The 43,743-nt window shown below is 70.6% G+C and carries 32 protein-coding genes and 2 pseudogenes (1 of these 34 only partly in view); 15 read left to right on the forward strand and 19 right to left on the reverse strand.

The genetic code is table 11. The annotated features are described in order from the left end of the window. The 3 genes in view from ACFY0K_RS43220 to ngcE are tightly spaced (at most 29 nt apart) and all read right to left on the reverse strand, a layout consistent with a single transcriptional unit that may run on beyond the window. Positions 1-767, reverse strand: partial view of a carbohydrate ABC transporter permease gene (locus ACFY0K_RS43220; RefSeq protein ID WP_390644521.1) — the 5' portion only. 133 nt of this gene lie to the left of the window's left edge; only the first 767 of its 900 coding nucleotides appear in the window; its start codon is at positions 765-767; the stop codon falls past the left edge of the window. Positions 768-771: 4 nt separating this feature from the next. Beyond that, positions 772-1,698, reverse strand: a complete 927-nt coding sequence (locus ACFY0K_RS43225; RefSeq protein WP_093498536.1) for a carbohydrate ABC transporter permease — start codon at positions 1,696-1,698, stop codon at positions 772-774. A 29-nt stretch (positions 1,699-1,727) separates the two neighbouring features. Further along, positions 1,728-3,203, reverse strand: a complete 1,476-nt coding sequence (ngcE, locus tag ACFY0K_RS43230) for an N-acetylglucosamine/diacetylchitobiose ABC transporter substrate-binding protein (RefSeq protein WP_390644522.1) — start codon at positions 3,201-3,203, stop codon at positions 1,728-1,730. Positions 3,204-3,627: 424 nt separating this feature from the next. Here ngcE and ACFY0K_RS43235 point away from each other — a divergent pair, with 424 nt between their 5' ends. Continuing rightward, positions 3,628-7,368, forward strand: coding sequence for a GH92 family glycosyl hydrolase (locus ACFY0K_RS43235; RefSeq protein ID WP_390644547.1), 3,741 nt, complete (start codon positions 3,628-3,630; stop codon positions 7,366-7,368). A gap of 64 nt (positions 7,369-7,432) precedes the next feature. On the opposite strand, the gene ACFY0K_RS43240 is transcribed toward ACFY0K_RS43235, so the two are convergent. Next, entirely contained in the window at positions 7,433-10,708 is a 3,276-nt protein-coding gene (locus ACFY0K_RS43240) for a GH92 family glycosyl hydrolase (protein ID WP_390644523.1), read from the reverse strand. A 748-nt stretch (positions 10,709-11,456) separates the two neighbouring features. Here ACFY0K_RS43240 and ACFY0K_RS43245 point away from each other — a divergent pair. Then, on the forward strand, positions 11,457-13,724 hold the full coding sequence (locus tag ACFY0K_RS43245; RefSeq protein WP_390644524.1) for an NEW3 domain-containing protein: 2,268 nt from the start codon (positions 11,457-11,459) through the stop codon (positions 13,722-13,724). Between the two features lie 142 nt (positions 13,725-13,866). Here the strand turns inward: ACFY0K_RS43245 and ACFY0K_RS43250 are convergent, their stop codons facing one another. The 3 genes from ACFY0K_RS43250 to acnA form a co-directional block, all read right to left on the reverse strand. Further along, positions 13,867-15,381 (reverse strand): ATP-binding protein, encoded by a 1,515-nt coding sequence (locus tag ACFY0K_RS43250; RefSeq protein ID WP_390644525.1) that lies wholly within the window; start codon positions 15,379-15,381, stop codon positions 13,867-13,869. Beyond that, positions 15,378-16,103 carry a response regulator transcription factor gene (locus ACFY0K_RS43255; RefSeq protein WP_351962598.1) on the reverse strand — a complete coding sequence of 242 codons (726 nt, stop codon included), beginning with the start codon at positions 16,101-16,103 and terminating at the stop codon, positions 15,378-15,380. The genes ACFY0K_RS43250 and ACFY0K_RS43255 overlap by 4 nt, the downstream gene beginning before the upstream one ends. 166 nt (positions 16,104-16,269) lie before the next feature. Beyond that, complete coding sequence (gene acnA, locus ACFY0K_RS43260; RefSeq protein WP_390644526.1) at positions 16,270-18,984, reverse strand: aconitate hydratase AcnA; 2,715 nt, start codon at positions 18,982-18,984, stop codon at positions 16,270-16,272. A gap of 568 nt (positions 18,985-19,552) precedes the next feature. Here acnA and ACFY0K_RS43265 point away from each other — a divergent pair. Then, entirely contained in the window at positions 19,553-19,750 is a 198-nt protein-coding gene (locus tag ACFY0K_RS43265) for a DUF4236 domain-containing protein (RefSeq protein ID WP_352359877.1), read from the forward strand. 18 nt (positions 19,751-19,768) lie between these two features. On the opposite strand, the gene ACFY0K_RS43270 is transcribed toward ACFY0K_RS43265, so the two are convergent. After that, a complete protein-coding gene (locus ACFY0K_RS43270; RefSeq protein WP_390644527.1) occupies positions 19,769-20,851 on the reverse strand; it encodes a hypothetical protein in 1,083 nt (360 codons plus the stop codon). A 240-nt stretch (positions 20,852-21,091) separates the two neighbouring features. On the opposite strand from ACFY0K_RS43270, the gene ACFY0K_RS43275 reads away from it, so the two are divergent. Further along, a complete protein-coding gene (locus tag ACFY0K_RS43275; RefSeq protein ID WP_390644528.1) occupies positions 21,092-22,621 on the forward strand; it encodes a helix-turn-helix domain-containing protein in 1,530 nt (509 codons plus the stop codon). Positions 22,622-22,834: 213 nt separating this feature from the next. Here ACFY0K_RS43275 and ACFY0K_RS43280 read toward each other — a convergent pair whose 3' ends face one another. Next, positions 22,835-23,035 carry a hypothetical protein gene (locus ACFY0K_RS43280; protein WP_390644529.1) on the reverse strand — a complete coding sequence of 67 codons (201 nt, stop codon included), beginning with the start codon at positions 23,033-23,035 and terminating at the stop codon, positions 22,835-22,837. A 154-nt stretch (positions 23,036-23,189) separates the two neighbouring features. On the opposite strand from ACFY0K_RS43280, the gene ACFY0K_RS43285 reads away from it, so the two are divergent. From ACFY0K_RS43285 to ACFY0K_RS43305, 5 genes and pseudogenes are all read left to right on the forward strand, one after another. Next, complete coding sequence (locus ACFY0K_RS43285; protein WP_390644530.1) at positions 23,190-24,254, forward strand: YhjD/YihY/BrkB family envelope integrity protein; 1,065 nt, start codon at positions 23,190-23,192, stop codon at positions 24,252-24,254. Between the two features lie 46 nt (positions 24,255-24,300). Continuing rightward, positions 24,301-24,528 (forward strand): annotated as a pseudogene (locus ACFY0K_RS43290) (phosphatase PAP2 family protein); the annotation flags it as partial. Positions 24,529-24,890: 362 nt separating this feature from the next. Beyond that, complete coding sequence (locus ACFY0K_RS43295; RefSeq protein ID WP_390644548.1) at positions 24,891-25,322, forward strand: phage holin family protein; 432 nt, start codon at positions 24,891-24,893, stop codon at positions 25,320-25,322. Continuing rightward, complete coding sequence (locus ACFY0K_RS43300) at positions 25,319-25,798, forward strand: DUF3618 domain-containing protein (RefSeq protein ID WP_390644531.1); 480 nt, start codon at positions 25,319-25,321, stop codon at positions 25,796-25,798. The genes ACFY0K_RS43295 and ACFY0K_RS43300 overlap by 4 nt, the downstream gene beginning before the upstream one ends. 4 nt (positions 25,799-25,802) lie before the next feature. Next, a complete protein-coding gene (locus ACFY0K_RS43305) occupies positions 25,803-26,069 on the forward strand; it encodes a DUF4235 domain-containing protein (protein WP_351962589.1) in 267 nt (88 codons plus the stop codon). A gap of 307 nt (positions 26,070-26,376) precedes the next feature. Here the strand turns inward: ACFY0K_RS43305 and ACFY0K_RS43310 are convergent, their stop codons facing one another. From ACFY0K_RS43310 to ACFY0K_RS43345, 8 genes are all read right to left on the reverse strand, one after another. Beyond that, positions 26,377-27,759, reverse strand: coding sequence for an ATP-binding protein (locus ACFY0K_RS43310; RefSeq protein ID WP_390644532.1), 1,383 nt, complete (start codon positions 27,757-27,759; stop codon positions 26,377-26,379). Beyond that, positions 27,756-28,433: a response regulator transcription factor gene (locus ACFY0K_RS43315; protein ID WP_390644533.1), complete on the reverse strand. Its 678-nt coding sequence runs from the start codon at positions 28,431-28,433 to the stop codon at positions 27,756-27,758. Before ACFY0K_RS43315 ends, ACFY0K_RS43310 begins: the two co-directional genes overlap by 4 nt. A 3-nt stretch (positions 28,434-28,436) precedes the next feature. Then, positions 28,437-30,602 (reverse strand): MMPL family transporter, encoded by a 2,166-nt coding sequence (locus ACFY0K_RS43320; protein ID WP_390644534.1) that lies wholly within the window; start codon positions 30,600-30,602, stop codon positions 28,437-28,439. A 214-nt stretch (positions 30,603-30,816) separates the two neighbouring features. Continuing rightward, the gene (locus tag ACFY0K_RS43325) at positions 30,817-31,566 is read right to left on the reverse strand and encodes a hypothetical protein (RefSeq protein ID WP_390644535.1); all 750 of its coding nucleotides are present in this window, start codon (positions 31,564-31,566) and stop codon (positions 30,817-30,819) included. A 28-nt stretch (positions 31,567-31,594) separates the two neighbouring features. Then, a complete protein-coding gene (locus ACFY0K_RS43330; protein ID WP_390644536.1) occupies positions 31,595-32,119 on the reverse strand; it encodes a DUF302 domain-containing protein in 525 nt (174 codons plus the stop codon). Positions 32,120-32,184: 65 nt separating this feature from the next. Then, positions 32,185-32,934: an SDR family NAD(P)-dependent oxidoreductase gene (locus ACFY0K_RS43335; protein ID WP_390644537.1), complete on the reverse strand. Its 750-nt coding sequence runs from the start codon at positions 32,932-32,934 to the stop codon at positions 32,185-32,187. A 121-nt stretch (positions 32,935-33,055) separates the two neighbouring features. Continuing rightward, positions 33,056-34,633 carry an SDR family oxidoreductase gene (locus ACFY0K_RS43340; RefSeq protein ID WP_390644549.1) on the reverse strand — a complete coding sequence of 526 codons (1,578 nt, stop codon included), beginning with the start codon at positions 34,631-34,633 and terminating at the stop codon, positions 33,056-33,058. Between the two features lie 164 nt (positions 34,634-34,797). Next, complete coding sequence (locus tag ACFY0K_RS43345) at positions 34,798-35,796, reverse strand: LacI family DNA-binding transcriptional regulator (protein ID WP_390644538.1); 999 nt, start codon at positions 35,794-35,796, stop codon at positions 34,798-34,800. Positions 35,797-36,078: 282 nt separating this feature from the next. On the opposite strand from ACFY0K_RS43345, the gene ACFY0K_RS43350 reads away from it, so the two are divergent. After that, complete coding sequence (locus tag ACFY0K_RS43350; RefSeq protein WP_390644539.1) at positions 36,079-38,049, forward strand: hypothetical protein; 1,971 nt, start codon at positions 36,079-36,081, stop codon at positions 38,047-38,049. 21 nt (positions 38,050-38,070) lie between these two features. On the opposite strand, the gene ACFY0K_RS43355 is transcribed toward ACFY0K_RS43350, so the two are convergent. Continuing rightward, the gene (locus ACFY0K_RS43355; protein WP_390644550.1) at positions 38,071-40,059 is read right to left on the reverse strand and encodes a BTAD domain-containing putative transcriptional regulator; all 1,989 of its coding nucleotides are present in this window, start codon (positions 40,057-40,059) and stop codon (positions 38,071-38,073) included. A 63-nt stretch (positions 40,060-40,122) separates the two neighbouring features. On the opposite strand from ACFY0K_RS43355, the gene ACFY0K_RS43360 reads away from it, so the two are divergent. Next, on the forward strand, positions 40,123-40,995 hold the full coding sequence (locus ACFY0K_RS43360) for an alpha/beta fold hydrolase (protein WP_390644540.1): 873 nt from the start codon (positions 40,123-40,125) through the stop codon (positions 40,993-40,995). Between the two features lie 63 nt (positions 40,996-41,058). Here the strand turns inward: ACFY0K_RS43360 and ACFY0K_RS43365 are convergent, their stop codons facing one another. Then, a complete protein-coding gene (locus tag ACFY0K_RS43365; protein ID WP_390644541.1) occupies positions 41,059-41,496 on the reverse strand; it encodes a DUF6299 family protein in 438 nt (145 codons plus the stop codon). Positions 41,497-41,768: 272 nt separating this feature from the next. On the opposite strand from ACFY0K_RS43365, the gene ACFY0K_RS43370 reads away from it, so the two are divergent. The 4 genes and pseudogenes from ACFY0K_RS43370 to ACFY0K_RS43385 all read left to right on the forward strand — a co-directional run. Further along, positions 41,769-41,963, forward strand: coding sequence for a DUF5999 family protein (locus tag ACFY0K_RS43370; protein ID WP_351962822.1), 195 nt, complete (start codon positions 41,769-41,771; stop codon positions 41,961-41,963). A 106-nt stretch (positions 41,964-42,069) separates the two neighbouring features. After that, positions 42,070-42,882: a PaaX family transcriptional regulator C-terminal domain-containing protein gene (locus tag ACFY0K_RS43375; protein WP_390644542.1), complete on the forward strand. Its 813-nt coding sequence runs from the start codon at positions 42,070-42,072 to the stop codon at positions 42,880-42,882. 203 nt (positions 42,883-43,085) lie between these two features. After that, on the forward strand, positions 43,086-43,637 hold the full coding sequence (cysC, locus tag ACFY0K_RS43380; RefSeq protein ID WP_390644543.1) for an adenylyl-sulfate kinase: 552 nt from the start codon (positions 43,086-43,088) through the stop codon (positions 43,635-43,637). Next, a pseudogene (locus tag ACFY0K_RS43385) lies at positions 43,604-43,743 on the forward strand (sulfate adenylyltransferase small subunit); the annotation flags it as partial. The gene cysC and the pseudogene ACFY0K_RS43385, both read left to right, overlap by 34 nt.

The raw sequence follows: 43,743 nt of genomic DNA on the forward strand, positions 1-43,743 counted from the left end.
ACGGCCAGCTGGACCAGGCCCTGGGTGAGGACGTGTTTGTCCGGGTCCGTGTTGAGGACCGTCGGGAGCATGTACTGGTTCCACTGGCCGAGGAAGTTGAAGATCCCGACGCTGATCAGGCCGGGCTTGGCCATCGGCAGCATGATCTGGAAGAACGTACGGGTGTGCGAGGCGCCGTCGACGAAGGCCGCCTCGGCCACGGAGGTGGGCAGCGTGCGGAAGAACGCCGTGAGGAAGAAGACCGTGAACGGCAGCGAGTACGCGATGTAGACCAGGATCAGGCCGTGGATCGTGTTCAGCAGGCCCAGGTTGTTCACGACGTAGAACAGCGGGACCAGCGCGAGCATGATCGGGAAGCTCATGCCGCCGATGAAGAGGTAGTAGATGAAGCGGTTGCCCGGGAAGTCGAAGCGGGCCAGGACGTAGGCGGCCATCGAGCCGAGGACCAGGGTGCCGATGAGCGAGCCGCCGACCACCAGGACGGTGTTCAGGAAGTAGTCGCTCATGTTGGCGTCGGTCCAGGCCCGCGCCCAGTTCTCGAAGTGCAGCCGGTCCGGGAGCGCCCAGGGCGAGGTGAAGATGGACCGGTCGTCCTTGAAGGAGGTCATCACCGCCCACAGCAGCGGGGTGACCACCATGACCGCCCAGATGACCAGGATGCCGTGGGAGAAGACGTTGAGGACCCCGCCCTCGCGCTTCGGGCGGGCCGGCTTCGGCGCGGGGGGCTCGGCCTCGGTGACAGTGACGTCGGTCTCGGTCGTCGTCATCGCTTCAGTACTCCAGCCGCTCGCGACGGCCCAGCCGCATCACGACCGCCGCGAAGGCGAGCGTGACGACCAGCAGGGCGACGCCGATGGTGGTGGCGTAGGCGGCCTGACCGTCCCGGAACGCCTTCTGGTACACGTACAGGACCATCACGGTCGTCGAGTAGTCGGGGCCGCCCGGTCCTGTCGTCATGATCTGTACGACTGCGAACGACTCGGCGCCGAGCGCGAGGATGCCCATGTAGACCCAGCCGGACTGCACGGTGTCCCACAGCAGCGGCAGCGTGATGCGGAAGAAGGTGGTGGCGCGGCCGGCGCCGTCGAGCAAGGCGGCCTCGTAGAGGTCCATGGGGATGGACGCCATGCCGGCCGAGAAGAGGACCACGAAGAAGCCGACCGTGGACCAGACCAGTACGGCCATCACGCACCACAGGGCGAGGCTCGGGTCGCCCAGCCAGAGCGGCTGGATATTGTCCAGACCAATTCCCCGGAGCAGTGAATTGATCGCGCCACTGTCGGGGTTGTAGGCGAAGGCGAAGAGCAGCGAGACGATCGCGATCGACAGCACCTGCGGAAAGAAGTAGACGATCTTGTAGAAGGAGGAGCCCCGGACCCCTGAGATGACCGGGCCGCCCCTCCTTCTCCGGCCGCCCACATTGATCATGAAGGCGAAGAACAGCGCCAGGCTGATCGTCACCAGCGGCAGCACGACCGCGAACATCAAGCTGTGCTGCAAGGACTTCCAGAAGACGTCGTCGTGCAGCATCCTCCGGTAATTGTCCAGGCCGACCATCTTGAATTCGGGGCTCAGGCCGGTCCAGTCCGTGAACGAGTAGTAGATGGACTGGATGAACGGCCACACCACGAAGAGCGCGTACAGTCCGAGGGGCAACGCGAGAAACCCCACGATGAACCGGTACTTGCCGTGCTGCATCGCCACTCCGGTGCCGAGACGGTTTCTGGTTACTGGTGCTTGTAGTGCTTGATCGAGGTGTCCTTGGCGGCCTCGTCGGCGAAGCCCTGGATCTTCTTGACGGCCTCCGCCGGAGTGAGCCGGCCGGCCATCATCTCGCCGAGACCGGCGACCCCGATCTTCTCCTTCTGGAGCTGCACGTACCAGTCCTGGAGCCGCGGGTTGACCACGTTCGAACCGGCCAGCTTGAGCGCCGCCACGCCCGAGGTGAGACCCGGCGTGAGGCTGATGCCGTCGGTGCCGCCGTTGTACGCGGTCAGGGACTTCACCTTCGTCGTGAAGTTCTTGGAGGACGCCTCGCTGAGCATGATGCGCAGCTGCTCCATGCCGCCCTGGGCGTTGGCGGCCTTGGCCGGGACGATGAAGGGCTCGCCGCCGGAGGCCCAGATGGTGCCGAACGGCATCTTGTCGTTCTTGTCGATGCCGGTGGGCGCGGAGACGGCGAGGTTGAAGTCGGAGGGGATGACGTTCGCCGACTCGTTCTCCACCCAGGAGCCGTTCGGGATGAACAGGGCCTTGCCCTGGGCCCAGGCGGTCTGCGACTGGATGTGGTCGAGGCCGGGCGTGCCCTTGAGGATGTAGCCCTTCTTGTAGAGCTCGTAGTAGGCCTCGAAACACGCCTTGACGGCCGGGTGTTTCCAGGCGTTCGGCTCCAGGTTGTCGATCGCGTTCAGGACCTCGACACCGCCGACCTTGCCGATCATCGGGTAGAGCGAGAAGGGGATGTAGTACGGGTACTTGCCGGCGTAGGTCCAGCCGGCCATGCCCTTCTTCTTGGCCTTCTCGCAGACGGCGATCATCTGGTCCCAGGTCTGCGGGTACTCCGCGTCGAGCGAGTCCAGGGCCTTCTGCGAGTACCAGACGCCGTAGACCGTGTAGGCGTAGTACATGATCCAGACCGGGTCGCCGTCGAACTGGCCCATCTCGACGATGCCGGGGCGCAGGGTGTCGCGGACCTTCTTGTTCGGGTCGTCGTACGACGGGGCGTCGAGCAGCGGGGTGAGGTCGGCCAGCTGGTTCTTGCCGACGAGGACGCCCATGTCCATCTGCTCGGCGCCGGAGTTGTCGATGAGGTCCGGCGGGGTGCCCTGGTTGAAGCGCGGCTGGAGCGTGGACTGGATCTTCTGGGTGGCGGAGAACTTGACCTTGGCCTTCGGGAAGTCCTTCTCGTAGATCTTCACCGCGTCCTCGGCGTACTCCTTGCCGAATCCGCCGTCGAAGAGGACGAATTCCATCTGCGCGGTGTCGTTGACGCCCAGCGGGTTCTTGGACGTCTTCTTGCCGGCCTTGTCCTTGGACTGGCCGCCGCCGCCACTGCTGGCGCAGGCGGAGAGGAATCCGACGGTGGGGACCGAAATCAGGCCGAGTGCGGCGGACCGCTTGATCAGATCGCGGCGGCCGACACCCTCGGAACCGGGGGTCGCTGCGGAATCGGAACCGGGGTGCGCTGCGGACGTGGATCCCATGCTCAAGTCCTCGCCTTCTCCAGGACTCAGGCGGTGAACCGGTTCCTCCCCGGCACCGCGGTCGGGTAGTGCTGGGTCGTGCAGGAAGTCATGCGGGAAACGCCGACAGGTATAGTCCACTTCCCGTCAGCGAGGCAAGATCGAATGCATGGTTGCCGATGGGTCTTTTCCTAGTTGAGACCTGTCGGAAATATGAGCGATCTCTGTACGCCTTGCCGGAAAAAGAGCCGACATACACCCCCGAATGCCGCACCCAACACCCTTGACATCACGGGTCACTTGACCACCTACTGGTTCCTGCGCCACGCAGCTGACAACGTTGTCTCATGTGGCAGGGAGGGTACCCGTTGTGATGCAGCGGAGAACGCAGCGAAGAACAGGGCACGGATCTGGTACGGCGGTCGTGATCGCGGCCGCCGTAGTCATGACCCTGGGCTCCCAGGGAGCAGCGGTGGCGCTGCCGGCGAAGGCACCGGCCGCCGCTACGCAGTTCGCATCCTCGTTCGAGTCTGGCGATCCGTCACCGGACTGGTCCGACACCGTGGACACCGACCCGAGCGGCGCCCCCCGCGCCTTTGGGGTGGACGGCGGCTACAGCACCGGCATCCCCGGCAACGTCACCGACCACGTCACCGACGTGCGGGCGAGCGGCGAGAACACCGGCGCGGGCGAGGTCAAGGAGAACCTCGTCGACGGCGAGTCCGGCACCAAGTGGCTCACCTTCGAGCCCACCGGCTGGGCCGAGTTCGACTTCGACAAGCCCGTCAAGCTGGTGACCTACGCCCTCACCTCGGCGAACGACTACGCCGAGCGCGACCCCGCGGACTGGACCCTTGAGGGCTCGACGGACGGCAAGGACTGGAAGACCGTCGACACCCGGACCGGCGAGGCCTTCACGGAACGGTTCCAGACCAAGTCGTACGACCTCTCCGCACCGGCCGAGTACCAGCACTTCCGGCTCGACGTCACGAAGAACAACGGCGCCCCGGACATCCTCCAGATCGCCGACGTCCAGTTCTCCACGGGCGGCAGCGGCGGTCCTGTGCCCCAGGACATGCTCTCGCTGGTCGACAAGGGCCCGACCGGCTCGCCGACGGCGAAGGCGCGGGCCGGGTTCACCGGAACGCACGCCCTGCGCTACGCGGGACGGCACACGGCGACCGGCCGGGCGTACTCGTACAACAAGGTCTTCGACGTGAACGTGAAGGTCGGCCGGGACACGCGGCTCGGGTACCGGATCTTCCCCTCGATGGCCGACGGCGACCTCGACTACGACGCCACCAACGTGGCGGTGGACCTGGCCTTCACGGACGGCACCTACCTGAGCGACCTCGGGGCCGTCGACCAGCACGGGTTCGCGCTCTCGCCGCGCGGGCAGGGCGCGTCGAAGGCGCTGTACGTCAACCAGTGGAACGACATCTCGTCGGTGATCGGTTCGGTGGCGGCCGGCAAGACGGTCGACCGGATCCTGGTGGGCTACGACTCCCCCGCCGGACCGGCGAAGTTCCGCGGCTGGATCGACGACGTGTCGCTGAAGCCGGTGGCGCCCGAGAAGCCGAAGGCGCACCTGTCCGACTACGCGCTGACCACCCGCGGCACCAACTCCAGCGGCAGCTTCTCCCGCGGCAACAACTTCCCGGCGACGGCCCTGCCGCACGGCTTCAACTTCTGGACGCCGGTGACCAACGCGTCCTCGGAGAGCTGGCTGTACGAGTACGCGCACGCGAACAGCGACGAGAACCTGCCGATGATCCAGGCGTTCAGCGCGAGCCATGAGCCGAGCCCCTGGATGGGCGACCGGCAGACCTTCCAGATGATGCCGTCCGCCGCCGGCACCCCGGACACCGGCCGGGAGGCCCGCGCACTCGCCTTCCGGCACGAGAACGAGACCGCGCGGCCCTACTACTACGGCGTCAGGTTCGAGAACGGGCTGAAGGCCGAGATAACACCCACCGACCACGCGGCCGCGCTGCGTTTCACGTACCCGGGCGACGACGCGAGCGTGATCTTCGACAACGTGACCGAGCAGGCGGGCCTGACCCTCGACAAGGAGCACGGGACCGTCACCGGCTACTCCGACGTCAAGTCGGGCCTGTCGACCGGCGCGACCCGGCTCTTCGTCTACGGCGTCTTCGACAGGCCCGTGACGGGCGGCGACTCGAGCGGGGTCAAGGGGTACCTGCGCTTCGACGCGGGCGCCGACCACACCGTCACGCTCCGGCTGGCCACCTCCCTGATCAGCATCGACCAGGCCAGGGACAATTTGCGCCAGGAGATCCCGGACGGCACCTCCTTCGACACGGTGAAGGCACAGGCCCAGAAGGTCTGGGACACGCTGCTCGGCAAGGTGGAGGTGGAGGGCGCCACGGCCGACCAGCTGACCACGCTCTACTCCAGCATGTACCGGTTGTACCTGTACCCGAACTCCGGCTTCGAGAAAGTCGGTTCGACGTACCGGTACGCCTCCCCCTTCTCGCCGATGACCAGCCAGGACACCCCGACGCACACCGGCGCGAAGATCGTGGACGGCAAGGTGTACGTCAACAACGGCTTCTGGGACACGTACCGCACGACGTGGCCGGCCTACTCGTTCCTGACGCCAGGTCAGGCCGGGGAGATGGTCGACGGGTTCGTGCAGCAGTACAAGGACGGCGGCTGGACCTCCCGCTGGTCCTCACCCGGCTACGCCGACCTGATGACCGGCACCTCCTCGGACGTGGCGTTCGCGGACGCCTACGTCAAGGGCGTGAAGTTCGACGCGAAGGCGGCGTACGAGGCGGCCCTGAAGAACGCGACCGTCGTACCGCCCTCCTCGGGCGTCGGCCGCAAGGGCATGTCCACCTCCCCGTTCCTCGGCTACACCAGCGACGACACCCGCGAGGGCCTGTCCTGGGCCATGGAGGGGTACGTCAACGACTACGGCATCGCCGAGATGGGCAAGGCGCTGTACAGGAAGACGGGCGAGAAGCGCTACAAGGAGGAGTCGGACTACTTCCTCAACCGCGCCCAGGACTACGTGAACCTCTTCGACCCGAAGGCCGGCTTCTTCCAGGGCAAGGACGCCCAGGGCGACTGGCGGGTGGACTCGGCGTCGTACGACCCGCGGGTGTGGGGGTACGACTACACCGAGACCAACGGCTGGGGCTACGCCTTCACCGCACCGCAGGACAGCCGGGGTCTCGCCAACCTGTACGGCGGCCGGTCCGGTCTCGCCGACAAGCTCGACGAGTTCTTCGCGACGCCCGAGACGGCCTCTCCCGACTTCGTCGGCTCCTACGGCGGGGTCATCCACGAGATGACCGAGGCCCGGGACGTCCGGATGGGCATGTACGGCCACTCCAACCAGGTCGCCCACCACGTCATCTACATGTACGACGCGGCCGGGCAGCCCTGGAAGGCGCAGGCCTACGTCCGGCAGGCGCTCTCCCGGCTCTACCTCGGCAGCGAGATCGGCCAGGGCTACCACGGCGACGAGGACAACGGCGAGCAGTCGGCCTGGTACCTCTTCTCGGCCCTCGGCTTCTACCCGCTGGTGATGGGCAGCGGCGACTACACGATCGGCTCCCCGCTGTTCAGGAAGGCGACGGTCCACCTGGAGAACGGCCACGACCTGGTGATCAAGGCCCCGCAGAACAGCGCGAGGAACGTCTACGTGCAGAATGTCCGCGTCAACGGCACTAATTGGACGTCGACCTCACTCCCCCACTCCCTCCTCTCCAAGGGCGGGGTCATCGACTTCACGATGGGCCCGAAGCCGTCGAACTGGGGCACCGGCAAGGACGCCGCCCCGGTCTCCATCACCAAGGACGACAAGGTCCCGGCTCCGCGCGCGGACGTCCTGAAGGCCGACGGCTCCCTGTTCGACAACACCTCGGCGACCGAGGAGACGGTGACCTCGGTGGACCTCCCGGTGACCGGGTCGGTCAAGGGCATCCAGTACACCCTCACCTCACCGTCGGACCACACCAAGGCTCCGACCGGCTGGACCCTCCAGGCCTCGACGGACGGCAGCAACTGGCAGACCGTGGACGAGCGTTCCGGAGAATCCTTCGACTGGAACCTGCAGACACGGGCGTACACCGTCCAGAAGCCCGGCGCGTACACCCACTACCGCCTCGTCCTGACCGGTGAGTCCACGCTGGCGGAGGTCGAGTTGCTGGCCTGAGGCAGCGACAGCGGCACGGAGAGGGGGGCGGCCCGCCGGGCCGCCCCCCTCTGTCGTTCGCCGGTCAGCCGGTGGCGAGGGTGAACACGTGCAGGTCGCTGTTCTCGGGCAGTCGGACACTCCTGACGGTTTTGCCGGCCGGGGCCGTGAAGGGCCTGGTCGCGAAGACATAGGTGGCCACCGGGTCCCTGTCGGCGCCGGAGACGTTGCGGTAGGCGGTTCTCGCGACGATCTCGTTGCCGTACTGGACGGTGCCGCCTCCACCGCCGACGGTCCAGTCGGTCAAGGCGAGGTCGACGGTGCCCGTGGTGCCGTCGGTGTAGGTGACGGTCGCCTGGGCGGACTGGTTGCCGTTGGTGGCGCTGCCGAGGAAGGACAGCGTGGTGGCGGGGGTGGGGAGTTCGACGGTCTGGCCGGTGGCCGTCGCGTTGTCGGGCCGGCCTGCCGGGGCGTTCGGCCAGGTGTAGGCGAGGCCGTCGACCGTGCCCCGGTCGCCCGGGGTGAGACCGGCCGCCGCGAGGGCCTGGCGGGAGTAGCTCCAGCCGCCGCCGTCGAAGTCGGCCTCGTCGTGGTCGCCGGAGTCGTCCGAGATGCCGGTGCTGGAGTAGGCGGCGAGGAGGGTGCCGGGCGCGGCGACGGTGAGGGCGACCGGCTGGACGTAGGAGGAGCCGGCCGAGGTGACGGTGACCTTCGCGTCGTAGTAGCCCTGCGGGGTGCCCGGGGTGGTGGTGAGCGTGATCTGCCGGGAGCCGCCGGTGACGGTTCCCTCCGCGGGGTTGGCCGACACGCCGTCCGGTGTCTCGACGCGGAAGCGCACCTCGGGGCCGGTGCCGCCGGACAGGGACAGGGCGCGGACGGTGAGCGCCGTGCTGTCGCCGGGCGCGATCGTGGCCGTCGTCGGACCGACCCCGATCTGGTACGGCTGCTCGCCCTGGCGGAAGGACGGGGGCGGGTCGCTCGCGCCCCAGGTGCGGTTCGGGGTCGTGGCGAGGATGTAGTCGAGCCGGCCGCCGTTGCGGACGAAGGAGCTTTCGAGCCAAGGCCGGTCGCTGGTGCGGCCGTTGACCTTCAGGGACTGGACGTACGGGGCACCGCCCGCCGCCCCGGTGGCGTGGATCGAGATGTCGCCGCCGGCCGGGCGGTCGATCTCCACGCGCTCGAACAGGGGTGAGGCAAGGACGAGTTCGGCACGGGAGGGGACCTGCGGGTACATGCCGAGCGCAGAGAAGACGTACCAGGAGGACATCGCGCCGAGATCGTCGTTGCCGGGGATGCCGCCGGGCTGCGCCGACCAGAGCCGTGTCATCGCCGCGCGGACGGTCTCCTGGGTCCGATAGGGCGCTCCGGCGTAGTCGTACAGGTAGGGCACGTTGAGCGAGGGCTCGTTGTCCAGCTCGGACTTGTCGCCGCCGCTGCCGGTGAAGGCCCAGCTGCCGTCGCTGTCGTGGAAGAAGGCGGCAAGGCGGGCGAGCGCCTTGTCGGTGCCGCCCATCGCGGCGAAGAGCCCGGCCGGGTTGTGCTGGACCATCCAGGTGTACTGGGCGGCGGTGCCCTCGACGAACCCGTTGCCGGTGCCCGGGGTGAAGCCGGTGACCCAGCTGCCGTCCGCCTTGCGGTTGGCGATGTAGCCGCCGGTGGCGTCGGCGGCGATGTCGAAGTTGTTCTGCCACCACTGGGACCGGTCGGCGAATGCCGCAGCCGTCCCCTTCTCCCCGGCTGCCGTGGCGAGTTGGGAGAGGGAGAAGTCGGCCGTGGACATCTCCAGGGTCTCGGCGGCGCCGCCCCAGGCGTTCGACACGGACGGCATGTAGTGGTGGTCCACGTACTTGTCCAGGGACGGCCGTTGGCCTGTCGACAGCACCGGTTTGCCGGCCGGGGACAGGTCCTGGGCGGTCGGGACCGTCGCCGCCTTCACCAGCGAGGCCAGCGCGCCCTTCAGGTCGAAGTCGGTGCCGCCGAAGGCCCGGATGCCGGCGAGGGCGGTGGGCGACGGGTCGCCGTTCATGACGTGGGTGCCGCTCGCGCCGTGCAGCCAGCGGTCCCAGACCCCGCCGTTCTGCCGTGCGAGTTCGTAGAGCGACTGGGCGATGTCCGAGCCCGTGCGCGGGTCCAGGAGGGTCAGCAACTGGACCTGGTCGCGGTAGACGTCCCAGCCGGAGAAGGTGCCGTACTGCGCCCGGTGGCCACGGGCGACCCGGTGCACCTTGCCGTCGCTGCCCCGGTAGCGGCCGTCGGCGTCGCTGATGACGTTCGGGTGGAAGAGGGAGTGGTAGAGGGCCGTGTAGAAGGTGGTGCGGTCGGCGTCCGTACCGCCGCCGACGCGGATGGCGTCGAGGCGGTCCCGCCAGGTGCGGTGGGCCGCGTCGCGGACGGCGTCGAAGGAGCGCCCCGGCGGGTTCTCCGCCGTCAGGTTCACCTCGGCGGCGGCCCGGCTGACGTACGAGATGCCGACCTTGACGTTCACCGGGCCCGCGCCGGGCGCGAACTGGACGTAGCCGCCCGCCCCCTTGCCGGCGACCGGTCGCCCGCCGTTCGCGGAGAAACCGCCGGTGCCGCCGGACGTGGTCGTCGAGCCCGGGCTGAGCGTGCCGTCCTGCCAGGTGCCGGTGGCGGTGAAGGCGCGGTCGAAGCGGGCGGTGAAGTAGAGGGTGTAGTAGGAGCGTCGACCCTCGGGGTCGAGGTAGCCGCAGAAGTCGCCTGAGGTGACCGAGCCGGAGACGGTGCGGGCCTCCGGGTCGATGGTGACCGTCGAATCGGCCGATCCCACCTCGGAGTTGGCGGTGCGGATCAGCAGGGAAGCGGGCTTGTCGGACGGGTAGGTGAACTGGGCCGAACCGGTGCGGGCGGTCGCGGTGAGGTCGGCGGTGACACCGGAGGCGAGGCCCACCCGGTAGTGGCCGGGCTCCGCGGTCTCGTCGGCGTGGCTGAAGTCCGAGGCGTAGACGGCGTCCTTCGTGTCGCTCGCCGGGGAGGAGGTGACCTCGCCGGCGTACGGGAAGAACGGGATGTCACCGCTGCCGCCCGCGCAGCCGGTGCCGGACATGTGGGTCAGGCTGAAGCCGCGGATGCGGGTGGCGTCGTACTGGTAGCCGCCCGGTGCGGCCGTTCTGGTCGCGTCGCCTCTGGTGTTCTCCGGGCTCCAGGAGACCATGCCGAACGGCACGACGGCGCCGGGGAAGGTGTTGCCGCCGTTCCTGCTGCCGATCAGCGGATCGACGTACGCCGTGGGGTCCTTGACCAGTTCGGGTGGTGCGCCGGCGGTCGCCGCGAAGCCGAGCGTGGGGGAGCCGCCGGCCGCGAGTACCGCGGCCAGCAGCAGGGACATGGGTCGGAAACGCATGACGCGGCCCTTCCTCCTCCGGACGGGTCGCGCACCACGGGTCGCACAAGCCGCAGGGACAGTAACGTGCGCCACCGGTACCACGGAAGACCGCGCATGCCGCGGACGGCTCGGCACCGGTTCACCCGGTCGGGTGACCCGAAGTGGGTTGACATCGTTGTCCGTTGAGGCGGTAAAGTCATGTACAGACCATGAGACAACGTTGTCGCCCGTCACGGGACCGACACAGGCCGCAGAGCGGACGCGCACGAGGCATCACGAGCAACTCCCCCCGGACAGGCCCACCCACCCCCCTCGCCTGCCCGGCTCGCGGACCCGGTGTGCACCGACACCGGGTCCGCCCAGAGCAGACCGCGCACGTCCGTGCGAGGTGAACGGCCGTGCGCGGGCCATGGGGAGCAAGCGTGGGGCGGAAGCGGGCCCGCCGCCTGGCGGGTTCCGGTCCGTCGGGCATATATGGGAGCGCTCCCACCCCACTCCCCCGTGAAGCTAGCGCGGACGGGGGGCGGGTGTAAACGGTGCGGCACGGCCTGACCGCTCCGAGCGGCAGGCGAGATCGCCGGCGGCAAGCCCGCCACAGCCCGCGCACAGACTTGACCCATTCTTGGCCGAGCGCGCTATGTGGTGACTGGCGTGCGGTCATGTTCACTTGACGCGGCCATGAGGTTGGTTCTTGACGGTTTCTGAGTCATCGGCCTTTCCGCACCGACCGTCGCGCTGTCAGGGCGCTGCGATGGAGGAAGAACTCATGAGAACACGGATACGCGGCGTGCTGGCCGCGTTCACCGGAGCAGTGCTGCTCACGATGGGAGTCACCGCGGGCGGCGGACAGTCCGCGCGAGCCGATGACAACGGTGTCGGACTCAAGCCCGTCCTCGGGTGGAGCAGTTGGAGCTTCGTCCGGCGCAACCCGACCGCGGCGACCATCGAGGCGCAGGCGAAGGCGCTCAAGGACAGCGGGCTCGCGAAGAAAGGATTCGTCTACGCCAACGTCGACGACTTCTGGTACCAGTGCCCGGGCAGCCAGGGTCCGGACGTCGACCAGTACGGCCGCTGGGTCACCGACCCCGCCAAGTTCCCGCCCCGCGGCGCCGAGAACGGCATCCAGGTGGTGGCCGACTACGTCCACTCCCTCGGGCTGAAGTTCGGCCTGTACGTGACCCCGGGCATCTCCCGGCAGGCGGTCGCCGAGAACACCGGGATCCAGGGGACCGCGTACCACGCCCGGGACATCGCCACCACGACGGCGGAGAACAACTACAACTGCGGCGGCATGGTGGGCATCGACTACGCCAAGCCCGGCGCGCAGGCGTTCATCGACTCCTGGGCCGGGCAGTTCGCCGGCTGGGGCATCGACTACCTCAAGATCGACGGCGTCGGCACCCCCGACCAGCAGGACGTGCAGGCCTGGTCGGACGCGCTGCGGCACACCGGGCGGCCGATCCATCTGGAGCTCTCCAACAACCTGGACATCAACAACGCGGCCACCTGGGCGAAGCTCTCCAACGGCTGGCGCACCGGCGGCGACGTCGAGTGCTACTGCGGGCCGGGCGGCAGCAGTTACCCGCTCACCACGTGGGCCTCGGTCGCCTCACGGTTCGACCAGGTCGCCGCGTGGGCGCCCTACGGCGGTCCCGGCGGGTACAACGACTACGACTCCCTGGAGATCGGCAACGGCGACGACAACGGCCTGACGCCCGACGAGCGCCGGACGCAGATGAGCCTGTGGTCGCTGGCCGCCTCCCCGCTGATCCTCGGCACCGACCTCACCCACCTCGACCCCGCCGACCTCGCCCTGCTGAAGAACAGCGACGTGCTCGCGGTCGACCAGGACGGTATCGACGCCCACCGGATCTCCTCGGACACCGACTCCCAGGTGTTCGCCAAGACCGAGCCCGGCGGGGACGCCGTGGTCGGTCTGTTCAACACCGGCTCGGCTCCCCGGGAGGTCGCCACTACCGCGGCCGCGCTGGGCCTGCCCAAGGCGCGTGACTACGCCCTGCGGGACCTGTGGGACCACGGGCTGACCGAGTCCGCGGGCCGGATCGCCGCGAACGTCCCGCCGCACGGGGTGGTCCTGTACCGGGTGCACGGCACCCGCCACCCGGTGACCGGCGCGGCGCCGGACGTCTCGCTGGCGCTGGACTGGGCCCCCGCGCCGAGCGACAGCACCACGCGTACCGTGACCGCGGTCCTGTCCGACAACGGCTCGCAGCCGGTCACCGACGCCGCCCTGACCCTCACCGGGCCGTCCGGCACGAAGATCACCACGCATCAGGCGACGCGGGCCCGGACGATCCGCGGCGGCCGTGCGCTGAAGGCCACCTACTCCGTGGCCATCCCGCCCTCGGCGAAGCTCTTCGCCTCCAGCGACTTCCGGGGGACGGCGGCCTACCGCTTCCGGTCGGCCGGGAAGACGCACCTCACCGCCGGTGACACGATCACCGTGAACCATCAGGTGACCGCCCCGTACCGGACGTTCGCCTCCACCACGGCGAGCTTCAGCGAGTCCGGCACCGCGCTCGGGATCCGGGCCCAGGGCGCCGACCTCTACAACGGCACCAACGAGTACGGCACGGTCTACCTGCCCGGAGCCGAGCACGACGGTTCCGTGACCACCGTGAAGCTCGACTCCCAGTCGGACACCGACGTCTGGGCGAAGGCCGGGATCATGGTCCGCAACGACATCACCCAGCCCAACACCTCGCCCGGCTATCTGGCCCTGGTCGCCACACCGGCCAACGGCTACCTCCTCGACTGGGACAGCGACGGCAACGGAACGCTGGACTCCCAGGACTCCACCGGCAGCGCCACCTACCCGTCGTGGCTGAAGCTGGTCCGCCACGGCACCACCTACAGCGGCTACTACTCCACCGACGACGCCACCTGGAACCTGGTCGGCACCGTCACCGTCCCGACCGCCGCGGCCACCCAGGACGTCGGCCTCACCCAGACCTCGCACGCCTCGGGCACCACCGGCGAGGCCGACTTCGACGCGTTCACCACCACTCCCTGACGGTCCCGGCCCGCCGCCCGCGTGGTGCCCCGCCGAGCGCTCCGCTGGAATCACCGCGCGGTGCCGTCGGCCGGCTGCTGCCCCGTCGTGGCTGGTCGCGCAGTTCCCCGCGCCCCCTTGGGGGCGCTGCCTCCGGACCCGCTCACACAGGTGCCGTACGGGCGGCGGTCGTGGTTCCGGTCGTCGGGAGTTCGGCGGCCGGGAGTTCGAGGGTGAACTCCGTGCGGCCCGGAGTGCTCTGTACGTCGATGCGGCCGCCGTGGGCCGCGGTGATGGCCGAGGCGATGGCGAGGCCCAGGCCCGAGCCGCCCTCCAGGACCCCGGCGCGGGTGCGGGAGGTGTCGGCCCGGGTGAAGCGTTCGAAGACGGTCGGCAGGAGGGCGGCCGGGATGCCGGGGCCGTCGTCCCGGACCCGGACCACGCAGGTGGTCCGGGTGGATTCGACGGTCGCGATCACGGTCGTACCCACGGGGGTGTGCACCCGCGCGTTGGCCATCAGGTTGGCCACCACCTGGTGCAGGCGGGCCTCGTCGCCCAGCACCAGTGCCGGGCCGTCGTCGAGATCGAGTTCCAGCCGCCAGACGTGCCCGGCCCCGGCCGCCCGCGCGTCCCACACCGCCTCCGCCACCAGCGCCGCCATGTCCACCTCGGCGGACTGCAGCGGGCGGCCCTCGTCGAGGCGGGCCAGGAGCAGCAGGTCCTCCACCAGGCTGCGCATCCGGGCCGACTCGGCGTCGACCCGGCGCCAGGCCAGGCCGGGTTCGATGCGGTCCGTGCCGCGGTTCATCAGCTCGGCGTACCCGGCGATCGAGGCGAGCGGGGTGCGCAGTTCGTGGCTGGCGTCGGCCAGGAAGCGGCGCATCCGCTCCTCGCTCCGGCGCACCTGTTCCTCGCTGCGCTGGCGTTCCGCGAGGGACGCCTCGACGTGGTCGATCATGCGGTTGAGGGCGGCGCCGACCTGGCCGGCCTCGCTGCCGGGGTCGGTGTCCTGTTCGGGCACCCGGGTCAGGCCGGTCACCTGGCCCCGGCCGAGCGGTGCGTGGGAGACCTCGACGGCGGTGGCGGCGACCCGGCCGAGGGGCCGCAACTGCCGTCGTATCACCACCGCGCAGACGCACCCGGCGGCCGTGAGGCCGACCGCGGCGACGGCGATCTCGACCTCGACCAGGCCGCTGATGGTGTCCAGTACGTCGTCCATGGGGAGGCCGGCCAGGACGCGGACGCCGCCGGCGTTCAGGGCGGTGACCCGGTAGGTGCCGAGGCCGGGGACCTGACGGGTGTGGGTGGAACCGTCCTGGGCGAGGCCCTTGAGGGCGTTGGTCTGGGCGGTGGAGAGGGAGCGCGGGGGCGCGTCCTGGCTGACCACGGCCGCGTTGATGATGTCGCCCTCGGCGTCCAGGCGGGCGGCGAGCATGCCGGCCGGGTGGCCGCTCTCGCCGAGGAAGGTCAGGTCGCGGGTGAGTTCCGGGTGCAGCGCGGCTCCGCCGACGCCGCGCTCGGCCGCGTCGCTCACCTGGTTGTCCAGACTGCCCATCAGATAGGCGCGTTGGGCGAACACCGTGGTCAGGGCCATCACGGCACACACACAGACCAGGACGGCGGTGATGAAGACGAGCAGTCGCGTGCGCAGCGACCGGCTCCGCAGCCGGGCGGTCATCTGCCGTCCTCCACGGGCCGTACGACGTAGCCCATGCCGCGCACGGTGTGGATCATCGGCGCCCGGCCCCGGTCGATCTTGCGGCGCAGGCTGGAGATGTAGACCTCGACGAGGTTGCCGCCGCCGTCGAAGGAGGTGCTCCAGACGTGGTCGAGGATCTGGGCCTTGCTGAGCACCTGGCGCGGATGGTCCAGGAGCAGGCTGAGCAGGTCGAACTCCTTTGCGGTGAGCCTGATCGGGGTGCCGGCCCGCTGCACCTCGCGGGACTCGCCGCTCAGCACCAGGTCGCCGAGGACGCGTACCGAGTCGTCGGCGGGGGGCTGTTCGGTGCCGGCCCGGCGGAGCAGCCCGCGCAGCCGCAGCACGACCTCCTCCAGGGAGAAGGGCTTGGTGACGTAGTCGTCGGCCCCGGCCTCCAGGCCGTCGATGCGGTGCTCGATGGCGTCGCGGGCCGTGAGCATCAGGACGGGCAGCCTCGGCATCTCGTAGCGGAGTCTGCGCAGCACCTGGAGGCCGTCGAGGTCGGGCAGCATCCCGTCGAGCACCACCGCGTGCGGGGCGCAGCCGCGGGCCAGCCGCAGGGCGCTCTGTCCGTCGAGCGCGGGGTACGGGCGCCAGCCCGCGTCGGCGACGGCGGCGGAGAGCAGCTCGGTGAGACCGGGCTCGTCGTCGACGATCAGGACGCGGACTCGGCCGGTTCGGGCCCCTGCGGTGGCAGACATGTAGCAAGTCTGTGCCGGTTGGCTGGGGGAACCCTGTGTTCCGACTGAGCTTTGACGATGTCACGTACAGGAAACGCGCAAAGGGAAGGCGGAGGGCCGCGTCCCCGGTGACCGGGGACGCGGCCCTCACAGGCCGGCGCGGACCGCTGCGGTCCGCAGCCGCGGACTACTTGCGGATCAGGCTGCGCAGCACGTACTGCATGATGCCGCCGTTGCGGTAGTAGTCGGCCTCACCGGGGGTGTCGATCCGGACGACCGCGTCGAACTCGACGCCCGTGTCGGTGGTGACCTTGACCGTGCGCGGGGTGGTGCCGTTGTTGAGCTCCTCGACGCCGGTGAAGGAGAAGGTCTCCTCGCCGGTCAGACCGAGGGACTCGGCGTTGGCACCCTCCGGGAACTGCAGCGGCAGGACGCCCATGCCGATGAGGTTCGAGCGGTGGATGCGCTCGTACGACTCGGCGATGACGGCCTTGACGCCGAGCAGCGCGGTGCCCTTGGCGGCCCAGTCGCGGGACGAGCCGGAGCCGTACTCCTTGCCGGCCAGGACGACCAGCGGGATGCCCTGTTCGATGTAGTTGCGGGAGGCGTCGTAGATGAACGACACCGGAGCGTCGGCCTGGGTGAAGTCGCGGGTGTAGCCGCCCTCGGTGCCCGGCGCGATCTGGTTGCGCAGGCGGATGTTGGCGAACGTGCCGCGGATCATGACCTCGTGGTTGCCTCGGCGGGAGCCGTAGGAGTTGAAGTCGCGGCGCTCCACACCGTGCTCGGTGAGGTACTTGCCGGCCGGGGTGTCGGCCTTGATGGCGCCGGCGGGCGAGATGTGGTCGGTGGTGACCGAGTCGCCGAGCTTGGCGAGGACGCGGGCGCCGGCGATGTCGGTGACCGGGGCCGGCTCGTGCTGCATGCCCTCGAAGTACGGGGGCTTGCGGACGTAGGTCGACTGCGGGTCCCAGTCGAAGGTGTTGCCGGTCGGGATCGGCAGCGACTGCCACTGGGCGTCACCGGCGAAGACGTCGGCGTAGGACTTGTTGAACATGTCCTCGCCGATCGCGTTGGCGACGACGTCGTTGACCTCGGCCTCGGTCGGCCAGATGTCGGACAGGTAGACCGGCTTGCCGTCCTGGTCGGTGCCGAGGGCGTCCTTGGTGATGTCCACCTTCATGGAGCCCGCGAGCGCGTAGGCGACCACCAGCGGCGGGGAGGCCAGGTAGTTCATCTTGACGTCGGGGTTGATCCGGCCCTCGAAGTTGCGGTTGCCGGAGAGGACCGAGGTGACGGCGAGGTCGTGGTCGTTGACGGCCTTGGAGACCTCCTCCGGCAGCGGGCCGGAGTTGCCGATGCAGGTGGTGCAGCCGTAACCGACCAGGTTGAAGCCGACCTTGTCGAGGTACGGGGTCAGGCCCGCCTTCTCGAAGTAGTCGGTGACGACCTTGGAGCCCGGGGCGAGGGTGGTCTTGACCCAGGGCTTGCGGGTCAGGCCCTTCTCGACCGCCTTCTTGGCCACCAGGGCGGCGGCGACCATGACGTACGGGTTCGAGGTGTTGGTGCAGGAGGTGATGGCCGCGACGGTGACCGCGCCGTGGTCGATCTCGTACGAGGTGCCGTCGGGGGCGGTCACGGTGACCGGGTTGGACGGGACGCCGTTTGCGGACGCCGGGGCGTCGGAGGCCGGGAAGGACTCCTTGCCCGCCTCGTCGGCGGTGTCCACGTAGTTGCGGACGTCGGTCTTGAACTGCTCGGCGGCGTTGGCGAGGACGATGCGGTCCTGCGGGCGCTTCGGGCCGGCGATGGAGGGGACGACCGTGGCGAGGTCGAGCTCCAGCTTCTCGGAGAAGTCGGGCTCGGCCTTCGGGTCCAGCCAGAGGCCCTGCTCCTTGGCGTACGCCTCGACGAGGGCGACCTGCTGCTCGGAGCGGCCGGTGAGCTTGAGGTAGTTCAGGGTCTCACCGTCGATCGGGAAGATCGCGGCGGTGGAGCCGAACTCCGGCGACATGTTGCCGATGGTGGCGCGGTTGGCGAGGGAGGTGGCGGCCACGCCCTCGCCGTAGAACTCGACGAACTTGCCGACCACACCGTGCTTGCGCAGCATCTCGGTGATGGTGAGGACGAGGTCCGTGGCGGTGGTGCCGGGCTTGAGCTCACCGGTCAGCTTGAAGCCGACGACGCGCGGGATGAGCATGGAGACCGGCTGGCCGAGCATGGCGGCCTCGGCCTCGATGCCGCCGACGCCCCAGCCGAGGACGCCGAGGCCGTTGACCATGGTGGTGTGCGAGTCGGTGCCGACCAGGGTGTCCGGGTAGGCCTGGCCGTTGCGGACCATGACCGTGCGGGCGAGGTGCTCGATGTTCACCTGGTGGACGATGCCGGTGCCCGGGGGGACGACCTTGAACTCGTCGAAGGCGGTCTGGCCCCAGCGCAGGAACTGGTAGCGCTCCTTGTTGCGGCCGTACTCCAGCTCGACGTTCTGCTTGAAGGCGTCGTTGGTGCCGAACTTGTCGGCGATGACGGAGTGGTCGATGACCAGCTCGGCCGGGGCCAGCGGGTTGATCTTCGCCGGGTCGCCGCCCAGCTCCTTCACGGCCTCACGCATGGTCGCGAGGTCCACGACACACGGCACACCGGTGAAGTCCTGCATGATCACGCGAGCCGGCGTGAACTGGATCTCCTGGCTGGGCTGGGCCTGCGAGTCCCAGCCGCCGAGGGCGCGGATGTGGTCGGCGGTGATGTTCGCGCCGTCCTCCGTGCGGAGCAGGTTCTCCAGCAGCACCTTCAGGCTGTACGGAAGGCGAGCCGAGCCTTCCACCTTGTCCAGCCGGAAGATCTCGTACGACTCGTCGCCCACCTGCAGCGTGCTACGGGCGTCGAAGCTGTTCGCCGACACGACAGTCTCCTTCATTGATGTGCGCGTACCACCGTCATCGTGCCGCCACGCCGACTTGGCCGATCCAGTAAGGTCAGACTAAGTTAGGCATGCCTTACCAGGGTGGCGATCACGGTGCGCCTAGGCAGATATCTCGATGTCGAGATAACTCTAGTACACGGTCGCGGGTTGGTCATGCCCGGACCCGCTGTGTTCTGCGCCGCCGCGCTCCCGGGCACGGACCCACAGCGGTCACCGGGTCACCCTGCATGCCAGGTACGTCTACGGACTGTCGGCCAGCGAACGCCAGGTGGCGCAGCGGGTGCCGGGGGGACGCCCAGTGGGCCGGTCCACCCCCGAGCTCATGGACGAGCAGGCGATCAGAAGGTCTTCTCCCACCACTACCCGCCCGGCCCGTCACCCGGTCCCCCGCCCGGCCCCTCACCCAGCCTCCGCCGACCACGGACGGCCGGAGACGGCCGCCGGGCCGCGGCCGACGGGAAAGAGACCGCCGGGCCGGGCTGAGGGCGCCGCGCCGGGGTAGCCGGAAGCCATCGGCAAGCCTCACAGAGAGGTGGAAGGAGACACCGTGCCCCTCACGTTCCGCAAGAGTTTCCGGATCCTGCCGGGTGTGCGCCTGAACATCAACCGGCACTCCTGGTCCATCACCACCGGCGGCCGGCACGGGCCGCGCCACACGCACAGCAGTACGGGACGGCGTACGACGTCGATGGACCTGCCGGGCCCGTTCGGGTGGCGGCGCACCAGCAGGGCCCGGCGCGGGTGACGCCCGCGGAGGTCGGGCTCAGGAGCTCTCGAGCCGGCCGTAGGCGCTGAGGCCGGCCGGGCGGTGAAGGCGGTGTCGTCGATCACACGGGCGCCGCAGTCCGGCTCCGGGCGGAGGTGCGGGGAACCCGGAAGGCGGATCGTCGGCGTGTCGGAGAACGTGCCACAACGTGTCAAGTCGGGCCTCGCGAGAGATGAGGTCGAAGCGCATGCAGGTCGGGCCGTTGCCCACGCCCAGACGGACGCCCACGGCACCCTCGTTGAGCAGGCCGTTCAGGCTCCAGCCCACCCGGTCGGCGAAGAGCACACCGCTGCCGACGGCGTCCTCGGCGAACCCGTCGCCCTGGATCCTCACCTGCAGCGGAGAGGAATTACGCATCTCCTCCGCTGTCTCGGCGGCGGCCCTGAACCGGTCGGCGCGGGCACCGGTCAATTCACGGTGTCCGGCGACGAGTACGGATTCCATTCGCAACGTTCGGGAAACGGTGAGCTCGGCTTCCACGCGGTCGGCGAGAACGGTCGGCGACTTGGCCACCTCGAAGTGGTTTCCGATGGTGGAGTGTTCGTCCGGGAGAGGTTCGGGGCGGGTACGGCAAACGGCTGCAGATTTCTCCGAAGGCGAATGACGCGATCCGTTCCCGGGCCGGTCATCCACACCTCTTCGCAGGCCAGGAGAAGTTGGCAAACGGTCCGGAATATCGATCTCCGAGAACGTTTCGAGACCCTGTCGGACGACCCGCGGATCAGCGGAGAAGGAGACCAGTGGAATCCACAGCACACCGGACCCGGAAGAGAGCGCGACCAGGCCGGGGCTGGTCGGGATGTCGGCCAGGTGGCTCTTGAGACATATACGATCACCACTGTGTGCGACGAGACTGCGGGAATTCCCGGCGGCTGCCGCGGGCACCCATCGGAACAGGGCACCGGCAGCAGTATCGGGCACAACGGGCCGCGCATCACATTCCGTTGTGGATGATCGCGAGAGACGGCTAGTGTTTTCACCCTCGGGCGTCATGGTGGTCGTGCCCCGACCGGCGTCGAGGGAGCCGAGCGCGATGACTTCCGGGACTTCCGGAGTTCCGACGGACAGGGCGGTTCCCATGACCGCCGGGGGCATTTCTCGTGCCTCCGAATTGCGCCTTATGACACATGCCGACGAAGAGCACAACGGCCGAAGGAATTCCTGCCCAGACGTCGGGAGCCGCCTTGACGCGCTCTCATCTCACCCTCGCGCAACTCTGAACCACGGTCGACGGGCCGAACGGACGGGCCCGTTGACAGGGCATCACCCGAACGGACCCCCCAACGGGCGCCATCTCATATCTGAGATAACCTCGGCCTCATGGCAGACGACTACCTCGTACGCATCGGCAAGCTCATCCGTGACGCCCGGCAACACCGAGGCTGGACACAGACACAGCTCGCGGAGGCGCTCGGCACCAGTCAGAGCGCCGTCAACCGCATCGAGCGCGGCAACCAAAACATCAGCCTTGAGATGATCGCTCGAATCGGTGAGGCCCTGGACAGTGAGATCGTCTCACTGGGCTACGCGGGCCCGATGCATCTGCGGGTGGTCGGCGGCCGCCGGCTGTCCGGCGCCATCGACGTGAAGACCAGCAAGAACGCGTGCGTGGCCCTGCTGTGCGCCTCGCTGCTCAACAAGGGCCGCACCGTCCTGCGCCGGGTGGCCCGGATCGAGGAGGTGTACCGCCTGCTGGAGGTACTCAACTCCATCGGCGTGCGCACCCGCTGGATCAACGACGGCGTCGACCTGGAACTGGTGCCGCCCGCCGAACTCGACATGGCGTCGATCGACGCCGAGGCCGCCGTACGCACCCGCTCGATCATCATGTTCTTCGGCCCGCTGCTGCACCGTATGGACCACTTCAAGCTGCCCTACGCCGGCGGCTGCGACCTGGGCACGCGGACCATCGAGCCGCACATGATCGCGCTGCGCCGGTTCGGCCTGGACATCGCGGCGACCGAGGGGCAGTACCACGCACAGGTCGACCGCGCGGTCCGCCCCGGCCGCCCGATCGTCCTGACCGAGCGCGGCGACACGGTGACCGAGAACGCGCTGCTGGCCGCCGCCCGGCACGACGGCGTCACCGTCATCCGCAACGCGTCCTCCAACTACATGGTCCAGGACCTCTGCTTCTTCCTGGAGGCGCTGGGTGTCAAGGTCGAGGGCATCGGCACCACGACGCTGACCGTGCACGGCGTCCCGAACATCGACGTGGACGTGGACTACTCGCCCTCCGAGGACCCGGTAGAGGCGATGAGCCTGCTGGCGGCGGCCGTCGTCACCGAGTCGGAGCTGACGGTCCGGCGCGTCCCCATCGAGTTCCTGGAGATCGAGCTGGCCGTCCTGGAGGAGATGGGCCTCGACCACGACCGCAGCCCCGAGTACAGCGCGGACAACGGCCGTACCCGCCTGATCGACCTCACGGTCCGCCCCTCCAAGCTGGAGGCGCCGATCGACAAGATCCACCCCATGCCGTTCCCCGGCCTGAACATCGACAACGTGCCGTTCTTCGCCGCCATCGCGGCGGTCGCGCAGGGCAAGACCCTCATCCACGACTGGGTCTACGACAACCGCGCGATCTACCTGACCGACCTGAACCGCCTCGGCGGCCGCCTTCAGCTCCTCGACCCGCACCGGGTCCTGGTGGAGGGCCCGACCCGCTGGCGCGCCGCCGAGATGATGTGCCCGCCGGCCCTGCGTCCCGCCGTGGTCGTCCTGCTGGCCATGATGGCGGCCGAGGGCACGTCCGTCCTGCGCAACGTCTACGTCATCAACCGCGGCTACGAGGACCTCGCCGAACGCCTCAACTCGATCGGGGCGCAGATCGAGATCTTCCGCGACATCTGAACGGCGCGGTGTCGTGCCCCTTGGAGGCAAGGGGCACGACACCTCGACATGTCATGGCCTCGCCGTAGGTCGACTGCAGCCGGCCTCGGATCCGGAACCACACAGCCCGACGACCGTCGGTGAAAACGCGGAGCCGGGCAGCCGGCCGGATACCGGCGGGCATGGGGCACTGCGACCCGCCTCAGCGCCGCCCACGTCTGTGCGCCGTTGACGTCACGCGGCGTGGCGCTCGGACGCCCCGGCCGCCGGCAGAGAGGGGGAGCCGCTTCCCTCGCCGGGGATCAGCTTCAGACGGCGGCGCCCACGCGCCTTTTGCGGGCCGGTGGAATCGGCGGGCAGCCAATCCTCGAAACGGTCCATGACCAGCAGCAACAGCCCCAGCGCCGGGAGCAGCAGTACCGCTATGACGACCACAGCGTCGCGTCCCTTCCTCGATGACGGGTACCGCCCGGGTGCCCTCCCCACGGAACGCCTCAACGAGGTGATGTGAGGGTGGGGTGAAGGTTGGTGCGAGAAAACGGCGTGCATCGTGGCTTTGAGGCCGCGGTGGGCGGCTATCCGCCCGGGTATGGCGAAGTTGCATCTCCCAGGACGAAAAGACGATCACGGCGATGACCGCCCTCCGGCATCCCGGATGCCCTCACCCGAGGAGGCAGGGCCGGACCCGCAGGTCGAGCAAGCGGCACCGAACGCGCCGACGAAGCTACCGAAGCAGGCCTGGGGCGCGGTCCTGAGGGGGAGCCTGAAGGAGTTCAAGGACGACGAGCTGACCGACCGGGCGGCGGCGCTGACCTACTACGGGGTACTGTCGCTGTTCCCCGCCCTGCTGGTGCTCGTCTCTCTGCTGGGGATCACCGGGAAATCGACCACTGACAAGGTGCTGGCCAACCTCAAGCAGCTGGCTCCCGGCTCGGCCCGGGACATCATCACCCGGGCGGTGGAACAGCTGCAGGGCGGCGCCGGCGCCGGATCGGTGATGGCGCTGGTGGGCATTCTGCTGGCGGTGTGGTCGGCGTCCGGGTACGTGGCCGCCTTCATCCGGGCCGCCAACGCCGTCTACGACATGCCCGAAGGCCGCCCGGTGTGGAAGATCCTGCCGGTACGCCTCGGCGTCACGGTCGTACTGATGGTGCTCGCCGTGGCCAGCGCGCTGATCGTGGTCTTCACCGGCTCCCTGGCGAGCAGAGCGGGGCAGACGCTCGGGATCGGACAGACGGTGCTGACGGTGTGGTCGATCGCGAAGTGGCCGGTACTGGTCCTGCTGGTCACCGTCATGATCGCGCTCCTGTACTGGGCGAGCCCGAACGCGAAGGTCAAGGGGTTCCGTTGGGTGACACCGGGCAGTTTCCTGGCGCTGGTGATCTGGATGATCGCCTCCGCGGGCTTTGCGTTCTACGTCGCCAACTTCGCCTCCTACAACAAGACCTACGGCACGATGGCCGGTGTCATCGTCTTCCTCGTCTGGCTGTGGATCACGAACCTCGCCGTCCTGCTGGGCCTGGAGTTCGACGCCGAGACCGTGCGCCAGCGGGCCGTGGCCGGCGGGCACCCGCCCGAGGCCGAGCCCTACACCCAGCCGCGCGACACCCGGAAGTGGGACGAGGAGGACGTGCGCCGCCTCGACGACGTCTGACCGGCCAGGCCACGGTGAGCACAGGAGGTCCTGCCGTCGTCGGGCCCCGGGCGGGCACACCGCGGCCGCCACAGCGTTCACCGCGGCCGTCTCGCCCGCGTGGCCTGCGGCGGGCATGGCAGGTGCGGTTCCGGCCGCCATGGTGGCGATCGAGCGCGTGCAGAGCGGTGCGCACTACCCCACTGATGGCGCCGCCGGTGCGCTGATCGGCTTGGCCGCCGCCTGGTTCGTTCGTCGCAGTCCCCGGCCGGCGTCGCGGTGGCGGCTGCCTTAGCCACGCCGGCCGGGCAGCGGCACGGATGGCCGTGATCGTGTGAGGGTCTCGTGGCGATGGTGATCCTGCCGTGACAAGCCTCTTGTCGGGGGCAGGAGTTCCACCAGCACTTCCCCATGGCCTGCGCGGTGCGGTCAGTCGGGCAGTGGCATCGCGTGCTCGCCACCGCCGGCCGCACCGCGCCGGCAGTGCGCGGCACGGTCCTGCCGGAGCCGGCGGGCCGACGAAGCGCTGACGTCGAACGAACCAGCCCGCCCCACATCGGTGTCCTGGACCGGCCCCTTCGGGGTACTCGCGCGTTGACCAGGGGCGCTGCAGCGTCCGTCTCGGCGGAAGAAAACCAGTACAGGGAGTTGATCGTCATGTCGTCCGGTACGCAGCCGCACTACGGCCCAGGCCAGCAGACGTCGGCGGCCGAGCCGGTGGGAGAACTGGTACAGCGCGCCTCGCAGCAGCTGACCGAGCTGGTGCGCGGCGAACTGCGCCTGGCGCGGGCCGAGATGAAGCAGAAGAGCAAGCGCTACGGCAAGGGCGGCGGACTGTTCGGCGGCGCCGGCGTCGTCGGCTTCCTGATGCTGCAGGCACTGGTCGTCACCGTGATCGAAGCGCTGGCGGTGCCGTTGCCGGTGTGGGCGGCGGCGCTGATCGTCACGGCGGTGCTGGGTGTGATCGCCGCGGTGATGGCCATGAGCGGAAAGAAGCAGGTCGACCAGGCTGCCCCGCTCACACCCGAGCAGACGGTCGAGAACGTGAAGGCCGATGTGGCCGAGATCAAGGAGAGTGCGCACCGATGACCCAGCCGCCTCACGACGAGCCGACAGCCGAGAACACCGAGCAGCTGCGCGAGCAGGTCGAACAGACCCGCGAAGAGCTCGGCCAGACGGTACAGGCGCTCGCGGCCAAGACCGACGTCAAGGCCCACGCCCAGGAGAAGGCCGCCGAGGTCAAGACCCAGGCCGCCGCCAAGGCCGGAGAGCTGAAGGACCAGGCTGCCCTCCAGGCCGGTCAGTTGAGGGTCAAGGCGGCCGAGGCCGCGGCTCTGCTGGAGGACAAGCTGCCGGACCCGGTCAAGGACAAGGCAGCCCAGGCTGCCGGGCAGGCTCGCGCCGCAGCGGCTCGCGCCGGTCAGATGTGGCAGGACAAGGCGCCCGAGCCGGTGCGAGCCAAGACCTCCCAAGCGGCCAAGGCGGCCCGGGACAACCGTCTGATGCTGGCGGCCACCGGTGCGGCCGTCGCCATCTGGCTGGTATGCCGCGGCCGGAAGGGTTGAGCCCATGAAAGCGTCCAAGCTCGCCTACAAACCGGTCGGTCTCGCCCTCGGCGCTCTCAGCGGCATGTTTGCCGGTGTCCTCTTCAAACAGGCGTGGAAAATAATCGGGCACGACGGCGACGCCCCCGATGCCACCGATGAAGAGCGTGGCTGGGGAGAGGTGGTGACGGCCGCGGCCCTGCAGGGCGCCATCTTCGCCGGCACGAAGGCGATCGTGGACCGTGCCGGCGCAGCCGCCACACGCAGCCTGACCGGAACCTGGCCCGGCTGATCCGCTGTGCGGAGGCGGGGGCCGGTCCGACCCGGTGCCCGAACGCCCGCACCCGCTGTGCCACCGGTCACCCAGCCACCCAGCCGCCCGTGACACCGGCTCCGGGGACACGAGTGGATCAACCGCGGCCACCACCCGCCCTGCTCATCCGCGGAAGCCGTGGCACAGCCAACTGAGCTGCTCCCCTCCCCCCAGGGCGCGAGACACCACCGGGCCCCCGGATGCACTTTCCGGGGGCCCGCTGACAGTGGTGATCTTCGGCTGTCGGTCCAGTGCGCCACCGGCCGACGTCGTGTCACGCACTTCGTCAGCGCGGCAGGGTCACGACGGCGCGTACTCCGCCGGTGTCGGCCTCGGTGAGCACGATCGTCGCTCCGTGTGCCGTGGCGATCTCCTTGGCGATCGCGAGGCCGAGTCCGGTGGACCCGCTGGTGCGGCCCCGGCTGGCGTCGAGCCTGACGAAGCGGTCGAACACGCGCTCGCGCTCCTCGGCCGGGATTCCGGGGCCGTCGTCGCTGATCTCCACACGCACGCTGCCCGCATCGCCCCCGGAGGCGAGAGACACGCTCGATCCCGCGTGGCGGACGGCGTTGTCCACGAGGTTGCGGAACAGCCTCGCCAGGTCCTCGGGGTTGCCGGTCACGGTGGTGTCCGGTGGGACCGAGACGTCGATCCGCAGGTGCGGGGCCGTGGTCGTGGCGCGGATCTCGGTGAGCAACGCGCCTAGATCGACGGTCTCCTGCCCTGCGGCCAGTTGTCCGACGTCGGCCCTGGCCAGGGTGAGCAGCTGGGAGATCAGCTCTTCGAGCCGTCCCGTCTGCCGGACCGCGCGCGTGGCGATGTCCGGCCACGGCGCGCGGGCGGGATGGGCCAGCCCCACCTCCAGACCGGTACGGATCGCGGTCAGGGGGCTACGGAGCTCGTGGCTGGCGTCGGCGACGAAGCGGCGCTGGCGTGCGGCGGAGTCGTCGAGCCGCGTGAGCATGTGGTTCATGGTGCGGGCCAGGTGGCCGATCTCGTCGTCGGTGCCCGGCTCCGGGACGCGCTGGGACAGGTCCGCGGCGGTGATGGCGGTGACGGTGCGCCGGATCTGCTCCACGGGCCGCAGCGCGCGGCCGACGACCCACCACACGGTGCCGCAGGCCAGCAGGAGCGTGGCCGGCACGCCGATGAGGAGGAGCCGGGCGAAAGTCTCGTCGACCTGGTCGCGTTGGTTGGTCGAGGTCACGGTGACGACGGTGACCGGTCGGCCGCCGACCGTGGTGCGCTCGCCGACGACGGAGACCTCGGCGGGGAGGATGTCGTCGGCTGCCTTCTGCCGGACCGGGGCGGTGGCGCCGGGCGGGAGCGAGAACACCGCGGATCGGCCGTCGAGGTCACGGGTGGCGGCGAGGACGGTACCGTCCGGCGCAAGGACCTGCGCCTGGGCCTGAGCGTCGAGCACCGACGGCGGCAGGAGCCGCGGGAAGACCGGGCCGGTCGCGGACTGCTCGATCTGGACGGCGTAGGTACGCAGTTGGTCGGCGGTGGTCCGCTTGGCCTGGCCGACCTGGAGCAGATACATCACGACCAGCCCGAGCATGACGGCGGCGGTCAGCGCGATTCCCGCCAGGAACGTGACCCGGGTCCGCACGCTGCGGGGGTGAGCCGTTCGAGCCAGGCGGTACCAGCCGCGCGGGTGCTCGGTCATGACTCCTCGCTCCTGATGACGTATCCCTTGCCGCGGACGGTCTCGATGACCGCAGGTGCCTCCAGCGTCTCGATCTTGCGGCGCAACCGGTGCACCACGACCTCGACGACCGCGGGATCGGCGTCGCGGGAGGCGTCCCAACAGTGGTGCAGCAGTTCGGACTTGGAGACGACGGTGCCTTTGTGCCGGAGCAGGTGCTCCAGCACGGCGGCCTCCCGACCGGTCACGTCCAGGGGTGCGCCGTCGCGGGTGACGGTGCGCGCGGCGGGGTCGAGCGCCAGGCCGGCGGCGGTGAGTACCGCCGGCCTGGCACCGAGGGTCCGCCGGGTCAGCGAGCGCAGGTGCGCCAGCAGGACCGGGTAGGAGAACGGCTTGGAGAGGTAGTCGTCCGCGCCGGAGTCCAGTCCCTCGGCGTGGTCGAGGTCGTCCGTCATGGCGGTCAGCATCAGGATCGGCGTCCAGCGCTCTTTCTCGCGCAGCCTCCGGGCTACTTGGTAGCCGTCCAGGCCCGGCAGCATCACGTCCAGGACGATGACGTCGTAGGCGTTCTCCGTCGCCATCCACAGTCCGTCGGTCCCGTTGTCCGCCGTGTCCACGATGTAGCCCTCGGCCGTCAGGCCCCAGACCAGGGCCTGGGCGACGTCCGGCTCGTCCTCGACCACGAGTACCCGCATGGGCTAAGCATCCCCGACGTGCAACGGAACGGACGTCCCGCCCTCGACTACGGCGGCGGGCTCCTTCGCCGGCAGCCGCAGCAACCGCGCGGCCCGGTCCGGCAGCCACCAGTTCCACTCCCCGAGCAGTGAGACCAGCGCGGGCAGCAGCAGCATCCGGACCACGACGGCGTCCAGCAGCACCCCGAACGCCAGGCCCATGGCGATCTCCCGCACGGTGACGTCGTTGGCGGTGGCCAGCGAGGCGAGCGCGAAGAACAGGATGAGCGCGGCCGAGGTCACCAGGCGACCGGTGCGGGACACGCCCTCGATGATGCCCTCCCGGGTGGACCGGGTGCGCTCGTACCCCTCGCGGACCCTGGCCAGGATGAACACCTCGTAGTCCATGGACACCCCGAACAGGAACCCGAAGATCAGCACGGGGGCGAGGGCGTCGATCGCGCCGTAGGTGGACGCGCCCCACAGCGCCTTCATGCCGACGCCGTGCTGGAAGACGATGACCAGCAGCCCGTAGGAGGCCGCCACCGACAGCATGTTGAGCAGCACGGCCTTGGCGGGCAGCAGGATCGACCGCATCCCGCGCGCCAGCAGCAGGAAGGTGACCAGCGCGACCACCGCGAACAGCAGCGGGAACGAGCCGTACGTGGCGCTGGTCTCGTCGATCTTCTGCGCTCCCTCGCCGCCGGCCAGCACACCGGGCGGGACGCTGCGGCGGATGTCGTCCAGCGAGGTGCCGCCGTTCGCGCTGCCGACCTCGTGCCGCGGGATGGCGATGACCATCGCGCCGCTCCCGGCAGGCCGGCCGGGCCACGCCGGGGCGACCGCGCCACGAAGGCTGGAGACGGTGTCCAGAGCCGCCACGACGGTCCCCGCGTCCGCGCCCTTCGGCGCGTACAGCGGCACGGCCGTCAGCGTCCCGGAGGGGAATCCGTCGGCTTCCAGGGTGTGCAGCCCGTCGGTGTACGCGCCCGAGGTGGCCAGTGCGTGGCTGCTCGGCGCGCTGATGTCGATCGTTGCGGCGGTGCCCGTCAGGGCGGCCAGGATGCCCAGGCCCGCGACCGCCGAGGCCACCCGGTGCCTGATCACGAACCTCGACCAGCCGGTCCAGAACCGGCCGGCGGCCTGGCGCCGCGACGCCCGTCGCGGCCGGTCGACGCTCGGGCCCACCTTGGACAGCACGGCCGGCAGCAGCGTCAGCGCGACCCCGGTCGCGGTGGAGGGGATGAACAGGCCGGACACCCCGATGCCGCGGACCATCGAGTTGGGGACGACGATCAGCGCGAACAGGCCGAGCGAGGCCACCATGCCGCTGAACCAGACACTGTGCCCGGCCCGCTTCACGGCCGCCCGCACCGCCTCGTCGTTGCTCCGTCCCGCCGCGCGCTCCTCCCGCCAGCGGGTGACCACCAGCAGCGAGTAGTCGATCGACAGGCCCAGGCCCAGCAGCGCCACGATGTACTGCACCGCCGGGTTGATCGGCGATGACGAGGGCATCAGGTAGGTGAGGCCATAGACGAAGAGTTGCATCGTCAGCACCGAGACCAGGGCCATCAGGAGCGGCAGCAGCGCCAGCAGCGACCCGAACACCCAGGCCAGCACCACCAGGGCGGCAAGCGCTCCGACGATCAGCTCGCCGGTGACGCTGGAGTTGCCGCTGCCGGTGGTGTTGCCCGCCTCCAGGGACCGCAGGCTGGTGCCGTGCACGGTCAGGCCGGGGGCCGCCGACCTGGCAGCGCTGGTGAGGGCGTCAATCTGATCGGTAGCCATGTCGTCGCCCGGCTTCGGCGGGTAGGCGAGCACGATCGTGCTCGTGCCGCCGGTCCCGACCAGCGTCCGGCTGCCGGTCGAGGCGTAGGAGACCACCCGCAGGCTGGGCGCCGCCTTGGCGATCCCCGCATCCACCGCCTTCAGTTCCGTCGCGGCCTGCGGCGAGGTCACGGTCTGACCTGCCGGCAGGTCCAGGATCACGACACCGGGGTCCTGGGTCACCCCGCCGAAGGCCTGGGCTATCGCCACGTTGGCGGTGTAGCCCGGGCCGCTGACATGCGTGCCCGACTGCAACCGGCTCGACAGCGACGGGGCCAGCACCACGCCGGCGACCGTGATCACCAGCCAGCCCAGGCCCACCAGCAGCCGATGGCGGATCACCCACCCGCTCAGCTTCTCCATGTTCCCCTCCCGGTGAACGGCAGCAGCGGCGGCCACTGCCTGTCTCACTCGGCAAGGTAGGGAGAGCTTCCTTACGAGACGCTTTCACCGCCCCCGGTTCGTCCGTTCAACCCCGCGTCAAGGTCGGCAGAAGGGCCGCGTGGGTCAAACTCGGCATCCCCACCGAAGCCGACAACGGCGACTTCGCCAGGAGGGACCCTGCCCGACCTGCCGCTCACCGGGGTGGGGAGGGGTGCGGCGGTGTCTGGTCGAAGTGGACGTCCTTCACGTCGATGGCGACCATCAGGAGGCCTGGCCAGGCGCGGCCGGAGCTGTCGCGGCGGAACGCCCTTCGCACCGAGGGCAGTCGGATGCCGTCGGCCTCGATGAAGTCGTAGACGTACTGCGCGGCGGCGAACCCGCCGGCGACATCGACGTGGTAGTCGTGCCTGCGCAGCAGGTTGTCGGGGCCGAAGTAGAACTGCTGGTGCTCGCTGTGGCTCGGGTTGGACGGCGGAAAGGTCACGTCGAGTCCGCGCCAGACCTGGTCGCGCTCGTGCCACGGCGCGATCTCCGCCACCTCGAACCCCGGCAGGGTGAACAGGAACGGGGTGGTGAAGTACGTCCACATCGCGTACCCGTTGAAGTAGGCACGGTCCAGCGCGTCCCACGGAGTTTCGAGGACGTGCCCGGCGAACGACTCGCGCGGGTCGTCGCGCTCGGCCACCGTCTTCCCGTCGGTCGTCACGATCCTCAGGTGGTCCGGCGTGAACTCGGATCTGCGGTCCGCGGCGCCGAACGGGAAGAGCGAGGTGCGCTCCTCGTGCAGCCACACCGTCTGCCGCCTCGGCGCGGGATCCTGCGGAGTGCCTTTGATCATGAACAGGTCCCCGCCGCTGACGACCGTCGCCGTCAGCTTCGTGAACCGGTTCCACCGGTCGAGGCCGCCGTGCGCTTCGAGGACGTCCTCGAGAAGGCTGGGCATCGGTCGGTTCACTGCCCCGCTCCCCCTGTCAGTCGGTGAGTTCCGCCGGAACCGGCAGGCCGAGGTGGTCGAGGAGGGTGGCGAGCTTGCGGTCCAGTTCGCGGCCCACCTGCGTGATCTCGTCGAGTCCGAAGCTGCCGAACTGGTCGCTCGGCCGGTCGACGGAGAAGCGGGCGGGCCCGTCCGGCTCGGCCCAGATGACCGTGTGCAGCGGGGCGTAGAGCAGGATCGAGGGCTCGTACCGGTACATCCGCTCGGCGATCGTGTGATTGCCCATCAGATAGCTGGTGCACATCGCGCCGTCGCCGGCGAGCGGGAAAAGCTGGTCGGCCTGGTTCCGGAAGTAGACCAGGAAATCGAAGGGCGCGCTGGCGCTGATCAGTTCGAGCATGTCGGACCAGGGCGCCCGGCGCCGGACGAGTTCGTCCACCCGGTCCGTCGGGACGGGCGGGACGGCCCGCTCGTAGCGGGCCCGCAGTGCTCCCGGGTCCTCGCCTGATTCGATGGTGAACCGGGTGGTGCCGTAGCGCACCGTCCGCGTCTGCTGCGTCATGGGCGGATCCTCCTCGCGGGACGCACACCGTCGTGAGCGGGGCACCCCGCCCGGCTTCCCTGGGTTCAGACCTGGACAAGGCCGCCGTCGACGAAGAGTTCGGCTCCCGTCGTGAAGGAACTCTGGTCGGAGGCGAGGAACACAGCCGTGGCGGCGACCTCCTCGGGGCGTCCTATCCGGCCGAGGGGAATGTCGCCGGCGAGCCGGTCCGCCAGCTGCGGTTCGTCCTTCGCCGGGCTGTCCAGGCCGCGGATGCCCGGGGTGTCTATCGGTCCCGGGCTCAGGGCGTTGACCCGGATACCGCGCCCCGCGAGTTCGGCGGCCCAGGTGCGGGCCAGATTGCGGATGGCCGCCTTGGTGGCGCTGTAGACCGTCATGGCCTGGACGCCCATCGACGCGTTGGTGGACGAGAGCAGGATGACCGAGGCCCCGTCGGAGAGCAGTGGGAGTGCTTTCTGGACCGTGAAGATCGTCCCCTTGACGTTGATGTCGAAGGTCGAACGGTACTGCTCCTCGGTGATCTCCCCGAGCCGTGCCAGCTCGGCGCCGCCGGCGTTGGCGACGACGACGTCCAGACGTCCGCTGCCGCCCTGGATGATCGCGAAGAGGTCGTCCAGGGCGGACAGTTGCGAGACATCGCTCTGTATGCCGATGGCCCGTCCCCCGAGGGTTTCCACAGCCGCGTCAAGTTCGGCCTTGCGCCGGCCCGTGACGTACACGGTGGCGCCCTCCTCGACGAACCGGCGGGCTATCGCCAGACCGATCCCGGTCGAGCCGCCGGTCACCAGGCTGATCTTGCCGTCCAGCTGTCCCATGATGTCCACATCTCCACGGGCCGCCCGTTCTGGATGCATTCGTACCCATCAGTAAAAAACCTTGGGAGGGGCGCTGCAACCGGATGGGTGACCGGCTGGGACAGGAGACCGGACACCGGGGTCACGTGAGCGGGGGCGGCCGGGGCGGTACGGCCGGCGGTGGCTCGGCGGCCGCGCGGGGAGGGCGGCGGCGGGCGCCCCGCTGCTGCCCGCGTTCGGCGGCCCGGACGATGTTGCGGGCCATGCCGCCGAAGACGACCGCGTGGAAGGGCGAGACGCTCCACCAGTAGAGCTGGCCGAGCAGTCCGTGCGGGTGGAACAGGGCCCGCTGCCGGTAGCGCGCGCCGTCGGCGCCCTCGTCGTCGACGTACATCTCCAGCCAGGCCAGGCCGGGCAGCCGCATCTCGGCGCGCAGCCGCAGCAGCCGGCCGCGTTCGATCTCCTCCACCCGCCAGAAGTCCAGCGAGTCACCGACCCGCAGCCGCCGCGCGTCCCGTCGTCCGCGGCGCAGGCCCACCCCGCCGGCGAGGCGGTCGAGCCAGCCGCGTACCGCCCAGGCCAGCGGGAAGGAGTACCAGCCGTTCTCGCCGCCGATGCCCTCGACCACCTCCCACAGCACGCCGGGGGCCACCTCGGCGTGGCGTTCGCGCACGTCGGTGTAGAGGCTGCCGCCCGCCCACTGCGGGTCGGTGGGCAGCGGGTCGCTGGGAGCGCCCGGCACGGCGGCGGAGGACCAGCGGGTGACGACCTGGGCGTCCCGCACGCGCTGCAGCGCGAGGGCGACGGCCCGGTCGAAACCGACCGGGTGGCCTGGGGGGTTCGGCACGTACCGCCCGATGTCCTCCTCCCGGCACACCACCTCGTAGCGCAGCGACTCCGTCAGCGGGCGGGCGATGGCGGCCGGTACGGGGGTCACCAGGCCGACCCACTGGCTGGACAGGCCGGGTGTGAGCACCGGCACGGGCACGATGAGCCGCCGGGGCAGCCCGGCGACGGCGGCGTACCGGTGCATCATCTCCAGGTAGGTGAGCACCTCGGGGCCGCCGATGTCGAAGGTGCGGCTGACGTCGGGCGGCAGGCCGGCGCACCCCACCAGGACGCGCAGCACGTCCCGTACGGCGATGGGCTGGATGCGGGTGTGCACCCAGCGCGGGGTGACCATCACCGGCAGCCGCTCGGTCAGGTAGCGCAGCATCTCGAAGCTGGCCGAGCCGGACCCGATGATGACAGCGGCCCGCAGTACGGCCGTCGGCACACCCGAGTCGAGGAGGATACGGCCCACTTCGGCGCGCGAGCGCAGATGCGGCGACAGCTCCTGCTCGGGCACGCCTGCCGGGGTCAGGCCGCCCAGGTAGATCAGACGGCCGACACCGGCCCGGCGGGCCTGCTCGCCGAAGACACGGGCCGCCTCCCGGTCGGTGCGCTCGAAGTCGCGGCCGGCGCCGAGCGCGTGCACCAGGTAGTAGGCGACGTCGACGCCCGCCAGCGCCGCCGCCACCGAATCCGCGTCGGTGACGTCGCCCTGTACGACCTCCACCCGCCCGGCCCACGGCTGGTCGCGCAGCTTCCGGGGCGTGCGCGCCAGGCAGCGCACCCGGTACCCGGCGTCCAGCAGCTCCGGCACCAGCCGTCCGCCGATGTAGCCGCTGGCCCCGGTCACCAGACAGGTCTGCGGAGCCGTGGCAGCGGTTCCGTTCACTTTCTTCGTCGTCCCGGCCGTCTCGTCCGCCACGCGAACCGCCTCAGTCGTCGTCCGTGCGCCCTTGCCGCCTCTACACCTCTACGGTGCCGCCGGCCCGTGCGGATGCACCGGGCGACTGCGCCGTCCGGGTGACGCTGGGCTCTCGCGGGTGGCGCCGGGGTTCACCGGGCTCTCGGCGGTGCGGTGCTGGCGCGGATGACGAGTTCGGGGTCGAAGAGGAGTTCGCCGACGGGTACGTCGCGGTGGGCGAGGAGGGCCAGGACGCTGCGGGCGGCCTCGGCGGCGAGACGGTCGGCGGGCTGGCGGACGGTGGTGAGCGGCGGATCGACGAAGTCCATGATCATCGAACCGTCGTAGCCGACGACCGACACGTCACCGGGCACCTCCCAGCCCTGCCGGCGCGCCCCGCGGATCGCCCCCAGAGCCATGTAGTCACTGGCCGCCACGATCGCCGTGGCACCACGCGCCAGCAACGCGACGGCAGCCGACTGACCGCCCTCGACCGTGTAGGACTGCCGCACCACCCACTGCCCCGCCTCCTCGATCCCCCGCCGGCCCAGCGCGTCGACGAACCCCCTGACCCGCCGGTCGGCCGGCCGGTTGCCGACCGGCCCCGACGCCATCCCGATCCGCCGGTGCCCCAGCCGGAACAGATGATCCACCGCCAGCTCGGCGGCCAGCAGGTCGTCCGTGGAGAACACCGGAGCCTCACCACCACCCTCGAACTGACCGTTCACCCCCACGAACGGGATCCGCCGCGAGCGCAGCAGCTCGTACGCCTGCGGATCCGCACCCTCGATCGTGTTGCTCGCCGACAGGAACACCACCGCCGCCACCCCCCGCTCCGCCAGCGACGTCAGATAGTCCAGCTCCTGCACCCCGCCCGCGAAACACGGACACACCACCGTCTTCAGCCCGTGCGGCGCCAGCGTCGACTCGATCCGCTCACACACATCCGCGAAGAACGGATTGGACACCAGCTCCGTGACGACCGCCACCAGCTGCCCCTGCGTCTGCCGCTCGTACCCCAGGTCGGCCATCGCCTGCTCGACCGCCTCCCGCGTCCTGCGGGACACCCCCTGACGCCGGTTGATCACCCGGCTCACCGTCGCCTCACTCACCCCCGCCCGGCCCGCGACCTCGGTGATACCGACCTTCATACGGTTCCCTCCGTGCCCCCGCCGTGCCCCGCCGTGCGGCCGTCGTGCGTCCTTCGCAGGCGTCGATGATACGCGGGCCCGCGGGTGCCGCTCTTCCCGGCCACTTCCCACTTGCAGGATCTCAATGAAAGTTTTCTATTCAATCCGGCAAGCTGGAGTGCGATACAGACAGGTCTCTTGCAACTTCGCCATGCATGACCATTGAACGGCTTCCTCCGGCCCTGTTAGCTTTCCGCCACGAGTCGGCCGCCCCGCCCGCCGTAGCTGAAGACCGGAGACCCGATGAAGCCCTCACGGCTCATGCTGCTCACCGCCGTTGCCCTGCTCACGCCGCTCCTCCCCGCCACGTCCGCCACGGCGGCACCGCGCGCGACCACCGACCCCCGTCCCCAACTCGCGCTGCCCGACCCCGGGTTCGAGAACGGCGGCACGGGCTGGACCTTCGGCCCGGGCACCGGGGTCGGGGCCGGCAACGTGCACAGCGGCAGCCGCTTCCTCTACCTGGACGCCGGCACCGGCAGGTCCGCGCGGCTGGACCTGGTCGCGCCGCGGGACGGCAGCTACGACTTCTCCGCGTGGGTGGCGAGCGCCGGCACCGGCGGCACGTACACGGTCCGGCGCAACGGCGAGACCGTCGGCACGGTGGAGCTGCCGCAGCGCGCCACCTACGCCCGGTACACGGTCAGCCGTGTCGAGCTGAAGGCCGGTGACCGGCTGGAGATCGCCTTCGGCTCCGGCAGCAGCTGGGTCAACGCCGACGACCTGATGATCTCGCCCGCCGCTCCGGCCGACCCCCGGGTCACCTCGTCCGACCCCGAGGTCGTCGAGATGTTCGACTGGGCGAAGCGGAAGGCCAACAGCTGGGTGCAACTGCCCGGCACCGTCGGCCCGGTCAACGCGGACGAGTACCACACCAGCGGCACCGGGACCGCGACGTACGGGCCCACCTACTGGGCCGGATACGCCAACCGCAGCGCGTACTACTCACGCGACATGGCCCACCAGCTCGACGGCGCCCATCTCCTCGGCCTGGACACCGAGAACGAGACGATGCTCCGCTCGTACGCGGCCTCGGCCACCGCCGAGCACAAGTACTTCCCGGTGTGGTCGCTCAACTTCGACGCCAAGACGTACCTGAGCATCGACTACAAGAACCCGGACGACTTCGTGCGCGAGGTCCCGGCCGTCTTCGAGCTCGTGGAGAAGGCGGCACAGGCCTACCTCTGGACCGGCGACCGCAGGTACGTGGACGACCCCGTGCTCTGGAACTTCTACCGGCACGCCACCGAGCAGTTCATCGACCTCCACAACAGCGCCAAGGACAACGGCAGCGTCAAGGTCGCCGAGGGCACGGGCCAGGGCATCTTCGCCGGTGCCGCCAGCTACGACGAGCAGGACGGCGACGACCTCGCCGAGGCCGGGGACACCATCGCCTCGGAGTACCAGGCGTACCTGGCGATGGCCGTGCTCGCGCGCGGCAAGGGCGACACGAAGCTGGCGAAGACGTACGACCGGCGGGCCGCCGACCTGAAGGCGTACTTCAACGACGAGTGGAGCGGGACCGGAAGCGGCGCCGGCATGGTCCGGGCCTACACCGTCTCCGGCACCCCGGTCACCGGCTGGGGCAAGGAGAACAGCGTGTTCATGCCGATGAAGCAGATCATCGACCCCGGCCCGCGCAACGACGCCTACCTCGACTACATCCAGGCGCAGGAACTCGGCCCCGAGGGCTCGTCCAACATCGAGTCGACGACGTACCTGCCCGACATGTTCTTCCGGAACAACCGCGCCGACACCGCCTGGTGGTGGATGAAGAAGATCTACGGCGAGCGGGACGTCCAGCACGTCAACTCCGGCCAGGGCCCCGACGGCGACTACCCGGAGGTGTCGTTCACCCTGGTCAGCCAGACCGTCGAGGGCCTGATGGGCATCGCCCCCGACGCGGCCGCGCACCGGGTGACCACCCAGTCGCGGCTGCCGTCCGGGATGAAGTGGCTCCAGGTGGCGGACGTACCCGTCGGCACGGGCACGGTCACCGTCCGGCACGACGGCACCACGAAGACCACGCTCACGAACAACTCCCGTCACGGCGCCTACCGCTGGGAGGCCCGTTTCCCCGGCGCCCACAAGAGGATCACGGTCGACGGCGTCCCGCAGCGGGCGCGCACCAAGACGGTGAACGGCGTGACGTACACGTACGCGACGCCGACGGTACGCGCCGGGGCGACCGCGGTGGTGCAGGTGTCGGGCTGAACGGATACGGCCCCGCGTCCCTCACGGGGTGACGACGGCTTCCCCGATGGTCCGCAGCCAGTCGTCGACCGGTCCTGCCGTCAGCAAGCCGCTGCCCGCGCCCGCCAGTTGACCGGCGGCCGGGCGGAGCGCGGTCAGGCAGCGGTGCAGGGTGGGGCGGTCGCCGAGTTCCAGGGCGACGGCCGCCATGACGCACCACAGTGCCTCCTGCACGAGGTCGGCAGGAGGTGCGGGCAGCTCGCGAAGCGCATCGCGGGCTGCCCTCTCGTCGTCGGCGGCGAGGGCGAGCGCGGGGCGGATCCAGCAGAGGTACGGCCCCCAGTCGGCGCCCGGGTCGACGGCGTCCCTGATGCCGTACGACCGTTCTGCCAGCCGGGCGCAGAGCAGCGCGAGGGGCAGCAGGCCGTCGCGCACCCCGGGCATGCCGGGGCCGTAGAGGAGCCGGCCGACCTCACGGTAGGCGGCCTCGGCGGCACCGGTCCCTCCGCCGCCGTGCGCGGTCCCGCCCGTCGCCGCCAGGCGCAGCGCGCGGTATCCCTGCGTGAACACCCTCACCAGCGGTAGTTCATGACGGTCCGCCAGCCGGTCGGCCGCCGTCGCGTGCGCGTCGGCCGTGGCGAAGTCGGCGAGGGCGGCGCGGGCCTGCGTCCGGATCAGGTGACCGAGTACCTCGTAGGTGGCCAGGCCGTGGCGGGCTGCGAGGGCGACCAGTTCGGTGCCGACGGTGTCGCGGCGCGGGGCGAGGCCGGTCCGGGTGCAGGACTGCATGAAGACGCCGTTGAGGGCGAAGGCGAGCAGGGCCGGGTCGTCCAGGCGGCGGGCGAGACGCTCGGCCTCGGCGGCGGCCGCCACGGCACGGCCGGACCTGGTGCCGCGGGTCTCCAGGGCGACGGTGGCGAGCAGCCGGCAGCGGGCCGCGTCCTGGGCCGGGGTGGCGGGGAGGCGGACGAGCGCCCGTTCCGCGGCCCGGACGATGCGGACGGCGCCCGGCTCGTCGTCGGATCGGGGCCAGATCGCGGGGACGTCGTAGGCGCCGATGACCCGGGCGGTGAGTTCCGGGTCACCGGTCTCCTCGGCCGCGGTGATCGCCGCGAGCCGGTGTTCGCGGGCGGCGGCCAGCCCGCCGGAGCCGGTCACCGCGAGGGTGCGCAGCAGTCCGACGGTCGATTCGAGCCGGGCCCGGGCACCGGCGGCGACGTTGCGGTCGTACGCCTCGGCCGCCTGGGACCAGACCCGGGCCGCCGCGGTCTGCGGTTCGGCGTCCAGGCCGGGGTCCTGGGCGAGGATGCCGGCCTCCAGGCGGCGCAGCGCCCGGCCCGGGTCGAGGCCCAGCCGGCCGGCGAGGGTCGCGCGGGCCCGGCGCAGCACCGCGAGGGCGTCGCCCTGGCGGCCGGTGCGGTAGAGGGCCAGCGCCAGCAGCCGCCAGGCCTCCTCGCGCCACGGGTGCCCGCTGAGGTGGGCGTCCAGGTCGGGCACCGCCTCGGCCGCCCGGTCCGCCGCCAGCAGCGCTCCGGCCCGCTGCTCCACGGCCCGCAGCCGCAGCTCGGTCAGCCGCGCCCGCTCGCCCCCGCACCACTGCTCGTCCGCGAACTCGGCGTAGGCGGGCCCCCGCCACAGGTCCAGCGCCTCCCGCAGCCGGTGCGCGGCCCGCGCGGGCTCCTCCTGCGCGGCGGCCGCCACGGCCTGCTCGAAGAGCCAGGCGTCGACCTTCTCCGCGCGCAGGGCGTAGCCGGGGCCGTCGGTGACCAGCAGCCGGGCCGGGGTGCGGGGCGGCCGGTCGGGTTCGAGCGCCCGTCGCAGGTCGCCCACGAAGGTGCGGATCGCGCCGACGGCGGCGGGCGGCGGCTCCTCCCAGAGGTCGGCGACCAGCCGGGCGACGGGCACCACGCGCCCGCGGGCGACGAGCAGCCGGGCCAGCACGGCGCGGTGCCGGGGGCCCTTCAGGGCGAGCGGGAGGCCGGCGCGCTCGGCCGTCACGGGTCCGAGCACCCCGAAGGCGACCTGGTCGATCCTCACCCGCCCACCGTACGTGCTGCTGATCGGCTGCTGATCCGAGCACGGGAGCCTCGGCGCATGAACATTCCCGGATTTCAGCGGCACCGCGTCCCGGTCGCCGACGGCGTCGCCCTGCACACGGCCGTCGGCGGCACCGGCAGCCCGGTCGTCCTGCTGCACGGTTTCCCCCAGACCCACCTTATGTGGCGGCACGTGGCCGCCGGCCTCGCGGCGGAGCACACCGTGATCTGTCCCGACCTGCGCGGCTACGGCGCCAGCGACAAGCCGGCCGACGCGGACGGGACGTCGTACGCGAAGCGGACCATGGCCGGCGACGTCGTCGCGCTCGCGCGGGCTCTCGGCCACGAGCGGTTCGCGCTGGCCGGGCACGACCGGGGTGCGCTGGTCGCCTTCCGGGCCGGTCTCGACCATCCGGACGCGGTCACGCACCTGGCGCTGCTGGACGTGCTGCCGACCCTGGACATGTGGGAGGTGCTGCACGGCGCCACGGCCGCGGTCGCCTTCCACCTGTACCTGATGGCGCAACCGCCCGGTCTGCCGGAGGAGCTGATCGGCGCGGCGCCGGACCTGTTCTTCGGCCACTTCCTCGACCTGTGGACGCGCGAGCCCGGGGCGGTCCCGGCCGACGTCCGCGCCGCCTATCTCGCGGCCTGCCGGGCGGCGGTGCCCTCGATCGTGGCCGACTACCGGGCCTCGGCGGGCGTCGACACCGAGCACGACCGGGCCGACCGGGCCGCCGGGAACGTGCTGCGCATGCCGGTCACCGTCCTCCAGCAGGACTGGGGCGCCGCCCTCGGCTACGACGCGGCCGCGCTCTGGCGGGCCTGGGCGCCGGATCTGGAGCACCGCATGGTGGACTGCGGGCACTTCATGGCGGAGGAGGCGCCGGACGAGGTGGGCGCGGCGCTGCGCAAACTGCTGAGCCGCTGACGGATGCGGTCCGGCGTCCGGCGGCCCGGTACCCGGCGGCGCCGGACCGCCCGGAGACGCGACTCAGGCCTTGGTGAGGGTGATGTCCTGACGGCCGGCGGCGTGGAAGAACGGCAGCGGCAGGCCGCCCGTGTTGCGCAGTTCCAGGATCGTGGCCTCGACGTTGGCCGCGCCGGGCTTCAGCTTCTCCGAGGCGACCTCGCCGGTGTTCTCCCAGTGGTGCTCCGCGCCGTCGCAGACGGCCTGGGTGCCGCCGATGCCGTGCCGGAAGGTGGGGGAGTCCTGGCTGAGCGAGGCGCTGACGAACACAGGGCCGGTGGCATCGGTACAGGTGTAGGTCCCGGACAGGGTGACGGTGCCGTCGGCGGCGAGCCGGCCGGTGGGGTCGACGGTGACGGACTCGGCGGGGGCGGCGGCCGGAGCGGCGGTCGCGGGAGCGACGGCGGCGCACACCAGGGCGGCGGAACCGAGGACCGCGGCGAGGGCGGGGCGTAGGGGCATGGTTTCCTTCCCGGATCATGAGGGGGCATGCCCTGGATACCGGGCGGCCGGGCCGGGGAGCGTGACCGTCACCCCTTCGGTGGCGCGTCCCGCCGCACCGGGAAAACCGCGGGGCGTGTCCCGGAGCCGCGGCGGCCGTCGTGGGGGCGTCCGGGAGTTGTCCGCGTGTTGTCACAGGTCGCGGCAGGTGGTTCCCCGGCGTTCACGGCGGGAGCATGGTCTGGTCATGCCGGTCGGCGACCGTGCCGGAGGCAGACCCGTGGAGGTGCGCCATGTGTTCCCACCAGTCCCCGAGCGCGACGGCCGGCCGCGGCCCGGCGCACATCGTCGCCGCCCACCCCGAGCAGGGCTGGACCCTGCTGTGCGACGGCGCGATCGTCTTCGACGACACCGGCGAGCTGCACGCCGACGGCAGCGTGGTCCCGCCGCACCGCGGCCCGGCCGAGCGCCTCGCCGTCGCCGCCTGACCCGGCCCCCGCCGGCCTGCACGGGGCGTCCGGGACGGGTCCCGGAATCCTGACTCTCATTCAGCCGTGCACCGAAGGTGACCAGCAGCGATGCCGGGGACCTAAAATGATCAACGTGCCCGAGCAACACGCCCCGAGGTCCCTCATCGTCACGCTCTACGGCGCGTACGGCCGCTTCCTGCCCGGCCCGGTGCCCGTCGCCGAGCTGATCCGGCTGCTGGCCGCCGTGGGCGTGGACGCCCCCTCCGTACGTTCGTCGGTGTCCCGGCTGAAACGCCGCGGCCTGCTGGCACCGGCCAGGACCACGCAGGGCGCCGCCGGGTACGAGCTCTCCGCGCAGGCCCGGCAGCTGCTCGACGACGGCGACCGCCGGGTGTACGCCGCCGCACCGCCGCAGGACGAGGGCTGGGTGCTCGCGGTGTTCTCGGTGCCCGAGTCGGAGCGGCAGAAACGGCACGTGCTCCGCTCCCGGCTGGCCGGACTCGGCTTCGGCACCGCCGCGCCGGGCGTGTGGATCGCCCCCGCCCGGCTCTTCGAGGAGACCAGGCACACCCTGTGCAGGCTCGGTCTCGACCCGTACGTGGACTTCTTCCGCGGTGACCACCTCGGCTTCCAGCCCACCACCGAGGCCGTCGCCCGCTGGTGGGACCTGACGGCGATCGCCAAGGCCCACGAGCAGTTCCTCGACGCGCACGAGCCGGTGCTGCGCGACTGGGAGCACCGCGCCGACACCCCGCCCGAGGACGCCTACCGCGACTATCTCCGCGCCCTCGACACCTGGCGCCACCTGCCGTACACCGACCCCGGACTGCCGACGAACCTGCTGCCCGCCGACTGGCCGGGCACCCGCTCGGCGGCCGTCTTCCGCGCCCTGCACGAACGGCTGCGGGACGCCGGGGGCGTCTTCGCGGGCCTGTGAACGCCCCCCGCGACACCGGTGCCCGCCTCGGTGAACGGGCCGCCTTCTGTGAAATGTTCATTGCAGGAGGCTGTGACCTCTTGCGTACCAGGAGTCACTCAGTCAAACCTCAGCATCCTTGACCACTCCTCTCAGACTTCTTACCTACTCTTCGACGGGTCGTTCGCGAGTCGCCGAGAAGGTAAGGAAGAGGTCTGTTGCGCATGACCACCACGCCAAGGGCTCAAGGAGCCACGGTCTGGCTGACGGGACTGCCGAGCGCGGGCAAGACGACGATCGCCCGGCTCCTCGGCGACCGGCTCAAGGCCGAGGGACATCGCGTGGAGGTCCTCGACGGCGACGAGATCCGCCGCTTCCTCTCGGCCGGCCTCGGCTTCTCCCGGGCGGACCGCAACACCAACGTGCAGCGCATCGGCCTGGTCTCCGAGGTCCTCGCGCGCAACGGCGTGCTCTCCGTCGTCCCGGTCATCGCCCCCTACGCCGACAGCCGCGAGGCGGTCCGCAACCGGCACGAGAAGAGCGGGACGCCGTACCTGGAGGTACACGTGGCGACCCCCGTCGAGGTGTGCAGCGAGCGGGACGTGAAGGGCCTGTACGCGAGGCAGGCCGCGGGTCGGCTGACCGGGCTGACCGGTGTCGACGACCCGTACGAGCCGCCCGTCGACCCGGCGCTCGCGCTGCGCACCCAGGATCAGACCCCGCAGGAGTCGGCGGACGCGGTGCACGCGCTGCTGGTGGAGCGAGGGCTGGCATGAGCACCTTCACGCTGTCCCATCTGGACGCGCTGGAGTCCGAGGCGGTCCACATCTTCCGCGAGGTCGCGGGCGAGTTCGAACGGCCGGTGATCCTCTTCTCCGGCGG

It is taken from the genome of Streptomyces sp. NPDC001507 (assembly GCF_042894765.1).
Taxonomy (GTDB): Bacteria; Actinomycetota; Actinomycetes; order Streptomycetales; family Streptomycetaceae; genus Streptomyces.

What these genes read in the sequence shown, in the direction of transcription:
- ACFY0K_RS43300 (WP_390644531.1), top strand. Translation starts at nt 25,319, where the DNA reads ATGACCCAGCCGCCTCACGACGAGCCGACAGCCGAGAACACCGAGCAG.
- ACFY0K_RS43235 (WP_390644547.1), top strand. Translation starts at nt 3,628, where the DNA reads ATGACCCTGGGCTCCCAGGGAGCAGCGGTGGCGCTGCCGGCGAAGGCA.
- ACFY0K_RS43315 (WP_390644533.1), bottom strand. Translation starts at nt 28,433, where the DNA reads ATGCGGGTACTCGTGGTCGAGGACGAGCCGGACGTCGCCCAGGCCCTG.
- ACFY0K_RS43275 (WP_390644528.1), top strand. Translation starts at nt 21,092, where the DNA reads ATGGCAGACGACTACCTCGTACGCATCGGCAAGCTCATCCGTGACGCC.
- ACFY0K_RS43295 (WP_390644548.1), top strand. Translation starts at nt 24,891, where the DNA reads ATGTCGTCCGGTACGCAGCCGCACTACGGCCCAGGCCAGCAGACGTCG.
- ACFY0K_RS43225 (WP_093498536.1), bottom strand. Translation starts at nt 1,698, where the DNA reads ATGCAGCACGGCAAGTACCGGTTCATCGTGGGGTTTCTCGCGTTGCCC.
- ACFY0K_RS43320 (WP_390644534.1), bottom strand. Translation starts at nt 30,602, where the DNA reads ATGGAGAAGCTGAGCGGGTGGGTGATCCGCCATCGGCTGCTGGTGGGC.
- ACFY0K_RS43325 (WP_390644535.1), bottom strand. Translation starts at nt 31,566, where the DNA reads ATGCCCAGCCTTCTCGAGGACGTCCTCGAAGCGCACGGCGGCCTCGAC.
- ACFY0K_RS43345 (WP_390644538.1), bottom strand. Translation starts at nt 35,796, where the DNA reads ATGAAGGTCGGTATCACCGAGGTCGCGGGCCGGGCGGGGGTGAGTGAG.
- ACFY0K_RS43350 (WP_390644539.1), top strand. Translation starts at nt 36,079, where the DNA reads ATGAAGCCCTCACGGCTCATGCTGCTCACCGCCGTTGCCCTGCTCACG.
- ACFY0K_RS43360 (WP_390644540.1), top strand. Translation starts at nt 40,123, where the DNA reads ATGAACATTCCCGGATTTCAGCGGCACCGCGTCCCGGTCGCCGACGGC.
- ACFY0K_RS43335 (WP_390644537.1), bottom strand. Translation starts at nt 32,934, where the DNA reads ATGGGACAGCTGGACGGCAAGATCAGCCTGGTGACCGGCGGCTCGACC.
- ACFY0K_RS43245 (WP_390644524.1), top strand. Translation starts at nt 11,457, where the DNA reads ATGAGAACACGGATACGCGGCGTGCTGGCCGCGTTCACCGGAGCAGTG.
- ACFY0K_RS43375 (WP_390644542.1), top strand. Translation starts at nt 42,070, where the DNA reads ATGATCAACGTGCCCGAGCAACACGCCCCGAGGTCCCTCATCGTCACG.
- cysC (WP_390644543.1), top strand. Translation starts at nt 43,086, where the DNA reads ATGACCACCACGCCAAGGGCTCAAGGAGCCACGGTCTGGCTGACGGGA.
- ACFY0K_RS43270 (WP_390644527.1), bottom strand. Translation starts at nt 20,851, where the DNA reads ATGGGAACCGCCCTGTCCGTCGGAACTCCGGAAGTCCCGGAAGTCATC.
- ACFY0K_RS43305 (WP_351962589.1), top strand. Translation starts at nt 25,803, where the DNA reads ATGAAAGCGTCCAAGCTCGCCTACAAACCGGTCGGTCTCGCCCTCGGC.
- ngcE (WP_390644522.1), bottom strand. Translation starts at nt 3,203, where the DNA reads ATGGGATCCACGTCCGCAGCGCACCCCGGTTCCGATTCCGCAGCGACC.
- ACFY0K_RS43240 (WP_390644523.1), bottom strand. Translation starts at nt 10,708, where the DNA reads ATGCGTTTCCGACCCATGTCCCTGCTGCTGGCCGCGGTACTCGCGGCC.
- ACFY0K_RS43255 (WP_351962598.1), bottom strand. Translation starts at nt 16,103, where the DNA reads ATGTCTGCCACCGCAGGGGCCCGAACCGGCCGAGTCCGCGTCCTGATC.
- ACFY0K_RS43310 (WP_390644532.1), bottom strand. Translation starts at nt 27,759, where the DNA reads ATGACCGAGCACCCGCGCGGCTGGTACCGCCTGGCTCGAACGGCTCAC.
- ACFY0K_RS43370 (WP_351962822.1), top strand. Translation starts at nt 41,769, where the DNA reads ATGTGTTCCCACCAGTCCCCGAGCGCGACGGCCGGCCGCGGCCCGGCG.
- ACFY0K_RS43250 (WP_390644525.1), bottom strand. Translation starts at nt 15,381, where the DNA reads ATGACCGCCCGGCTGCGGAGCCGGTCGCTGCGCACGCGACTGCTCGTC.
- ACFY0K_RS43365 (WP_390644541.1), bottom strand. Translation starts at nt 41,496, where the DNA reads ATGCCCCTACGCCCCGCCCTCGCCGCGGTCCTCGGTTCCGCCGCCCTG.
- ACFY0K_RS43330 (WP_390644536.1), bottom strand. Translation starts at nt 32,119, where the DNA reads ATGACGCAGCAGACGCGGACGGTGCGCTACGGCACCACCCGGTTCACC.
- ACFY0K_RS43285 (WP_390644530.1), top strand. Translation starts at nt 23,190, where the DNA reads ATGGCGAAGTTGCATCTCCCAGGACGAAAAGACGATCACGGCGATGAC.